Annotated in this window: 45 protein-coding genes and 1 pseudogene (1 of these 46 running past the window's edge); 15 read left to right on the forward strand and 31 right to left on the reverse strand. The window is 70.1% G+C overall.

Annotated elements, in window-relative coordinates; all coding sequences use genetic code 11:
- Nucleotides 1–382 precede the first annotated feature (382 nt).
- The gene (locus J7I98_RS17135; RefSeq protein ID WP_308377835.1) at nt 383–2,440 is read left to right on the forward strand and encodes a fructose-specific PTS transporter subunit EIIC; all 2,058 of its coding nucleotides are present in this window, start codon (nt 383–385) and stop codon (nt 2,438–2,440) included.
- A gap of 169 nt (nt 2,441–2,609) precedes the next feature.
- On the opposite strand, the gene J7I98_RS17140 is transcribed toward J7I98_RS17135, so the two are convergent.
- The 6 genes from J7I98_RS17140 to J7I98_RS17165 all read right to left on the reverse strand — a co-directional run bounded on the left by J7I98_RS17140 (nt 2,610) and on the right by J7I98_RS17165 (nt 9,423).
- The gene (locus tag J7I98_RS17140) at nt 2,610–3,581 is read right to left on the reverse strand and encodes a cation diffusion facilitator family transporter (RefSeq protein ID WP_214921592.1); all 972 of its coding nucleotides are present in this window, start codon (nt 3,579–3,581) and stop codon (nt 2,610–2,612) included.
- Nucleotides 3,582–3,678: 97 nt separating this feature from the next.
- On the reverse strand, nt 3,679–4,863 hold the full coding sequence (manA, locus tag J7I98_RS17145; RefSeq protein WP_214921593.1) for a mannose-6-phosphate isomerase, class I: 1,185 nt from the start codon (nt 4,861–4,863) through the stop codon (nt 3,679–3,681).
- A gap of 112 nt (nt 4,864–4,975) precedes the next feature.
- The gene (locus tag J7I98_RS17150) at nt 4,976–6,112 is read right to left on the reverse strand and encodes an SIS domain-containing protein (RefSeq protein WP_214921594.1); all 1,137 of its coding nucleotides are present in this window, start codon (nt 6,110–6,112) and stop codon (nt 4,976–4,978) included.
- 149 nt (nt 6,113–6,261) lie between these two features.
- Nucleotides 6,262–6,444 carry a Trm112 family protein gene (locus J7I98_RS17155; protein ID WP_214921634.1) on the reverse strand — a complete coding sequence of 61 codons (183 nt, stop codon included), beginning with the start codon at nt 6,442–6,444 and terminating at the stop codon, nt 6,262–6,264.
- 1,126 nt (nt 6,445–7,570) lie between these two features.
- Nucleotides 7,571–8,935 carry a phosphomannomutase/phosphoglucomutase gene (locus J7I98_RS17160; RefSeq protein WP_214921595.1) on the reverse strand — a complete coding sequence of 455 codons (1,365 nt, stop codon included), beginning with the start codon at nt 8,933–8,935 and terminating at the stop codon, nt 7,571–7,573.
- Nucleotides 8,936–9,000: 65 nt separating this feature from the next.
- Nucleotides 9,001–9,423 (reverse strand): DUF3499 domain-containing protein, encoded by a 423-nt coding sequence (locus tag J7I98_RS17165; protein ID WP_214921596.1) that lies wholly within the window; start codon nt 9,421–9,423, stop codon nt 9,001–9,003.
- A gap of 273 nt (nt 9,424–9,696) precedes the next feature.
- On the opposite strand from J7I98_RS17165, the gene J7I98_RS17170 reads away from it, so the two are divergent.
- The gene (locus J7I98_RS17170; protein WP_214921597.1) at nt 9,697–10,155 is read left to right on the forward strand and encodes a metallopeptidase family protein; all 459 of its coding nucleotides are present in this window, start codon (nt 9,697–9,699) and stop codon (nt 10,153–10,155) included.
- Nucleotides 10,156–10,267: 112 nt separating this feature from the next.
- On the opposite strand, the gene J7I98_RS17175 is transcribed toward J7I98_RS17170, so the two are convergent.
- The 3 genes from J7I98_RS17175 to J7I98_RS17185 all read right to left on the reverse strand — a co-directional run bounded on the left by J7I98_RS17175 (nt 10,268) and on the right by J7I98_RS17185 (nt 16,035).
- On the reverse strand, nt 10,268–11,830 hold the full coding sequence (locus J7I98_RS17175) for a DUF5719 family protein (RefSeq protein WP_214921598.1): 1,563 nt from the start codon (nt 11,828–11,830) through the stop codon (nt 10,268–10,270).
- On the reverse strand, nt 11,827–15,567 hold the full coding sequence (locus J7I98_RS17180) for a glycosyltransferase family 2 protein (RefSeq protein ID WP_214921599.1): 3,741 nt from the start codon (nt 15,565–15,567) through the stop codon (nt 11,827–11,829). The genes J7I98_RS17175 and J7I98_RS17180 overlap by 4 nt, the downstream gene beginning before the upstream one ends.
- A 204-nt stretch (nt 15,568–15,771) precedes the next feature.
- A complete protein-coding gene (locus tag J7I98_RS17185; RefSeq protein WP_028810740.1) occupies nt 15,772–16,035 on the reverse strand; it encodes a WhiB family transcriptional regulator in 264 nt (87 codons plus the stop codon).
- Nucleotides 16,036–16,622: 587 nt separating this feature from the next.
- On the opposite strand from J7I98_RS17185, the gene J7I98_RS17190 reads away from it, so the two are divergent.
- The 3 genes from J7I98_RS17190 to J7I98_RS17200 are packed head-to-tail and all read left to right on the forward strand — an operon-like array spanning nt 16,623 to nt 19,439.
- On the forward strand, nt 16,623–17,123 hold the full coding sequence (locus tag J7I98_RS17190) for a cysteine dioxygenase family protein (RefSeq protein WP_214921600.1): 501 nt from the start codon (nt 16,623–16,625) through the stop codon (nt 17,121–17,123).
- A gap of 13 nt (nt 17,124–17,136) precedes the next feature.
- Nucleotides 17,137–18,093 (forward strand): 2-phospho-L-lactate transferase, encoded by a 957-nt coding sequence (gene cofD / locus J7I98_RS17195; RefSeq protein WP_214921601.1) that lies wholly within the window; start codon nt 17,137–17,139, stop codon nt 18,091–18,093.
- On the forward strand, nt 18,090–19,439 hold the full coding sequence (locus J7I98_RS17200) for a coenzyme F420-0:L-glutamate ligase (RefSeq protein ID WP_214921602.1): 1,350 nt from the start codon (nt 18,090–18,092) through the stop codon (nt 19,437–19,439). Before cofD ends, J7I98_RS17200 begins: the two co-directional genes overlap by 4 nt.
- 271 nt (nt 19,440–19,710) lie before the next feature.
- Here J7I98_RS17200 and J7I98_RS17205 read toward each other — a convergent pair whose 3' ends face one another.
- The 3 genes from J7I98_RS17205 to J7I98_RS17215 form a co-directional block, all read right to left on the reverse strand.
- Nucleotides 19,711–20,730, reverse strand: coding sequence for a DNA-3-methyladenine glycosylase (locus tag J7I98_RS17205; protein WP_214921603.1), 1,020 nt, complete (start codon nt 20,728–20,730; stop codon nt 19,711–19,713).
- Nucleotides 20,731–20,850: 120 nt separating this feature from the next.
- Nucleotides 20,851–21,933, reverse strand: coding sequence for an NDP-sugar synthase (locus J7I98_RS17210; RefSeq protein WP_214921604.1), 1,083 nt, complete (start codon nt 21,931–21,933; stop codon nt 20,851–20,853).
- Nucleotides 21,934–22,017: 84 nt separating this feature from the next.
- Complete coding sequence (locus tag J7I98_RS17215) at nt 22,018–23,358, reverse strand: peptidoglycan recognition protein (protein ID WP_214921605.1); 1,341 nt, start codon at nt 23,356–23,358, stop codon at nt 22,018–22,020.
- A gap of 138 nt (nt 23,359–23,496) precedes the next feature.
- On the opposite strand from J7I98_RS17215, the gene J7I98_RS17220 reads away from it, so the two are divergent.
- The 4 genes from J7I98_RS17220 (at nt 23,497) to J7I98_RS17235 (ending at nt 29,432) form a co-directional block, all read left to right on the forward strand.
- On the forward strand, nt 23,497–24,261 hold the full coding sequence (locus J7I98_RS17220) for a TIGR03089 family protein (RefSeq protein WP_214921606.1): 765 nt from the start codon (nt 23,497–23,499) through the stop codon (nt 24,259–24,261).
- Nucleotides 24,262–24,424: 163 nt separating this feature from the next.
- Entirely contained in the window at nt 24,425–25,747 is a 1,323-nt protein-coding gene (locus J7I98_RS17225) for an LCP family protein (protein WP_214921607.1), read from the forward strand.
- 218 nt (nt 25,748–25,965) lie between these two features.
- Complete coding sequence (locus J7I98_RS17230) at nt 25,966–27,684, forward strand: LCP family protein (protein WP_214921608.1); 1,719 nt, start codon at nt 25,966–25,968, stop codon at nt 27,682–27,684.
- Nucleotides 27,685–27,743: 59 nt separating this feature from the next.
- Nucleotides 27,744–29,432 (forward strand): LCP family protein, encoded by a 1,689-nt coding sequence (locus tag J7I98_RS17235; RefSeq protein WP_214921609.1) that lies wholly within the window; start codon nt 27,744–27,746, stop codon nt 29,430–29,432.
- Between the two features lie 57 nt (nt 29,433–29,489).
- Here the strand turns inward: J7I98_RS17235 and J7I98_RS17240 are convergent, their stop codons facing one another.
- A complete protein-coding gene (locus tag J7I98_RS17240; RefSeq protein ID WP_214921610.1) occupies nt 29,490–30,530 on the reverse strand; it encodes a glycosyltransferase family 2 protein in 1,041 nt (346 codons plus the stop codon).
- 188 nt (nt 30,531–30,718) lie between these two features.
- On the opposite strand from J7I98_RS17240, the gene J7I98_RS17245 reads away from it, so the two are divergent.
- Nucleotides 30,719–32,095, forward strand: a complete 1,377-nt coding sequence (locus J7I98_RS17245) for an LCP family protein (RefSeq protein ID WP_214921635.1) — start codon at nt 30,719–30,721, stop codon at nt 32,093–32,095.
- Between the two features lie 51 nt (nt 32,096–32,146).
- Here J7I98_RS17245 and J7I98_RS17250 read toward each other — a convergent pair.
- A pseudogene (locus J7I98_RS17250) lies at nt 32,147–32,700 on the reverse strand (acyl-CoA thioesterase).
- Nucleotides 32,701–32,807: 107 nt separating this feature from the next.
- Here J7I98_RS17250 and J7I98_RS17255 point away from each other — a divergent pair.
- On the forward strand, nt 32,808–34,067 hold the full coding sequence (locus tag J7I98_RS17255; protein WP_214921611.1) for an LCP family protein: 1,260 nt from the start codon (nt 32,808–32,810) through the stop codon (nt 34,065–34,067).
- A gap of 87 nt (nt 34,068–34,154) precedes the next feature.
- Here the strand turns inward: J7I98_RS17255 and J7I98_RS17260 are convergent, their stop codons facing one another.
- Nucleotides 34,155–35,336: a S8 family peptidase gene (locus J7I98_RS17260; protein ID WP_214921612.1), complete on the reverse strand. Its 1,182-nt coding sequence runs from the start codon at nt 35,334–35,336 to the stop codon at nt 34,155–34,157.
- A 271-nt stretch (nt 35,337–35,607) separates the two neighbouring features.
- Nucleotides 35,608–36,765 carry an acyl-CoA dehydrogenase family protein gene (locus tag J7I98_RS17265; RefSeq protein WP_214921613.1) on the reverse strand — a complete coding sequence of 386 codons (1,158 nt, stop codon included), beginning with the start codon at nt 36,763–36,765 and terminating at the stop codon, nt 35,608–35,610.
- Nucleotides 36,766–36,939: 174 nt separating this feature from the next.
- Here J7I98_RS17265 and J7I98_RS17270 point away from each other — a divergent pair, with 174 nt between their 5' ends.
- Nucleotides 36,940–38,283: a UDP-glucose/GDP-mannose dehydrogenase family protein gene (locus J7I98_RS17270; RefSeq protein ID WP_214921614.1), complete on the forward strand. Its 1,344-nt coding sequence runs from the start codon at nt 36,940–36,942 to the stop codon at nt 38,281–38,283.
- Nucleotides 38,284–38,325: 42 nt separating this feature from the next.
- Here J7I98_RS17270 and J7I98_RS17275 read toward each other — a convergent pair whose 3' ends face one another.
- From J7I98_RS17275 to J7I98_RS17290, 4 genes are all read right to left on the reverse strand, one after another.
- Nucleotides 38,326–39,471, reverse strand: a complete 1,146-nt coding sequence (locus J7I98_RS17275) for a dipeptidase (protein ID WP_214921615.1) — start codon at nt 39,469–39,471, stop codon at nt 38,326–38,328.
- A 151-nt stretch (nt 39,472–39,622) separates the two neighbouring features.
- Nucleotides 39,623–40,816, reverse strand: coding sequence for a dipeptidase (locus tag J7I98_RS17280; protein ID WP_214921636.1), 1,194 nt, complete (start codon nt 40,814–40,816; stop codon nt 39,623–39,625).
- Between the two features lie 17 nt (nt 40,817–40,833).
- Complete coding sequence (purE, locus tag J7I98_RS17285; protein WP_214921616.1) at nt 40,834–41,373, reverse strand: 5-(carboxyamino)imidazole ribonucleotide mutase; 540 nt, start codon at nt 41,371–41,373, stop codon at nt 40,834–40,836.
- Nucleotides 41,370–42,521: a 5-(carboxyamino)imidazole ribonucleotide synthase gene (locus tag J7I98_RS17290; protein WP_214921617.1), complete on the reverse strand. Its 1,152-nt coding sequence runs from the start codon at nt 42,519–42,521 to the stop codon at nt 41,370–41,372. The genes purE and J7I98_RS17290 overlap by 4 nt, the downstream gene beginning before the upstream one ends.
- A gap of 218 nt (nt 42,522–42,739) precedes the next feature.
- Here J7I98_RS17290 and J7I98_RS17295 point away from each other — a divergent pair, with 218 nt between their 5' ends.
- Nucleotides 42,740–43,246, forward strand: a complete 507-nt coding sequence (locus J7I98_RS17295; protein WP_251020779.1) for a GtrA family protein — start codon at nt 42,740–42,742, stop codon at nt 43,244–43,246.
- A 6-nt stretch (nt 43,247–43,252) separates the two neighbouring features.
- Here J7I98_RS17295 and J7I98_RS17300 read toward each other — a convergent pair whose 3' ends face one another.
- Nucleotides 43,253–44,518 carry an ATP-binding protein gene (locus J7I98_RS17300; protein WP_214921619.1) on the reverse strand — a complete coding sequence of 422 codons (1,266 nt, stop codon included), beginning with the start codon at nt 44,516–44,518 and terminating at the stop codon, nt 43,253–43,255.
- 15 nt (nt 44,519–44,533) lie between these two features.
- Nucleotides 44,534–45,211, reverse strand: coding sequence for a response regulator transcription factor (locus J7I98_RS17305; RefSeq protein WP_214921620.1), 678 nt, complete (start codon nt 45,209–45,211; stop codon nt 44,534–44,536).
- A gap of 435 nt (nt 45,212–45,646) precedes the next feature.
- Here J7I98_RS17305 and J7I98_RS17310 point away from each other — a divergent pair, with 435 nt between their 5' ends.
- Entirely contained in the window at nt 45,647–47,152 is a 1,506-nt protein-coding gene (locus J7I98_RS17310) for a peptide MFS transporter (RefSeq protein ID WP_214921621.1), read from the forward strand.
- A gap of 84 nt (nt 47,153–47,236) precedes the next feature.
- On the opposite strand, the gene J7I98_RS17315 is transcribed toward J7I98_RS17310, so the two are convergent.
- From J7I98_RS17315 to J7I98_RS17340, 6 genes are all read right to left on the reverse strand, one after another.
- Nucleotides 47,237–48,574 carry a hypothetical protein gene (locus J7I98_RS17315; protein ID WP_214921622.1) on the reverse strand — a complete coding sequence of 446 codons (1,338 nt, stop codon included), beginning with the start codon at nt 48,572–48,574 and terminating at the stop codon, nt 47,237–47,239.
- 14 nt (nt 48,575–48,588) lie between these two features.
- Nucleotides 48,589–49,617, reverse strand: coding sequence for a hypothetical protein (locus J7I98_RS17320; RefSeq protein ID WP_374225136.1), 1,029 nt, complete (start codon nt 49,615–49,617; stop codon nt 48,589–48,591).
- A gap of 209 nt (nt 49,618–49,826) precedes the next feature.
- On the reverse strand, nt 49,827–50,690 hold the full coding sequence (locus J7I98_RS17325; protein WP_214921623.1) for a hypothetical protein: 864 nt from the start codon (nt 50,688–50,690) through the stop codon (nt 49,827–49,829).
- A gap of 47 nt (nt 50,691–50,737) precedes the next feature.
- Nucleotides 50,738–51,397, reverse strand: coding sequence for a peptidase (locus J7I98_RS17330; protein WP_214921624.1), 660 nt, complete (start codon nt 51,395–51,397; stop codon nt 50,738–50,740).
- 171 nt (nt 51,398–51,568) lie between these two features.
- A complete protein-coding gene (locus J7I98_RS17335) occupies nt 51,569–52,060 on the reverse strand; it encodes an ATP-binding protein (protein ID WP_214921625.1) in 492 nt (163 codons plus the stop codon).
- Between the two features lie 174 nt (nt 52,061–52,234).
- A complete protein-coding gene (locus tag J7I98_RS17340) occupies nt 52,235–52,603 on the reverse strand; it encodes an STAS domain-containing protein (protein WP_214921626.1) in 369 nt (122 codons plus the stop codon).
- Between the two features lie 251 nt (nt 52,604–52,854).
- On the opposite strand from J7I98_RS17340, the gene J7I98_RS17345 reads away from it, so the two are divergent.
- The gene (locus J7I98_RS17345) at nt 52,855–53,757 is read left to right on the forward strand and encodes an RNA polymerase sigma factor SigF (protein WP_251020780.1); all 903 of its coding nucleotides are present in this window, start codon (nt 52,855–52,857) and stop codon (nt 53,755–53,757) included.
- A 133-nt stretch (nt 53,758–53,890) separates the two neighbouring features.
- Here the strand turns inward: J7I98_RS17345 and hutI are convergent, their stop codons facing one another.
- The 3 genes from hutI to J7I98_RS17360 form a co-directional block, all read right to left on the reverse strand.
- Entirely contained in the window at nt 53,891–55,066 is a 1,176-nt protein-coding gene (hutI, locus tag J7I98_RS17350; protein ID WP_214921628.1) for an imidazolonepropionase, read from the reverse strand.
- Nucleotides 55,067–55,509: 443 nt separating this feature from the next.
- Nucleotides 55,510–56,844, reverse strand: coding sequence for a formimidoylglutamate deiminase (locus tag J7I98_RS17355; RefSeq protein WP_214921629.1), 1,335 nt, complete (start codon nt 56,842–56,844; stop codon nt 55,510–55,512).
- Nucleotides 56,835–57,671, reverse strand: partial view of an allantoate amidohydrolase gene (locus J7I98_RS17360; protein ID WP_214921638.1) — the 3' portion only. It continues 354 nt past the right edge of the window; only the last 837 of its 1,191 coding nucleotides appear in the window; its start codon lies beyond the right edge, outside the window; its stop codon occupies nt 56,835–56,837. The genes J7I98_RS17355 and J7I98_RS17360 overlap by 10 nt, the downstream gene beginning before the upstream one ends.

Genomic DNA, 57,671 nt, shown 5'->3' on the forward strand with positions numbered 1-57,671 from the left:
GGGAAAGGTCCGCGACCTTGAAGTCCTGGCCGGTGGCGACAGTCGTCATGCGAGCTGCTCCTCGTGAAGTGGGTCGAGGCGGGTACGGCTGACTCTGCGGGCGGCGGGCATACGAGTGCCCGGGCGCTCGCAGCGCAGTCCGTCGGAGGCCCTCTCTCCCTCGGCCGGTCCTCGGACCGCCCGACCGCCATCAGCAGCGACGTCTGGCTAGGTCACGAATCTACACCGATCGAAGCAGTGGTCCCCAGCCCGCCTGGTCCCAGTTGTGGCTGGACCTGTGTGTTCGGGCCGGTTGTTTCCGGGCTTTCTGGACCTTTGATCCGGCGCGTTCGTGCTGCACGATGCCAGGACATCTGGAACGTACGCGCGACGGGAGATTCACGTGACAAGTCCGGCCGGCCGCACAGAGGGCGGAGGCGTGGGCGGGCAGAAGAGGCTGAAGCTGCTCGCGGTCACCGCCTGCCCCACCGGTATTGCCCACACGTACATGGCGGCGGAGAAGCTGGCGCAGGCCGCCGAGCGTCTCGGTATCGACATGAAGGTGGAGACGCAAGGCTCCATCGGGGCTGAAAACGTAATGTCTGACAACGATGTCAAGGATGCGGACGGGGTCATCATCGCGGCCGACAAGGACGTCGACCGCAGTCGGTTCGCCGGGAAGCGGGTGCTGGCTGTCGGTGTGGCGGAGGGGATCCGCCGTCCTGAGCAGTTGATCGAGGAGGTGCGGACCGCGCCGGTACAGGGGGCGGGTGGAGCGGGCGGTTCCGTCGAGCCGCCCGCTCGTGGTGGCGGGGGCGGCAGGGAGCGGAGTGTCGCGTACAAGGCGCTGATGAACGGTGTCTCGTACATGATCCCGTTCGTGGTGGTGGGCGGACTGCTCATCGCCGTGTCGCTGGCGATCGGTGGGCACGCGACGCCGGAGGGACTGGTCATCCCGAAGGATTCCTTCTGGATGGACGTCAACAACATCGGGGTCATCGGCTTCAAGCTGATGGTGCCGATCCTGTCCGGCTACATCGCGTACGCGATCGCTGACCGGCCGGCGCTGGTGCCGGGCATGATCGGCGGCTGGATCGCCAACGACGGGTCGCTGTACGACTCCGAGGCGGGCGCCGGGTTCATCGGTGCGATCGTGACCGGGTTCCTGGCCGGCTATCTGGTGCTGTGGATCAAGAAGGTCAAGGTTCCGAAGTTCGCGCAGCCGATCATGCCGATCATCGTGATCCCGATCGTTGCGACGACGGCGCTGGGGCTCTTCTTCGTTTACGTGATCGGCAGTCCGATCGCCTGGGTGTTTGAGCATCTGACGAGCTGGCTGAGCGGGATGACCGGGACCAGCGCGATCCTGCTGGGCGCGATTCTTGGGCTCATGATCGCGTTCGACATGGGCGGCCCCGTCAACAAGACGGCGTTCCTGTTCGGCGCCGGTCTCATCGCCACCGGGAATCAGACGGTGATGGGCATGTGCGCGGCCGCGATCCCCGTGATGCCGCTCGGGCAGGGGCTCGCCACGCTGATACGCCGCAAGCTCTACTCGGAGCAGGAGCGCGAGACCGGGATGGCCGCGCTCTTCATGGGGCTGTTCGGGATTTCGGAAGGTGCGATCCCGTTCGCCGCCGCGCGGCCGACACAGGTCATTCCGGCGAACATGCTCGGTGGCGCGGTCGCCGGTGCCGTCGCCGGCATGGCCGGAGTGACGGATGCGGTGCCGCACGGCGGGCCGATCGTGGCCGTCCTCGGCGCGGTGGGCGGTGTGCCGATGTTCTTCGTGGCTGTGGCCATCGGAACGGTGGTCACAGCGGTGACTACGAATGCGCTCATCGGCATCAAGGAGCGGGGGGCGGCTTCGGGTTCGGGTTCGGGTGCGGTCGTGCCTGAGCCTGTACTCGCCGGGGTCGGCGCGGGTGGTGCTGGTGGGTCCGGAGTCGCCGTACGTACTGAGAAGGCGTTGTCGGCTCCTTCGGCTGTCGCGGCGCCCGAGGGCGAGGTCCTCTCCGGGTATCTCACCGCCCGGACCGTGAAGGTGCAGTTGGAGTCGCACGACAGGGACGCGGCGATCCGGGAAATGGCCGAGCTGCTGGCCGCCACCGGGAACGTAAGGGACGTCGACGAGCTGGTGCGGGTGGCGCTGGCTCGGGAAGGCCAGGGGACCACGGGGCTCGGCGAGGAGATCGCCATTCCGCATGCCAAGACCGACGCGGTGTCCGCTCCGATCGTGGGTTTCGCGCGGTCCGCCGAGGGCATTGAGTGGGGTTCGCTGGACGGGACGAAGGCCAAGCTGGTCTTCATGATTTCCGTGCCGGAGGCGGCCGCAGGCGACGAGCACCTGCGGATTCTGTCGATGCTGTCGCGCAAGCTCATGGACACCGACTTCCGTGCGCGGCTGTCGGCGGCTCCTGACGAGGCGGCGGTGCTGAGGGTGCTGGCCGAGGTTCAGTAATTCAGTATCCGGTCGCGCGAAGCGAAGTACGAAGCGCGAAGCGAAGTACGAAGCGCGAAGCGAAGTACGAAGCGCGAAGCGAAGTACGAAGAAGGCCCCCGCCTGTGCTTGGCGGGGGCCTTCTCGTTGTGCGTACGGACTGTTGCGTACGGGCTTGTGCCTACGGGCCTCAGTGCGCGGCTGCCGGGCCCTCCGGGGTCCTCGCCGGATTCTCGCCCGCCCCTGCCGCCGACTCGTCGTAGATGTCCGGCTCCAGGTAGATCACCCGGGCGATCGGGACCGCCGCGCGGATGCGCTCCTCCGCCGCGTTGATCGAGCTGGCGACCTCCGCCGCCGTGTCGTCGTGCTGGACCGCGATCTTGGCTGCGACCAGCAGTTCCTCGGGGCCGAGGTGGAGCGTACGCATGTGGATGACACGGGTGACGGTGTTGCCGTCGACGACCGCGGCCTTGATCTTCTCGATCTCGTCCGTGCCGGCCGCCTCGCCGAGGAGGAGGGACTTCGTCTCGGCCGCCAGGATGATCGCGATGATGATCAGCAGGACACCGATGCAGAGCGTGCCGATGCCGTCCCAGACGCCGTCGCCCGTCACCAGGGCCACACTCACGCCGGCGAGCGCGAGGATCAGGCCGACCAGCGCGCCGAGGTCCTCGAGGAGGACGACCGGCAGCTCGGGGGCCTTGGCGCGGCGGATGAAGTCCTTCCAGGACTGGTTGCCGCGGGTGACGTTGGATTCCTTGATCGCCGTGCGGAAGGAGAAGGACTCCGCGATGATCGCGAAGACGAGGACGCCGACGGGCCAGTACCAGGCCTCGATCTCGTGCGGGTCGTGGATCTTCTCGTAGCCCTCGTAGATCGCGAACATGCCACCGACCGTGAAGAGCACGATGGAGACGAGGAAGGCGTAGATGTAGCGCTCGCGGCCATAGCCGAAGGGGTGCTGGGGCGTTGCCTCGCGCTGGGCCTTCTTGCCGCCGAGCAGCAGGAGGCCCTGGTTGCCCGAGTCTGCGAGCGAGTGCACGCTCTCCGCGAGCATCGAGGACGATCCACTGAAGAGGAACGCCACGAACTTGGCTACTGCGATCGCGAGGTTGGCGGCGAGCGCCGCCACGATCGCCTTGGTTCCGCCTGACGCACTCATGGGTGCCGGATGTCCCTTCCTTGGTGCCGCGGCCCTGGCGCCGCCGTACGGCCGCACATTGTTGCAGCTCCGTGGGGCGGCATGTACGGACGGTACGTCAGGCAGCCACTGTGGCCCGGAAGAGTGTGCCCGTACCAGACAATTCAGCTGATTCCCCTGCTGGCACGAAGGCCGACTCCCCCGGCGAGAGGGTGAGTTCGCCGGCCCGGATCCGACCCGCTGTGCAGAGCAGGATCTGCGGAGTGCCGGAGGGGAGAGTGCGGGGCGCGGCGCCCTCGGCAAGGACGTACCGCGAGAGCCGGAATTCGTCGATCGGGGTCTCGTGCAGCTCCTCGCCCTCGGGGGATGCCTCCGGGCGCAGGACCCCGGGGTCGCCGGCTTCGAAGCGGACGATGCGGAGGAGCTCACGGACGTCGACGTGCTTGGGGGTCAAGCCGCAGCGCAGCACATTGTCCGAGTTCGCCATGATTTCAACGCCGAGGCCGCTGAGGTAGGCGTGCGGGACGCCGGCTCCGAGGAAGAGGGCCTCGCCGGGCTGCAGCTGTACGTAATTGAGCAGCATGGCGGCGATGACGCCCGGGTCGCCCGGGAAGTGGTGCGCGAGCGTGGCGTACGGGGCGTACGCGCCGCCCAGGCGCTCGGCGGCGGCCGCTGCGGCGGTGACGGTCTCGCGCATCTCGGCGGGGTCCGCCGTCAGCACGGCGGTGAGGACCTCGCGGAGCGCGGCCTCTTCGGGGTGGGCGTGCAGCAGGTCGACGTACGGCTTCAGGGAGTCGACGTCGAGGGCGGCGATCGCGTCCGCGGCCTCGAGGGGGGCGCGGAAGCCGCACAGGCCCTCGAAGGGGGTCAGCGCGCAGATCAGTTCGGGCTTGTGGTTGGCGTCCTTGTAGTTACGGTGCGGGGCGTCGATCGGGACGCCCGCGCTCTCCTCGGCGGCGTAACCCTCTTTGGCCTGGGCGAGGTTCGGGTGGACCTGGAGGGAGAGGGGGGCGCCGGCCGCGAGGATCTTCAGGAGGAAGGGGAGGCGGGGGCCGAACTTCTCTGCCGCTGCGGTGCCGAGTTCGCGCTCTGGGTCTGCGGCGATCACGTCGGAGAGGGCGATCTGTTCGGCGGTGCCTTCGCCGGTGCGTTCGGCTCGGGTGACGCGCGAGGGTGCCCCGGGGTGGGTCCCCATCCACATCTCGGCCTGGGGCTCGCCGGTGGGGGCGACGCCGAGCAGCTCCGGGATGGCGGTCGTGGAACCCCAGGCGTAGGGGCGCACGGTGTTCGAGAGGCGGTCCATGCTGCGTTCCCTCGGTGCGTGTGGGGGTGTGGTGGTGGCCGGGTACCTGTTCGTACGTCTGCAGGTGCGCTGTTCAGGTGCCTGTTTCAAGTGCCTGTTCAGGTGCTCGTCGTCATGATCGCCCTGCCGAGGCGAGCGACAGGTAAACGGCGGCGAAATCTGTGATGGCGAGCAGCTCCGCGAGGTTTTCCAGCTCGCTGCCCTCGTCCGGTTCGAGTTCGCTGATGGCTGTGTCGTGGCTCAGCGCGAGCTCGCGGGCGGCCGGGGCGGCGGAGATTCCGCCGACAGGGCGGTCGCGGAGCAGGACCACGCGTGCGTGCAGCGCCTGCGCCTCGTCGACGCGGTCGCGGAAGAAGTCCTCCGGGTCGGCGCCTGCGGCAAAGGCGCCGGCGAGGAGTACGCCGTGGGCAGGCAGGGCCTCCGGCAGTTCGGCGGCGAGCGCGGGGCGGCCGGCCAGTTCGGCGAGTACGGCGGCGAACCGGCGCCCCGGGGGGCCGGCGTACGCGCCCTCCGTCCAGATCAGCGGGAGCGAGTCGGCGAGCTCGGCGGCGAGCGTCTTGGCCGGGTTGCTGTACGTCGCAATGGCCGGCCCGCAGCGCTCGGCGGTGCGGTCGAGGCGGTCGGCGACGAGCCGGAGGGTGTCGGGCGGTGCGGTGACCAGGCCGACGCGGTCCAGGAGGACGAGGAGTGGGGTGAGCAGGGCCCAGAGCGCGCCGGGTCCTGCGGAGGCCGCGGTCTCGTCGTACTCCTCGTAAGGGGCGACCGCCATGGGTACGACCAGGCCGTGAACCCCGCCGACGGACTCGCTCAGCGGCGAACGCTGCGGGGCGACGGCGACGACCGTGCAGCCTCGGCGGTACGCCTGCTCGGCGAGGAGCGCGAGGCCGGGCTCGGCGCCGTCCGTGGTGACGAGCAGGAGGAGGTCCACGGAGCCCGCCCAGCCCGGGAGCGTCCAGCGCAGGGCGCCTGCGGCGGGGGCCACGCCCGAGGAGCGCAGACGGGTGACGGGGCAGGCGGCGCCCACGAGTGCGGTCAGCAGGTCGGCCACGCCGCTCGCGGCGGTGCCTGGGCCTGCGATCAGTACGGCACGGGGGCGGCCTTCCGGCCTGATTTCGGCGAGGCCGGCCTCAGTGGCGTGCCGTGCGGCGGTACGTACGCGCGCACCGGCCTCAGCCGCGCCGCGCAGTAGGCCGCGGCGGTCGGCGCGGGCCAGGGACTCCGGGTCGTCCAGCAACGACTCGTCGAGCATGGGGCGGGCCTCCGATCGCCGGGCGCGGATTGCTTTGCGCGGGGGGACGTCGTTCGGGTGCGGGGGGGGGCTGGCTTTGGTGCGTGGTGCTTGCTTGCCTGTGCTTGCACGACTGGGCTTGTGTGCCTGGGCTTGCGCCTGTGGCCGCGTCAGGCGGGGCGGCGGGCCTCGTCCACGAGGAGTACCGGGATGCCGTCCCGTACCGGGTAGGCCAGGCCGCAGTCCTTGCTGGTGCAGATCAGCTCGGGGGTCTCCGCGGTCGACGCGTCGCTGAGGGGCGCGTGGCACGCGGGGCAGGCGAGGATCTCCAGAAGGCCGGCTTCGAGCGCCATGGGGTGGGTCCCTTCGAACATGCGGATACGGTGCGGATTGGGCCACGTCAGCCTACCGCCGGGTGGGGTGCGGCGCGGTGTGGCGGGGCGCGATTTGGGGGGCGGGTGGTTTTCCTGGTGGCGCGCGCTGTCCGCTGCGCGGGGTGGGGTTGCGGCGTGTCGGCGGGGGCGGCGGATCTCTCCCCTGACCCACCCCTTCCCGAAACCGGGGCAGGCACCGGACCCCGATTGGCTGGGGAGGCCGTACGTGAGTGCGTGGCGGAGCCGCCGGGCACGGCGCTGGGCGCGTGGTGGTGCGCCGCGTCGCGTGAGTAGGGGCCCTTGCGGTGCGCGCCGGAGGCCCGCCGCGCGTGTTGCGCGGCGGGCATCGCGGCCAGGCCCGAGGGCCGATGCGGCCACGGAATCTGCGCGGCAACACTGAACCAGCCCGCTGGGTGTTGCGGCTGCCGCGTGGGGTGCCCTGGCGCAGTCGGCGCTGGCCCTGGCAGCAGCGGCAGACGATGGCGTAGGCCCCGCACCGTCGTCGGCGGCGGCGGTGTAGGCCCCGCACATCGGCAGCCGTGACCGCCCCGACTTCTTGGCGGCGGAGCCGGGCGACCCGCGTTCTGGCCTGTACGCGGCGGGTACGGCGGAGTCACGTACGGCTGAACGCAAGCAGCGGCGCGATCCCTTCACGCCTGGCGCGCGGCAGCGCGTGCCGCCTGTAGCTCCGGGCGCCACGGCCACCGTCCGCCTCCGCCCTCGGCGTAGCCCGACGGAGCGGGGCGAAGCCAGTGAGGCGGCCCCAACGCCGCAGAGCACGAGACACGCACGACGAGTGGGTGTCCGGCGCAGCGGGCCGAAGCCCGTAAAGCACCCCAGCGCCGCACGGCACCAGACACGTACAAAGCGCGGTGCCGGCACAGCGGGGCAAAGCCCGTAGGCGCCCTGGCGCCGCACGGCGCCAGAGGCACACAAGAGAGTGGTGCCCGGCGCACGGGGCCAAGGCCGTGAGGCCGCACGTCGCCGCATGGCGCGAGGCATGCACCAAAAAGCGGTACCGCCGCCGGCGCCGCACTGCGCCAGGCACTCGCGTAAACGCCTCGCGTAAAGCGGTGTCCGGCGCAGCGGGCCGTAGGCCGTGGGGTCAGGAGCGGATCAGGGTCAAGGCCTCGTCTCGGACCTTTGTCATCGTCGGTTCGTCTCGGGCCTCTACGTTCAGGCGCAGCAGCGGTTCCGTGTTGGACGGGCGGAGGTTGAACCACCAGTCGGCGGACGTGACCGTCAGGCCATCCAGTTCGTCGATCGTGACGCCCGGCTGAGCGGCGTAGGACTCCTTCACCGCTGCCATACGGGCCGCCTGGTCGTCCACCGTCGAGTTGATCTCGCCAGAGCCGGTGTAGCGGTCGTACTGGGCGACCAGGGCGGACAGCGTGCCCTCCTGGCCTCCCAGGGCGGCCAGGACGTGGAGTGCGGCGAGCATGCCCGTGTCCGCGTTCCAGAAGTCCTTGAAGTAGTAGTGCGCGGAGTGCTCGCCGCCGAAGATCGCGCCGGTGCGGGCCATCTCCTCCTTGATGAAGGAGTGGCCGACGCGTGTGCGGACCGGGGTGCCGCCGTTCTCCCGTACGACCTCGGGGACGGACCACGACGTGATGAGGTTGTGGATGACCGTGCCCTTGCCGCCGTAGCGCGCGAGCTCTCGCGCGGCGACCAGGGCAGTGATCGCGGACGGTGAGATGCCCTCACCGCGCTCGTCCACCACAAAGCAGCGGTCCGCGTCGCCGTCGAAGGCCAGGCCCAGGTCGGCGCCGGTCTCGCGGACCTTCGCCTGGAGGTCGACGATGTTCTTGGGGTCGAGCGGGTTGGCCTCGTGGTTCGGGAAGGTGCCGTCCAGCTCGAAGTACAGGGGGATGAGGTCGAGCGGGAGGGAGCCGAAAACCGTGGGGACCGTGTGGCCGCCCATGCCGTTCCCCGCGTCGACGACGACCTTGAGGGGGCGCATCGAGGTCAGGTCGACGAGGGACAGGAGATGGGCCGCGTAGTCCGTCAACGTGTCGCGCTGGGTGATGGTTCCAGGTGTGGCCGCCGCAGCCGGGGCGGACGTCGCCGACCACTCCTCCACCAGCGCGCGGATCTCCGCGAGGCCCGTGTCCTGGCCCACCGGGGCCGCGCCCGCGCGGCACATCTTGATGCCGTTGTACTGCGCGGGGTTGTGCGAGGCCGTGAACATCGCGCCGGGGAGCCCGAGTTGGCCGGACGCGAAGTACAGCTGGTCGGTCGAGCAGAGCCCGATCTCCGTCACGTCCACTCCACGCGCCGCCGCCCCCCGTGCGAATGCCCGCGAGAGCCCCGGCGAGGAGGGCCGCATGTCGTGCCCGGTGACGATCGCCTCGGCGTTCGTCACTTGCACGAAGGCAGCTCCGAACAGCTCGGCCAGCGACTCGTCCCACTGGTCGGGGACCACACCGCGCACGTCGTACGCCTTGACGATCTGCGACAGATCAGCAGCCACGGCCAACCCTCCTGAAGTCCTGTTAGGTCCCCCAAAGCTACCCGCAAGGGCGGCCGGGGACGGGCTCAGGAGTCCGGAGAGCGCAGCACCCGCAGATGGCCGCGGCGCGCGACCTCCGTCGGGTCCGCTGTGCGGGCGCCGCCGCCGGCCTCGGCGGTGCGCTGGTGCGGCCGGGCGGCCTCGCGTACGGCGTTGGCGAGTGCTTCGAGATCGTCGCCGCTGGGGCGGGAGGGGGCCGAGCCGTCGACCAGGCGCAGGACCTCCCAGCCGCGCGGGGCGGTCAGCCGGTCCGAGTGCTCGGCGCACAGGTCGTAACAGTGGGGCTCGGCATATGTGGCGAGCGGTCCGAGGACTGCGGTCGAGTCCGCGTAGACGTACGTCAGTGTCGCGACGGCAGGGCGGCCGCACGCGGTGCGCGAACAGCGACGTACAGGGCTCACGATGTTGGACGGTACCGCACTCTTGACCGGGCCGCGACGACTCTCCATCACGTCACCCCACCGTGTCGCATGTCCTCGTGCGCCCCAGCCGCCTCCCAGGCAACTGCCTTGACCTGCACGGAGACCGGAGGGCACAGCGAGTGACCGGGCCGTGACCAGTCGCCACTTGGGGCAAATGGCGACAATCGGCGTGAGATCGTCGGTCGCGTACGGGCACGAAATCGAGCCCAATCTTGGCTGGAATGCTCAATTAGCGACATGCCGCCTGCCATCCCGTCGTCGCGATCGAAGTGCCCGGATGAGGGCTACCCTGCGTCAGTGATGGACAGTCCCGTACCTCCCCGCCCCACCGGACCGGGGCCGCGCCGCCGCGACCGCCACGGCCGCGGCATGCGAGGGCCCGTGGCCCCGCCTCAGGTGCCCCTCTCGACCAGCCGCGCCGCCGCTTTCGGCGACCTCGTCCAGGACTCCGTGGAGCGCCTGGAACGGCGCTGGCCGCAGCTCGCCGAGGTCGACTTCCTGGTGCTCGACGTGCCGCCCGCGGGCGGTGGCGACGAGGGGCCCGACATGTGGCCCTCCGAGCATGTGCCGCTCGGCGGGATGATGCCCGCCACGAGCGCGCACCCGGCGCGGATCATCGTGTACCGGCGGCCGGTGGAGATCCGTACCAAGAGCCGGGACGAGCGCGCCCTGTTCGTTCACGAGATCGTCGTGGAGCAGGTCGCGGAACTGCTCGGCCTGGCTCCGGAGTCGGTCGACCCGCGGTACGGACAGGACTGACCGACTGGTCCGGTGGCCGCTGACTGCTGACCGATGGCTGCTGGCCGCTGACTGCTGGCTGCTGGCTGCTGGCTGCTGGCTGCTGGCTGCTGACCGATGGCTGCTGACTGCCTCAGTCGTCCAGTACCGACAGGTCCTGCTCCGCCTCCGGCACCGACACAGTCCCCCCGTCGTCGGGCAGCGTCTGCACCGTGAACATCGGGATGCCGTCCTCCGGCAGTTCCAGCGCGCGCGACGCGTGGACCGGGCCGCCCGACTGCGGTTCGATCGTCAGCGCGTACGAGCCCTTGAGCCCGCCCGGCACCGGCGGCTTGACCGCGAGGGTCGTGCCCGCCTTGACGGTGTACGTCTTGACGACCGGCTCGCCGCCTTCGCTGCCCGCGGAGGCGGTGACTTTGACCTTGGCGGAGGCGCCGGGCGCGGTCAGCGAAAGCACCGACCCCTTGGCCCTGTTGTCGGCCACCGTCGCCCGCTCGCCCACCTGCCCTGTCGCCGGGATGTACGCCACTTCCTGGGAGGCGCCCTTGCCGCGCACCACGCGCAGCGCGGCGGCCACCGGAGTGCCGCGCCCCTGTGCCGGGCTGAGCAGCAGCGATCCCGCCTCGCCCTTGGTGACGTCCTTGAGGTCGACCGCCGTGGTCATCCCCGCCTTGACGTGCAGGTTCTCGTGTCCGGCCGGTGTGATGGAGCCGGTCGGGCTCGCCAGCCGTACCTTCAGGTCGGCGTCGTCCTCGCCCGGTGCGAACACCACGAGACGTACGGACGTGGCGTCCGCCGGGATGCCGGGGAGCACGGCACTGCCGGACGGGTCGGCCGAGGCCGCCAGCCAGTCGCTGCCGGCGTTCTCGTCCGTGGCCTGGACAACGGCGCCCACCCGGCCGGTACGGGTGGTCACGTGAAGAGTCACGTTCTCGACGTGGTCGGCGGTCAGGGTGGAGAGCAGCACGGGGACGCTGGACCTGGCGGGGACCGTGATCCCCTCCCCCACGTCCGACTTGAGGGCGCCGTCCTTGCCGTACAGCTCGATGTCGGCGACGGCGGCGGTGTCGTCGGGATTGGTGAGGTGTACGTAGTCCTGGCGTTCCTCGGAGGTGCTCGCGCCGGGGAACCAGAAGCTGGTGTCGGGTGCGGTGCAGCTGACGCCGAGCAGGCCTCGGCCGTTGCCTGCGGTGATCTTGGTGGTCTGCTGGGCGGTCCAGCCGGGGGCCAGGCGGCCGTCGGCGGAGCCGACCAGGGCCGGGGCCTCGGCGGTGCTCACCTCGGCGGTGCCGGGCTTGCCGGGTTCCTTCAGCGAGAGAACCGGCTTGCTCTCCTTGGGCTTCTGCCCTGCCGTGCCGTCGCCGTCGTCGGCGCCCTTCTTGTTGTCCTTGCCGCCGTCACGGTCGGCCAGTGTCGTGTCGGTGGGGATCAGGTCGGCCGCGCCCGCCTTGGCGTCGCCGCCGCCTGTCCCTGCCGGAGTGAAGGACGTGTACTGCGTCTCCGCCAGGTCGGACGGGCTCGGCGCCGGGCAGAGGAGGCTGGAACGCTCCACCGGGAGCCGTGCCGGAGCCTTCGCCTCCGTGCCGGTACCCGTGCCCGTTTCCCCGGCACCCTCCGGCGCGGAAAACGCGGCGAACCCGGTGACAGCGGCAAGGGCGGTGGCGGCGGCAAGCAGGGAGAGGGTGGTGCGGTTCATCGGTTGTTGCTCCCGTCGGGGCGCTGCTCGGGCTCGTTGCCCTCGGTGTAGGGCTGCTGCTGTCCATAGCCGTACGGGTCGTACTGACCCTCCTGGTACGGCTCGGCCGGGTACTGCTCACCGCCGTAGCTCTGCTGGTCGGCGCTGTACGGGTCGGCGCTGTACTGCTGGCTGCCGTACTGGTCGCCGCCGTACTGGCCCTCCGGGTACTGGCCGCCCTGGTACTGCTCGTCGTACGGCTGCTGTGCCTGCCCGTACTCCTGCTGTCCGTACTCCGCGCCCGCGTACGTCTGCCCGTCCCACTCCCCGTACTGCTGCTGCGGCACCGCCGCGTAAGGGGCCTCCTCTGCCTGCGGGGCGGCCGCGCCCTGCTCCTCTGCCGGGAACTGGCCGTACGGGTCCGCAACGGGCGGCGCAGGGGGCTGATCCCCGGCTCCTGCCTCCTCCGGGGCGTACGCGGCCTCCGCCTGCGCCGCCGCGCGCAGCCTGCGCGCCCTGCGGCCCTCGCCCGCCACAGGCTGAGCGGGCACCTCGATCTCCTCCTCCGGCAGGTCGTCGTCGACCTGCCGACGGCGGCCCGGCAGTGCGAGCACCAGCAGGACGAGGGCGAGCCCGGCCTGGGTCCAGATCCACGCGGTGTGGGTGACGGGCGCCTCGTAGGTGAGGTCGAGCCTGCCGCCGCTGGCGGGCAGTTCGAAGCCCTGCGCCCAACCGTCAACGGTCTTCTTCTCCAGTACTTGCCCGTCGAGCGTGGCCTGCCAGCCCTCTGCCACAGCGTCCGCGATCCGCAGGACCCGGCCCGCTTCGCCCGCCGGGATCTTCGTATGGGCTTCGACCGGGCTCGACGCGACGGACAGCGGCTCGGCGCCCTCCTTGCCGGAGACGATCGTGGCCCGGGCGACCTGGCGGTCGACGCGCCACAGGGCGCTGCCGTCCAGCTGGCTCAGCCGGCTCAGGCCCGGTGTGGAGTCGAGGACGCGGCTCATCGCGCGCGGGGCCCCGTCCCGTACGAGGACGTAGCGGACGGCGTATCCGCCGAGCTGGTTCGCCTGGTCGGCGCCGGAGCCCGCGACCAGGTTGGAGACGATCTTGTCGAGCTGCGGGCTGCTGCCGCCCGCCTCGGCGAGCTCTCCGTCGCCCAGCCGGGCGCCGGAGCCGCGTACGAGGGTGTACGAGACCTTCGCCGCCGATGTGCCGCCGAGGACCAGGGTGCGTGCCTGGTCACGCGTGCCGCTCTCCTCCGCGACGAACGCCGGCACTTGCACCGGGTCGCGCCGCTCCAGCGGACCGGCTGCGCCGCCGATCATCCACCCGGCCGCCACGAGCAGCGGTCCGGCGGCAGCGGCGAAGGCGATCAGCACGGCGACGGGCTGGCGCCAGCCGAAGCTCTGGGCGGCGACGCGCTCGCGCGCACCGTCCGCGCCGAGCACGGTGGCGCCGATCAGCGCGAGGCCGTAGACGAGGGTCGCGGGTCCCGCCCAGCCACCGCCGTTGATGAATCCGGCGTTGGTGAAGACGGCAAACAGCAGGGACACGATCGCGACGACCCACGCCGCACGGATCGCGAACTGCCGCTCCCCGCGCAGCAGCGCCGCCAGCGCCGTCAGCACGATACCGATCAGCAGCAGCCCGCCCACGGCTTTCGGCCCGCCGGGGCTCATGCCGAGCAGGTCGAGCGCGCCGGCCGAACCCGTACCGAATTCCAGGCCCGCCTCACGGAAGAAGGCGGAGGGACCGGTCAGCAGCGACAGCGACCAGGGGGCCAGCATCAGTACGGGGGTGCCCAGGGCGGCCAGGAAGCGCAGGCCGTACGCCGTGATGTCGTCGCGCCGCAGGGCCAGTACGCCCACGCCGAGCAGCAGGGCGATGGGCCACACGACGGGCGTGAAGGCCATCGCGAAGGTCAGGAGGAGTGCGTACGCCCAGACGGCTCGCCAGCTGGATCGCGCGCCCCCGGCGCTGAAACCGCTCGCGGCGACGGCACACCGCGCGATGAGCGGTAGCAGGATCGCCAGTACGGCCGTACCGAGCCGCCCGCCCGCGAGGGCGCCTGTAGCGGCGGGCAGGAAGGCGTACGCGACGCTCGCCCACGCGCGCAACAGTCGCGATTCGACGAGCGGCCGGGAGGCGAAGTAGGCGGTGAGCCCGGCCAGCGGCACCGAGCAGACCAGCAGCACGGTGAGGGCGAGCCCTGTGGAGCCGAGGAAGACGGCCGACAGGGCGGCGAGGACCGCGAGGTACGGAGGGGCCGTTTGGGTGCCGCCCGTTCCGATCGGGTGCCAGACGTCGGCGTACCGCGCCCAGAGGTCCCCTACGTCGGCGGGCGCGGGCAGCAGTGCGCCGCCCGCAAGGGAGCCGCCGCCGAGGAGGCCCCGGCAGGCGATGAGGGAGACGAACAGCAGCAGGACGAAAAGCATGGGCCCCGGCTTGCGCGCGACCCGCTTCAGCCGCGCGAACTGCTCAACTTCCATGTAGTCGGCGTCGTCACCGCCGGGGCCCGACTCGACCACGCCGTGCCGCGATCCCGAGTCGGTGTCGGAGCCGCTGCCGAAGCTGCCCGCGACCTGCTCGACCGTCGCCCTGACGGTCGCGCCGGGCGGCGGGAAGAGGGGCCGCAGTTCGCTCGCGTCGACCGTTCCCTTTCCGCGCCTCCTTCTGGCCGCGAGGATCTTCCCGGGGCGCAGCAGGGTGCCGAAGAGTCCGGTGACTTCGTCGACCGCCTGTCCGGGCACCTTGCCCACGAGGTAGGCGAGGGTGCGCAGCAGTGTGCCGACGACGAGGCGGAGCATGACGTACGGAAGGACGGCGGCCCGTGCGTTGACGAGCATCGTGTAGACGGCGCCGGCCTTGTCGACGCGGTGCGGGTTGGCGACCGAGCGCCCGGCGCAGTCGATGGGCCGGCGCTCGCGGGCGGAAGCCTCCGCGTGCCGCAGGACGGCGTCGGGCGCGACGAGGACCCGGTGGCCGGCCGCGTGGGCACGCCAGCACAGGTCGACGTCGTCGCGCATGAGGGGCAGGCGGCGGTCGAAGCCGCCGAGCTGTTCCCACACGTCGCGCCGGATGAGCATGCCCGCACTCGACACGGACAGTACGGAGCGGACCTGGTCGTGCTGGCCCTGGTCCTGTTCGCGCCGGTCGAGGCCGGTCCAGCGGCGGCCGCTGTTGGCGATGGAGACGCCGACTTCGAGGAGCTGCTTGCGGTCGTACCAGCCGCGCAGTTTGGGGCCGATGATCGCGGCGTATTCGTCGGAGTCGGCGACGCGCAGCAGTTCGGCGAGCGCGTCCGGTTCGGGCGCGCAGTCGTCGTGCAGCAGCCACAGCCACTGCACCGGTTCGCCGTGCGGAAGTTCGGGCATGTCGTACGCGTCGTCGCGCCACGACCTGCTCACCGGGTCCCAGCCACTGGGCCGTTTCAGGTACGGCAGGTCCTCGGGCGTCAGCACCTGGGCCGTACGGACCGCCTCGTCGACGGCCGTTCCGAAGCCGGAGCGGCGTGCGAGGTGCAGCACGCGTTCGGCGCCGAGTGCTTCGGTGACCAGCTGGGCGGAGTCGTCCGCGCTGCCGGTGTCGGCGGCGACGGCGTTCTGCACGGGGCGTTCCTGCCCCAGCAGCCCGGCGAGCGCGTCGGGCAGCCAGCGGGCGCCGTCGTGGGAGACGAGCACGGCAGTGACTACGTGCCGGGGGAACTCGGGCGCGGCCGCCGCGTACGGCGCCGACGTTTGGCTGTGCACGGACATCGGGGTACGGGCCCTCCGGCCGGGGTCCGGGGGTCGCCCCCCGGAAGGCTGCTGTCTGGCTGCGCGGACGCGTGCGCCCGGTGGGAGCGATGGTGCGTCTCGGACAGCGCCCCACACTAACGGCTGGGCAACACAACGGTCCGCCGCCTGCGGGCAAGGTGCAGGCGACGGACCGGTCGTTACGTCAGGCTTGTGCCGATTGAGTCAGACAGCGGCCTTCTTCAGTCGTCGTCGTTCACGCTCGGACAGGCCGCCCCAGATGCCGAACCGCTCGTCGTTGGAGAGGGCGTACTCAAGACATTCGGAACGGACCTCACAGGCAAGGCAGACCTTCTTGGCCTCGCGCGTGGAACCGCCCTTCTCGGGAAAGAAGGACTCGGGGTCGGTCTGGGCGCACAACGCGCGCTCCTGCCAGCCGATTTCCTCGTCCGCGTCCTCGACCAGCAGTTGCTGGAACAGCTCGGTCATGTGCGCCCCTCGTCTGTCTTAGCTTCCCCGTGATGTGGCCGCTGCCGGTTTTCGGCCGAACGACACGAGTGAAATTACAAGTGCGTGGATCCGGGCCAGTCAAGCCGGGATCTGCTATTGAGCCCCGTATTCACTCTGTGGAACCAAGGCTATGCGGAAAGTGTTCAAATCGCCAAAATCTGTGACACATGCCACCGGCCTGACCCGGGCCACGATTTTGATCACAGTCTTGTCACGACGCCCCAACGGCGTTTGGTTGCACGGTTGATGCGCCACTTCTCCGCGCCGCCAACTGCACAAACCTTTCCCCGCCCCCAGTAACCGGATGAGGTGAAACATTACCCCCAAATCGGTCACGAGGTTGACAGCGGGTGAGCAACCCGGTCTCCTAGAACGCATGCCAGCGACTGCAGTGCTCCCCCGGACCCACACACGTGGGTTCCGTTGCGCTGTTCAGGCACGCTGTTGCTGTTCCAGCTGTTGAAGCCGCCGCGCTCCAGCTGACTCTCCGTAGCTTTCGGCTACACCTGTCTTGCGACATCTCTCCTTGCGACACCCCAGCACTCATGCCGAGGAACCCCCGCATCATGAACAGCGACAGCGACCTCCAGATCGCCGGCGACATCCTCGCCGTCCAGCACCTTCTCCAGCCCGCCCGCGAGCACCCGGCCACTGTTGCCGAGTTCGTCGGGCTCGCCCGCTCCATCGCGGCCGACCGTGCGCAGTGGGAGCACCTCGTCTCGTACGACGCCACGAGCCGCTGGTACCACCGGCTGCAGACTGGCCCCGGTTACGAGGTCTGGCTGCTCAGCTGGGTCCCCGGACAGGGCAGCGGGCTGCACGACCACGGCCCTTCCTCCGGCGTACTGACGGTCCTCGACGGGGAGTTGACGGAGCGCACGGAGCGGGTGCAGCGCACGCTCGGGGCGGGCGCGCAGCGGGTCTTCGCGCCGGGGTACGCCCATGAGGTCGTCAACGACACGCTGGAGCCGGCGGTCAGCCTGCACGTCTACTTCCCCGGCCTGACAGAGATGCCCATGCACGCTGCCCAGTGCTCCCCGGCGGCCCAGGATGTCGTACCCGCCTGACACACTGCTGTGCATGCGCATTGTGGTTCTGGCAGGCGGTATCGGTGGCGCTCGCTTCCTCCGCGGCCTCAAGTCGGCCGCGCCTGACGCGGACATCACCGTCATCGGCAACACCGGTGACGACATTCATCTGTTCGGGCTCAAGGTCTGCCCCGACCTCGACACCGTGATGTACACGCTCGGCGGCGGCATCAACGAGGAGCAGGGCTGGGGGCGTGCGGACGAGACCTTCCAGGTGAAGGGCGAGCTCGCGGCGTACGGCGTGGGGCCCGAGTGGTTCGGGCTCGGCGATCGCGACTTCGCGACGCACATCGTCCGTACGCAGATGCTCGGCGCGGGCTACCCGCTGAGCGCCGTCACGGAGGCATTGTGCGAGCGGTGGCAGCCGGGCGTACGGCTGCTGCCGATGTCCGACGACCGTATCGAGACGCATGTCGCAGTCGACATGGACGGCGAGCGCAAGGCGATTCACTTCCAGGAGTACTGGGTGAAACTGCGTGCCTCCGTGGACGCGCAGGCGGTCGTGCCGGTCGGTGCGGAACAGGCCAAACCGGCGCCCGGGGTGCTCGAAGCGATCGCTTCGGCCGACGTCATTCTCTTCCCGCCGTCCAACCCCGTGGTGAGCATTGGGACCATCCTGTCGGTGCCGGGCATTCGTGAGGCGATCGCCGAGGCCGGTGTGCCCGTCGTGGGGCTCTCTCCGATCGTCGGGGACGCGCCCGTGCGCGGCATGGCCGACAAGGTGCTGGCCGCCGTGGGCGTGGAGTCCACCGCCGCGGCCGTCGCCCGGCACTACGGGTCCGGGCTGCTCGACGGGTGGCTCGTCGACACGGTGGACGCGGGCGCGGTGGCCGAGGTGGAGAGCGCCGGGATCCGGTGCCGGGCCGTACCGCTGATGATGACCGACGTCGAGGCCACGGCCCGGATGGCCCGCGAGGCGCTGGACCTGGCCGAGGAGGTCCGCGCGTGAATACCCCGCCGGCGTACCGGGTGTGGGCGCTGCCCGGGCTGCCGGAGGTGCGGGCCGGGGACGACCTGGCGAAGCTGATCGCCGGCGTCGAACCGGGGCTCGTCGACGGGGACATCCTGCTCGTCACCTCGAAGATCGTCAGCAAGGCGGAGGGCCGCGTCGTCCGGGCGGCCGACCGAGAGGCGGCGATAGACGCCGAGACGGTACGGGTCGTCGCGCGGCGCGGGACGCTTCGTATCGTCGAGAACCGGCAGGGTCTCGTTATGGCGGCGGCCGGCGTGGACGCGTCCAACACCCCTGGCGGGACCGTGCTGTTGCTGCCCGTCGATCCCGACGCGTCGGCGCGGGCGATCCGGCAAGGGCTGCGGGACACGCTGGGCGTGGATGTGGGTGTCGTCATTACGGACACCTTCGGGCGGCCCTGGCGCAACGGTCTGACGGACGTCGCGATCGGCGCGGCCGGTGTACGGGTGCTGGACGATCTGCGGGGCGGGACCGATTCGCACGGCAATCCTCTGAACGTGACGGTCGTCGCCACCGCCGACGAACTGGCCGCGGCCGGTGATCTGGTGAAGGGCAAGGCAGCCGGGCTGCCCGTCGCGGTGGTGCGGGGGCTTCCTCATGTGGTGGCCGACGACGTGGCTCGTGGCGTGGTCGACGATGTGGCTGATGGTGCGAGCGGTGGAGCTCGGGGCGCTGCCGCGTTGGTGCGGGGTGCGGCGGACGACATGTTCCGGCTCGGGACCTCGGAGGCTGTACGGGAAGCGGTCACCCTGCGGCGTACCGTGCGGGAATTCACGGACGAGCCGGTGGATCCAGCGGCGGTACGACGCGCGGTCGCGGCGGCGGTGACGGCGCCCGCGCCGCATCACACGACGCCCTGGCGCTTCGTACTCCTGGAGTCGGAGACGGCGCGGGTGCGGCTGCTCGATGCGATGCGGGACGCGTGGATCGCGGATCTGCGGGGCGACGGCAAGTCCGAGGAGTCCATCGCGAAGCGGGTGCGGCGCGGGGATGTGCTGCGCCGGGCGCCGTATCTGGTGGTGCCGTGCCTGGTGATGGACGGCTCACATGTGTACGGCGATGCCCGTCGCGACGCGGCGGAGCGGGAGATGTTCGTGGTCGCGGCGGGGGCCGGGGTGCAGAACTTCCTGGTCGCGCTGGCGGGTGAGCGGCTGGGGTCGGCGTGGGTTTCGTCGACGATGTTCTGCCGCGATGTGGTGCGGGATGTGCTGGAGCTGCCGGAGGGGTGGGACCCGATGGGTGCAGTTGCGGTGGGACGGGCGGCGGTTGTGCCGGCTGCGCGGGCGGGGCGGGATGCGGGGGCGTTCATCGAGGTGCGGTGACGCTGTGGCGGTGCGGTCACGCCGTGGCGGTGCGGTGACGCCGTGGCGGTGCGTGACGCCGTGGCGGTGCCGTCGGGTTTTGCGGTGTGGTGGCCCCTTTGCGCGGCGCGCGGCGCGGTGCCGGCCGGCCGGCCGTGAGTAGTTGCGGTGGCGCGGTGGCGGTGGGGTGGTTGCGGTGCGGTGCCGGGGTGGGGATTCCCCTGGCCGCCCCCTCCCGTAACTGGGGCTCCGCCCCAGACCCCGGTCCTCAAACGCCGGACGGCCCGCATCGCTACAGGCGGGCTATGTTGCCCGGGGTCATTCGGGGGGCTCTCCTGGGTGGGGTTGCGCCCGACAGGAGGATCAGGCGGGCCGCGCGGTGGCGTTGGCCTTCGTACGGGGTCAGGAGTTCCAGCATCGCCGCGTCGTCCGCCGTGCGGTCGCCTGCCAGGGCGTAGCCGACGATGCTGGGCAGGTGGTAGTCGCCCACCGAGACCGCGTCGGGGGCGCCGTTGCTGCGTTGCAAGGTCTCCGCAGCCGTCCAGGGACCGATACCCGGGATCAGTTGCAGTCGGGCGGACGCGTCCTCGGGGGACATCGCTGCCGCCTCCTCCAGGCGTCTGGCCACCCGTACCGCCCGCACGACCGTCGCCGAGCGCTTACTGTCCACGCCCGCCCGGTGCCATTCCCAGGACGGGATCAGCGACCAGGTGCGGGCATCAGGAACCACGTGCATCCCGCCGTCCACCGGGCCGGGGGCCGGTTCGCCGTACTTGCGGACCAGCAGTCGCCATGCCCGGTACGCCTCGTCCGTCGTGACCTTCTGCTCCAGGATCGACGGAATCAGGGATTCCATCACCAGGCCGGTCCTGCCGAGCCTCAACCCCGGACACCGACGCCACGCCTCCGCCACGATGCGGTGGCGCGGGGCGAATGCCGACGGATCGTCCAAGCTGCCCAGCAGCGCCGGTAGTTGGGCCAGGAGCCAGTCCGCTCCCTCGCCCCAGGCGGCCGCCTCCACCTCGCCGCCCCGCATGGCGACCCGCATCGTGCCGGGGCCCGCGGGTGTACGGCAGGACCGCCAGACGGAGCCGTCGGGCGTCCTGCGGAATGTGGGGTCGTACGGGCCCCGCCTCAGGGGGCCGAGGACCAGGCCGAGGTCCAGCGGGCCCTGCGGGGTCCACTTCCGGGTGAGGGCGGGGGATGCCGGGGACGGGGCCGGCTGGGATCCAGGGCGTGGCGGGGGTATCGCCGCTTCGCCGCCCCGCACCGTGGTGCGGGTGACGGGGCGAGGGGCGAAGCGTCCTGCCACGGGTCGGTCCTCAGGTCTTCTGGTCTTGAGGTCTTGAGGTCTTGAGGTCTTGAGGTCTTGAGGTCTTGAGGTCTTCACGTATCGGGAGGTGCTGTCCTTCGAGCGTACGGGCTGCTCGCCCTACTGGTCGGACGAGAAGCGGACCGACGCGTCCGGAAGGGTTGCGCCGCACCACACCCGTATGCCCTCGCGCAGCTCGTTGTCCGCGCCCACCGTCGCACCGTCGCCGATGACCGCGCCGGACAGGACCGTACGGGCGCCGATCACCGCGCCCGCCCCGATCAGCGAGTCGGTGATCACCGCGCCCGCGCCGACCACCGCGTCGGCCAGGACCGCGCTCCCGTCGATACGGGCGCCCTCGCCGACCACCGCCCCCGCGCCGACCACCGTGCCGCCGGTCAGCTTCGCGTCGCCGGCGACGGACGCGGTCGGCAGGACCAGCCGGTCGCCGCAGCGGCCCGGGACCGCCGGGGACGGGGCCCGGCCGAGGACCAGGTCGGCGGAGCCGCGGACGAAGGCCTGCGGGGTGCCGAGGTCCAGCCAGTACGTCGAGTCGACCATGCCCTGGAGGTGGGCGCCGGAGGCGAGCAGGTCGGGGAAGGTCTCGCGTTCGACCGAGACGGGGCGGCCTGCCGGAATGGTGTCTATGACGGAGCGGCGGAAGACGTACGCGCCCGCGTTGATCTGGTCGGTGACGATCTCCTCGGGGGTCTGGGGCTTTTCGAGGAACGCCGTGACCCGGCCCGTGGAATCGGTCGGGACCAGGCCGAAGGCCCTGGGGTCCTCGACCCGGGTGAGGTGGAGCGAGACGTCCGCGCCCGACGACCGGTGGGTGGAGACGAGGGCTTCGATGTCGAGGCCCGTAAGGATGTCGCCGTTGAAGATGAGCACCGGATCGTCGGGCGAGGAGTGCAGGCGGGAGGCGACGTTGCGGATGGCGCCGCCCGTGCCGAGCGGCTCTTCCTCGGTGACGTACTCAAGATGGAGACCGAGGTCCGCGCCGTCGCCGAAGTGCGGCTCGAAGACTTCGGCGAGGTACGACGTCGCGAGGACGATGTGTTCGACTCCGGCGGCCCGTGCGCGGGCCAACTGGTGGGTGAGGAAGGGCACGCCTGCCGCCGGGACCATCGGCTTCGGTGTGTGCACGGTGAGCGGGCGCAACCGGGTGCCCTTGCCGCCGACCAGGAGGATCGCTTCAGTCACCTTGTCGTCTCTGCTTCCTGCTGGGGCCGGCCGGGTACGGGCAGGCCAGTGTATGCAGACCGTTCGATATGCCCCGGTCGGCCGTCACCGGCCCTGCAGTTGGGCCGCGGCGTCCCGGACTCTGCCGAGCTTGTCGTAGAGCTGGCCTCCCGGGCAGTCGGTGTTGAATCCGTCCCGGTGTCCCGAGACGACGTTGAGCTTTACGCTGGTGCCTTTCTTGAACCGGCCGTTGCCACCGGACGTGAGGTAGGTCGCGGCGCGCGGGTCGGCTCCGAACAGGCCGAGCTTCCAGGCGGTGAGGGCGGCAACGCCGTTCACAGCTGCGGTGGACGGATTCGAGCGGCTGTACGTTCCGAGGACGGCGATGCCCATGCTGTTGTTGTTGAAACCGAGAGTGTGCGCCCCGAGGACCGGGTTGGCCACACCCCCTGCCCGTCCTTCGTAGATGGTCCCGCACTTGTCGATGGCGAAGTTGTAGCCGATGTCGCGCCAGCCGCTGCTCTTGACGTGGTAGCGGTAAATACTGCGCAGGACTGAGGGCGCCTGCGAGCATTTGTAGTTGTTGCCGGTCGCGCTGTGGTGCACGAAGGCCGCTTTCACCCGCTTCGTGTAGACGAAGTTGCGCTCGCGGAGACGCTCGTCCGCCCGCCAGCCCCTACGCGTGATGATGCGCGGGCGCGGGCCGATGTTCGGTTGCCCGCCCAGTACGACGGCTTCCTCCTCCGTCTCCGCCCGGCTCAGCGGCGCGAGCTCGGTGGCGCCGAGCGGTCCGAGTTGGGCGTTGACCGCCGAACTCGCGGCCTCCTCGGGCGTCAGGACAACCGGCGGGCCGTCCGCCTTGGAGCCGCCGGGCACCTCCTCGCCGGGCGGATCGTCACCGGGGTCGACCAGGTCGAGGCGCAGGCCGGTGGGGAGCGGCGCGGGCGCTTCGCCGGCGCGTACGCCGTTCTCGGCCTGTACGCGCACTTCTACGCCGTCGCTCTTGCCGACCCACAGGGGCGCGGTCGAGCCGCGCACCTTCGCCGAGTCGCGCTCCGCCGTACCCGGGTCGGCCGCGTGCTCGTGGTTGTGCGTCTCGACGTGGCGCCAGCCGGACCAGCGGGCCGTCCCGGCGGCGCGGGTGCGGACCTGGACCGTGCCGTGGAGTTCGGCGTCGGCGTCGTCCCAGACGACACCGAGCAGCGAGAAGGGTCTGACGGCGCGTTTACCCACGCCCTGTGGTGCGGTGCCCGGGGGCTCGGTGGCCGAGCGCGCGTCGGGCGGGAGTGGCGCGAGGGGCAACGACTGAGTGGAGCCGGGCACTGCCGGGCTCACCGGGACGGCCGGTGCCGTGGCCGCCGGAGCGGGGGCGGCCACGGCGCCGGTGGGCAGGACCAGGGCGGCGGCGGAGGCGACGCCGATCGCGGAAGCAAGGAGTACACGCATGAAACAGATCTTGGACATATTCATACAAATCTGTCCATTGGGGAGTTGACGAAACGTCGGCCGAACCGGTGTACCTGCGGCCCGTCCACGCCCCGGGACCACCGCCCGCGCCGGAAGCCGCGGCGTACCCTTGCGCGGGTGAACGCCACCGATCGCACCCCCGCCGACCTGCTGCGATCCGCTCTCGCCGCGGACCCCGCCCAGCCCCTGGTCACCTTCTACGACGACGCCACCGGCGAACGCGTGGAATTGTCCGTCGCCACCTTCGCCAATTGGGTGGCGAAGACCGCCAATCTGCTCCAGGGAGACCTCGCCGCCGCACCCGGCGACCGGCTCGCGCTACTGCTGCCCGCGCACTGGCAGACCGCCGCCTGGCTGCTCGCCTGCTCGTCCGTCGGAGTGGTCGCGGACGTCGGCGGCGACCCGGCCGACGCCGATCTGGTGGTCAGCGGACCGGACACACTGGAGAAGGCGCGCGCGTGCGGCGGGGAGCGCGTGGCGCTGGCCCTGCGCCCCCTGGGCGGCCGCTTCCCGCAGGCGCCCGCCGGGTTCGCGGACTACGCCGTCGAGGTGCCCGGGCAGGGTGACCGTTTCGCACCGTTCGCCCCGGTCGACCCGGACGCGCCCGCACTCACCGTCGGCGGTACGGAACTGACGGCCGCGCAGCTCGTCGAGCGGGCCCGGGCCGACGCCGCCGAGCTCGGTCTCGTACCGGGATCGCGCCTGCTTTCGGGGCTCTCGTACGACACCTGGCAGGGGCTTTCGGCGGGTCTGTACGCGCCGCTCGCCGTCGGCGGATCCGTGGTGCTCTGCCGGAATCTCGGGCAGCTCTCCGAAGAAGGCCTCGCCCAGCGGATCGAGAGCGAGCGGGTCACCAACACCGCGGTACGACAAGAGCTCTGAGGGCCACCCGTCCGGCCCACCGGCTGCCGAGCCCCCCGGCCACGGGCCCGGCCGCGGTACATGATCGGCGGTACGCATCGCACAACCAAGCGCGAGGCTCAGCCGTCTACCCCTGCGACCGGCGGCCCAGCTCTCCGCCGACTCCGTGAAGGATGGACGAGACGTGACCGACAGTGCTGGCACGCCCTCCGAACCGGACAGCCCGGCCGAGGACGAGGCGAAGGACGGGGCCACAGAGGTTGCGGGCGCGAGCGACGAGGAAGAAACCGCCACCGGAGACGAAAACGGTGACGGTGCGGCCTCGTCCGAAGCGGAGCTCGCCGCGAACCATCGGCGCGGCTGGCTCCGTTGGGCCGCTCTCGGCGCCTCCTTCGTCCTCCTCATCGCGGCCGGAGTCGGCTGGTGGATCTACAAGAAGCTCGACAGCAACATCACCACGGACACCAGCGCCGCCGCGGAGCTGGAGGCCTACGAGAAGGAACGCCCCACACCCGTTGTGCAGGGCGCCCAGAACATCCTGCTCATCGGATCCGACACCCGTTCGGGCGAGGGCAACCGCGAGTACGGCAAGAACAAAGGCGGCCCGCGCTCCGACACCACGATCCTGCTGCACCTCTCCGCGGACCGGGACAGCGCCACGGCCGTGTCGCTGCCCCGCGACCTGATGGTGGAGGTTCCCAGCTGCCGCAAGGGGGACGGCACCCGCTCCTGGGAGCAGTCCGCGCAGTTCAACTTCGCGTTCGAGCTCGGCGGTACGGCCTGCACCATCCGTACGGTCGAGCGGCTCACCGGCATCCGCATCGACCACCACATGGTCGTCGACTTCGCGGGCTTCAAGGAGATGGTCGACGCGGTGAAGGGTGTCGAGATCTGCCTCAAGGAGCCGATCGACGACAAGGCGGCCCGTCTCCAGCTGAAGGCCGGCCGCCAGAAGCTCAGCGGCGAGCAGGCCCTCGGCTACGTACGGGCCCGCAAATCCATCGGCAACGGCAGCGACACCGAACGCATGGACCGCCAGCAGCAGTTCCTGGGGGCTCTGGTGAGCAAGGTCCAGAGCAACGGCGTACTGCTCAACCCGACCCGCCTCTACCCGGTCCTGGACGCGGCGACGAGGTCCCTCACCACCGATCCCGGCCTCGACTCGCTCAAGGATCTTTACGACCTGGTCCGCGGCATGCGGGACATCCCTGCCGAAAAGGTGCAGTTCATGACTGTTCCCCGGCAGCCGTACGCGAACGACCCGAACCGCGACGAACTCGTCGAACCGGAAGCGGGCCGCCTCTTCAAGCAGTTGCGCGAGGATGCTCCGGTCTCGGTCGTACCGGCCGGATCCGGGAAAACGGACGAGAATACCGATGCGGACACGGAAAGCGGTGCGGACGCGGACGCGGAAAGCAACGAGAAGCCGGACGACACCGGCCCCGCGAGCCCGACCGCGACGCCGACTTTCACCGGATCCAATGCCGCGACTGACGAGTGCGAGTAAAGCCATCACCAAGGCAGGACGGGCAACGGACACGGATTGGGCGTATTGCCCAGTTGTAAGGGGAGTGGAATTTGTCACGGACGTCGCCCCACGCTGAACTGGGCAGATAGTGTGACGCGATCCGGTGCTTCCGGCCCTGAGGTCGCACTGCTGGATTGAACGACCGAGCGCCTGGGGGGAGGCGCCTCGCGTGGCACCGACGGAGGACTCAAGCAACCGTGGATGCGCAAAACCGTGGGCGGGCGGAGAAAATCGACCCCGCAGACCAGTGGGTGCTCAACCCGGCCACCGGCGATTACGAATTGCGACTGGACCAATCCGTAGGGCAGTCGCCCGCATCCCCTCCCCGGGGTGCCGCGCCGAGAAGAAATACCCGCGCCAGAACTGCCGCCCCGCAGCGCCAAGTTCCGGGGCAGCGCAGCCGACGGGCCGCGAACGGCTCCGCCGGCGGGCCCGGTGGGTCCCCCCCGCAGGCCGGCCGCCGCAAGCGCAAGCAGCCGAAGGCGCGCAAGAAGAAGGCGCTGCTGTGGACCGGCGGAGTCCTGGCGTTCGTCCTGGTCGGCGGCTCGGTCGGCGGGTATCTCGCCTACCAGCACTTCAACGGCAACCTGACGTCCATAGACATCGCCGGTGCGGGCAGCGGCGGCTTCAAGAAGGACGAGGCGGTCAACGTCCTCGTCATCGGCACGGACAAGCGCACCGGTGCGGGCAACGAGGGGTACGGGGACAAGAACAGCACCGGCCACGCCGACACCACGATCCTCTTCCACGTCTCCAAGGACCGTACGAACGCGACCGCGCTGTCCATCCCACGCGACCTGAAGACCGACATTCCGGACTGCCCGACCAAGATGAAGGACGGCACGGAGAAGACCATCCCCGGAACCGACTACGTCCGCTTCAACGAGAGCCTGGGCCAGTTCGACCGCGATCCCGGCTGCACCATGCGAACGGTCAAGCAGCTCACGGGCCTGACGGTCGACCACTTCATGATGGTCGACTTCAACGCGGTCAAGACGCTCACCACGGCGGTCGGCGGGGTCGAGGTCTGCGTCGCCGAGGCCGTCAACGACGAGAAGTCGAAACTCAAGCTGCCCAAGGGCGAGTCCACGATCGAGGGCGAGCAGGCCCTCGCCTTCGTGCGCACACGGCACGCCTTCGGCAACGAGAGCGACCTCGACCGGATCAAGACGCAGCAGCAGTTCCTGAGCTCGATGCTGCGCAAGATGAAGTCGAGCGACACGCTCTCCAGCCCCACCAAGATGTGGGACCTGGCCGATGCGGCGACCAAGGCGCTGACGGTCGACAACGGCATCGCGGACATCGAGAAGCTCCGCGACCTGGGCATGGAGCTCAGCAAGGTCGAGATGAAGAACATCACCTTCACCACCCTGCCGGTGGTCGACAACCCGGCGGAGAAGATCAAGGCGACGGTCGTGGTCGACAAGGCCAGGGCCGACCCGCTGTTCGCGATGATGCGGTCCGACACCTCGCTGACCGAGGTGAAGCAGAAGGAGAAGGCGGCCAAGAGCAAGCAGAAGGCGCTGCTCAAGGGCCCCAAGGCCGAGGCCGCCGACGTACGCGTCAGTGTCTACAACGGCGGTGGCCCCAGCGGGTCCGCGTCGGAAACGCTGATCTGGCTGCAGAACCAGATGGGCGTACTCAAGTCCAGCAACGAGGGCAACGCCCCGAAGGTCCCGAAGACGACCCTCAAGTACGCCCCGAACCAGGCCGATCAGGCCCGCAGGCTGGCGAACATGATGGGTCTGCCCGCCTCGGCGATGAAGCCGGGCAAGGAGGACGCCGCGGACCTCGAGGCCATGACGCTCGTCCTCGGCGGGGACTTCAAGGGGGCGGGGGTGCCCATCGTCGGTCCGGCAAAGGCGCCGGAAGGAATTCAGAAGGTCGAAGCCGACAAGTCGGTGTGTGCCAAGTGACGCCCGGTCACCGGGCCGTACTCAACAGCTGAATAACGCGGAACAACAGGGGGGGACCTGTGGGACAGAGCGGTGTGCGGGGGACGAGACCGCGACAACGTGCTGCGCGTGCGCGCGAACTCGGCTGGGACGACACCCTGTACGAGGGCGGCGAAGGCGGCGCGGACGGCGGCAGCAGCGGCGGCGACGACAGCGCTGAAGGCAGCGCAGGCCGTGGAGGCCGCCGTCGTGGCGGGTCGCGCCGCGCCAAGGGCGGCAAGCGCCGGATACTGCGCTGGATCGCGGCGGTCGTCTCGCTGCTCATAATCGGCACGGCCGGCGCCGGGTACCTCTACTACCGCCACCTCAACGGCCTGCTGACGAAGGACGAACTCACCCTCGGCGACAAGAAGATGGCCGATCACAAGGCCAACGCCGCAGGCCAGACGCCGCTGAACATCCTGCTCATCGGCTCGGACGCGCGTGACTCCGCCGAGAACAAGAAGCTCGGCGGCGCCAAGGACACCTTCGACAGTCCGCCGCTCGCCGACGTACAGATGCTGCTGCACGTGTCCGCCGACCGCAGCAACATCTCGGTGATCAGCATGCCGCGCGACACGCTGCTGAAGATGCCCAAGTGCACCGACCCGGACACCAAGAAGGTCTACCCCGCGACCACGAACCTGCGGATGACCAACGAGAGCCTCGGGCGCGGCGGCCCCGGCTGCACGGTCGCCACGTGGTACGAGCTGACCGGCATCACCATCGACCACTTCATGCAGATCGACTTCGGCGGTGTGGTCTCCATGGCGGACGCCATCGGCGGCGTCCCGGTCTGTGTCACCGACAACGTCCACTCCCGCAACAGGGAAGGCAAGGGATCGGGCCTGAAGCTGGAGAAGGGCACGACGCCCATCAAGGGCGAGCAGGCCCTGCAGTGGCTCCGCACCCGTTACGGCTTCGAGGACGGCACGGACCTCGCCCGTACGCACGCCCAGCACATGTACATGAACTCGATGGTCCGCGAGCTGAAGAAGAACACCAAGCTCAGCGACCCGATCAAGCTGCGCAAGCTCGCCGAGTCCGCCGCCCGGGCACTGGTCGTCGACAAAGAGCTCGACACCATCAAGAAGCTGTACGACCTGGCCGAGGAGCTCAAGAAGGTCCCCACCAGCCGCATCACCATGACCACCATGCCGTGGGTGCCCCAGGGCGGCCGGGTTCTCCCCAAGCCGGGCGAGGCCGAGCTGCTCTTCAAGATGGTCCGTGAGGACACTCCGCTGGACGGCAAGGCCTCGAAGAAGCAGAAGCCGAAGGCCTCCAAGGACCCGGCCGCCCCCGACGCGGAGATCGGCATCATGGTGCAGAACGGCACCTACACAGCCGCCCTCGGATCGGCGACGGGACGCGCGAGTGAAGTCGCGCGCGTACTCGCCGGAAAGGGCTTCGCGCTGGCCAGGGCGGACACCACGCGCAATCCGCTGGAGCGTACGACGGTCTTCTTCCCCAGCGCCGATCTGGAGGGTGACGCCCAGGCGGTCGCCAAGTCGCTCGGGCTGCCGCTGAGTTCCGCCAAGAGGTCCACCGACGTCTCGGGCGTCACGCTGGTGGTGGGCGCGGACTGGCGCACCGGCAGCACGTACCCCAAGTCGGCGGCAAAGGACGACAACAACGACAAGGCCAAGGCCCTGAAGTCCGCCCGCGCCCTGAACGGCGAGGACACCGAGGCCTGCATGGAGGTGCAGCCGGGCTTCACCTGGGAGAAGTAGTACGTACGTCGAAGCCCCGGGCACGCGGATCGCGCGCCCGGGGCTTCCTCGTACGTACTACGCCTGGGCCTGAGTCTGCGGCTCGGCCTCGGCGGTCCGCACCGCCGGGCGGCGGCTGGCGATGACCTTCTTCGCGAGCGAGCGCGGGCTGGTCAGGAAGCCGAAGCCCCACGACATGTGCATGGTCGCCAGGGCCACCGGGATCTGCGCCCGCGCCTTCAGCGACAGGCCCTTGCCCGCCGGGACCGAGCCCGCCACGATCGCGGCGAGGTATCCGGCCGGGACCAGGAGGCCCCACACCGTGACGGCCGCACCGATGACGAGGCCCGCCGCGATCGCGCAGACGGCGGTCGGCGGCGCGAGGTAGCGCAGGTTGATCGAGCCGGAGTGGTAGCGGGCCACGACGTGGCGCCAGCGGCCGTAGTCCTTGTACTGCTTGGCGAGGGCCTTCACGGAGGGCCGGGGCCGGTACTGGACCTTCAGCTCCGGCGAGAACCAGATCAGGCCGCCCGCCTCGCGGATCCGGAAGTTCAGCTCCCAGTCCTGGGCGCGGATGAACTCCTCGTTGTAGCCGCCCTGCTGCTCCAGCGCCTCGCGCCGGAAGACACCCAGATAGACGGTCTCCGCCGGGGCCGCGTCTCCGCCGGTGTGGAAGGAGGCATTCCCGACGCCGATCTTCGACGTCATGGCGGCCGCGACCGCGTCCTCCCAGGCGTTCTCGCCCTCGGCGTGCATGATGCCGCCGACGTTCTGCGCGCCGGTCTCCTCCAGGAGACGCACGGCGGTCGCGATGTAGTTCGGCGAGAGCATGCCGTGGCCGTCGACCCTCACCACGACGGGGTGCCGGGAGGCCTTGATGGCGGCATTCAGCGCTGCGGGCGTACGGCCCGTGGGGTTCGGGACGGTGTGGACTCGAGGGTCTTCGCGTACGAGCTCGGCGGCGATCTCTTCGGTACGGTCCGTGGACGGGCCGATCGCGATCACCACCTCCATCTCGCCGTCGTACTCCTGCTCCAGGATGTGACGGACCGAGTTGCGCAGATGCCGCTCCTCGTTGAGGACCGGCATGATCACGGAGACTGCGGGTGTGGCGTTCATCGGGGGTCACGTTACCGCGAATGGGGGACACGAAGGTGCGGCAACCGGGTCGCAGGCTGCGGCCATAGATCGTATGGGCTTACGGTGCTCATGATCTGCTTGCCGTCGCGGAGGTGCCCCACGTGCCCACGTCGCCCCGTCCACAGCAGGGCCGAAGCCGTCGGGAGGACGAGCGCCCGCGGTGGGCTATGCGGCTGGCCACGGCTCTCTCGGTACTGGTTCTCGTCGCCGGTGGCATTGGTCACGCGGTGATGACCAGCATGGAGTCCGGCATCGAGCGGGTGGACCCGTTCAAGGACATGAAGAACCGCCCGAAGCCCGGTCACGGCACGAACATCCTGCTCGCCGGCACCGACGGCCGCGACAAGATCTCGCGGGACGAGAAGCGGAAGTACCGGCTCGGCGGCGCTGCCTGCCGCTGCGCCGACACGCTCATGGTGGTGCACATCTCGGCGGACAAGCATCGCGCGAGCATCGTGAGCCTGCCGCGCGACAGCTACGCGGAGGTGCCCGAGCACACCGACCAGTCCACCGGCAAGCACCACAAGGCCCGCCCCATGAAGATCAACGCGGCGTACGCGGAAGGCGGCCCCCAGCTGACCGTACGGACCGTGGAGCACATGACCGGCGTCAAGATCGACCACTATCTGGAGGTCGACTTCACCAGCTTCATGAAGACGGTGGACGCGGTCGGCGGGGTGGAGATCTGCACGCTCAGCCCGCTCAAGGACGCGTACACCGGCCTGGACCTGCCGGTCGGCACGCACCGGCTGAACGGCGGCGCGGCGCTCCAGTACGTACGCTCCCGGCACATCGACGGGGCCGCCGACCTCGGCCGCATGCAGCGCCAGCAGCGCTTCATGGCCTCCTTGATCGCCAAGGCCACCAGCAGGGGCACCCTGCTGAACCCGGTGAAATTCCGGCAGGTGACGTCCGCGCTCCTCGAGTCGGTCCGCGCGGACAAGGGATTCGGTACGGAGGAGATGTTTGCCCTGGGGCGGGCGATGCGCGGCTTCACACCCGCGTCGTCGGAGTTCACCTCCGTACCCATCGGAAATATGAGCTACCCCGTCAAGGACTTCGGCACGACCGTGAAGTGGCACCCGGAGAAGTCGAAGAAGCTCTTCCAGGCCCTACGCGACGACAAGCCGCTCGCGTCGCAGAAGGTGAAGCAGAAGCCCAAGAAGCCGACGGCGCAGGCCGTCGACGTGTCGCCGCAGCAGATCCGCGTACAGGTCTACAACGGGACGCGGACCGTGGGCCTGGCCAGGTGGGTCGACATGGCGCTGCGCGAAACCGGCTTCAGGACCACCCGCTCCCCCGAGAACGCGTACAGCCGCGACGTGAAGCGCACGCTCGTCACCTACGACCCGCGCTGGGACCGCTCGGCGCGGTCGCTCCAGGCGGCGCTGCCCGGGTGTGAGCTGCGGGCGGTGAATGGGCAGGGCGGGCTGCTGAAGGTGACGGTGGGCTCGACGTTCAAGAGGGTGCAGGCAGTACGGGCGGTCAATCCGTATCAGGGCGAGTTCGGAGCGGTCAGGGGCGACCAGGTGGTGTGCCCCTAGGGCTCACGGGTGACCGGTCGTGTGCCCGTACGGCTGCCGTGAGGCTGCCTGTCACGCCACCGGTGAGTCGTCGAGGCCCTCGGCGGCGCGCTTGTCGCGCAGTTCCTTGATCGCGCGGCGGCGGGCGAGGCGGTGCGTGCGGCGGATCTGGGCCTCCTGGTAGCGGCGCTGGTCGCGCTCCGTCTCGGGGACGACCTGCGGCACGGGACGGGGCTTGCCGTCCGCGTCGACGGCGGCGAAGACGAGGTAGGCGCTGCCGACCTGGGTCGCGGGGGTCGACTCGTTCCAGCGCTCGGCCAGGACCCGTACGCCGACCTCCATCGAGGACCGGCCCGTCCAGTTGACCTGGGCCTTCACATGAACCAGGTCTCCCACCCTGACCGGCTCCAGGAAGACCATCTCGTCCATGGAGGCGGTGACGGCGGGCCCACCTGAGTGCCGTCCCGCGCCGGCCGCGCGTCCACCAGCTTCATGATCACACCGCCGTGCACAGTGCCGAGGAGGTTGGTGTCGCTGCCGGTCATGATGTGGCTGAGCGTGGTGCGCGAAGCGGAGGTGGGCTTACCCGGAATATCAGCTTCCGAGCGCGGGGCCTGGTCTGTCATGCCCTCCACCTTATGCCGGGGCGGTTTGCATCAGCTCTGCAACAGCCCTGGCCCGATTTCCCACCCGCCCTGTAAGCGCCGCCCCTATTACCTGCACACTGTTGCGCATGAGTGACTGGCCGAACGGATGGAACGACGACCGCGGCGACCGGCACGGACGCGGCAGCGGCAGCCCGCAGCCCGAGGGTGCTCGGGTGATGCGGCATGTGCAGCGCGGCCAGGTCCCGCAGCCGGCCGCCCCGCCGCGCGGCCCGGTCCCGCCCCAGCAGGCGCAGGGTTACGACGACTACGCCTACGGCCAGGGCGGCGGCGGCTACAACACCGGCCAGGTCTACGGCGGCGGTGGCCCCACGCCCCCCGGCGGACGCCCGCCGCGCACCGGCCCGGCGCCGGACTGGCGGCGGCGTATCAAGGTCGGCTCGCTGACCCTCGTCGTCGTCCTCCTCGCCGTCTCCATCGGCACGTACTTCTGGGCGGACTCCAAGCTCAAGCGTGAGGTCGACCTCGCGAAGGTCATCGAGCGGCCGGGCGAGGGCGACGGTACGAACTACCTGATCGTCGGCTCCGACAGCCGCGAGGGCATGACCGCCGACGACAAGAAGAAGCTGCACACCGGGTCGGCCGAGGGCAAGCGCACCGACTCGATGATGATCCTGCACGACGGCTCCAACGGCCCGACGCTGATCTCCCTGCCGCGCGACTCGGACGTGGAGATCCCGTCCTTCAAGGGCTCGGAGTCCGGCAAGCTCTTCCCGGCCCAGGGCCGGCGCGTGAAGCTGAACGCGGCGTACGCGGAGGACGGCCCCGAGCTGCTCGTGCGTACGGTCGAGCACAACACCAACCTGCGCATCGACCACTACGTCGAGATCGGCTTCGCGGGCTTCGCCAACATCGTGGACGCGATCGGCGGCGTGGAGATCGACATCCCGAAGGCGTTCAAGGACAAGAAGTCCGGCGCCGACTTCCAGGCGGGCAAGCAGACCCTCGACGGCGAGCAGTCTTTGGCCTTCGTACGGACGCGGTACGCCTTCGCGAACAGTGACCTGGACCGTACGAAGAACCAGCAGAAGTTCCTGGCGGCACTCGCGAGCCAGACGGCGACGCCGGGCACGATCCTCAACCCGTTCAAGCTCTACCCGACGATGGGTGCGGGCCTGGACACGCTGATCGTCGACAAGGACATGAGCCTGTGGGACCTGGGCCAGATGTTCTTCGCGATGAAGGGCGTCACGGGCGGCGAGGGCACCTCGATGAACATTCCGATCTCGGGCAGCAGCGGCGGGAACCTGGTCTGGGACAAGGCGAAGGTCGCGCAGCTCGTGAAGCAGCTGAAGAACGACGAGAAGGTCACGGTCAGCGGCGACTAGGCGGCTGGGGACCAGGCGACTGGTCGACCACGGAGGGGGCCCGGGCGGATTACCGTCCGGGCCCCCTCGTTTGTCCGGCCCCGTCGTTTACATGCCGCCGGTGGTGAGCAGCCGGTTGGGTGAGCGGCCGCTCACCACGAGGATCTCCTTCTTGCTCTCCTGGTCGAGCCAGCGCGCCACGTTCCCGGGCTTCGCGTCCGGGTGCTGCGCCTTGTAGAGGGCGGCGACGCCGGCGACGTGCGGGGCTGCCATGGAGGTGCCGTTCTGGGCGATGCTGCCGCCGCCGAGCTTCGCGGAGACGATCGCGGTGCCCGGTGCGTACATGGTCAGGCAGGGGCCGTAGTTGCTGTACTCGGCCTGCTTGTCCTCTTTGTCGGTCGCCCCGACGGTGAGCGCGCCGGACGCGTTGGCGGGCGAGATGCGGCAGGCGTCCACGGCGTTGTTGCCCGCCGCGACGACCGGCAGGACGTCCTTGCGGAAGACCGCGTTGACAGCGTTGTTCACGGCCGGGGAGTCGGGGCCGCCGAGCGAGGCGTTCATTACGGCGGGCTGCTTGGCGTTGCCCGCGACCCAGTCGAAGCCGGCGATGAGCGAGGACATGGTGCCCTGGCCCCTGCAGTCGAGGACCCGCACGGCGACCAGCGACGCCTCGCGTGCCACGCCGAACGTCGCCCCGCCCACGGTGCCCGCGACGTGGGTGCCGTGACCATTGCAGTCCTTGCCCTCGGCTTCGTCGCCCATCGCGTCGTAGCCGAAGGTGGCCCGGCCGCCGAACTCGGTGTGCGTGTACTCGATGCCGGTGTCGACGACGTAGACCGAGACACCCTTGCCGGTTTCCTTGACGTTGAACTCGTTGTCCAGCGGCAGCGCGGCCTGGTCGATCCGGTCCAGTCCCCAGCTGCTGGCGGGCACCCGCGGGGCTGCCGGGCGGCGCGGCGCATCGCCGACGGTGAGCCTCGCGTCCTCCTCGACCGCCGTCACACCGGAAAGGCGGCGGACCTTGTCCAGCTGGGCGGGGGTGAGCTCGGCGGCGAAACCGTTCATGGCGTTCGTGTACTGGAAGAGCGGCTTCACGCCGGCCCGGTTGGTCAGGGCCGAGGCGTTGGTGCCCTGCTGCAGCGTGACGATGTACCGGCCGGGCACCGCCTTGGCCGAGCGCTGCAGCGGGGCGGGGCTGGGAGGCGGCGGCTCGGACGCGGACGCCGAAGCGGCGGCGGTCGGAGCCATCACCAGGAGAGCAGCGGTCATGAAACGCGCGGTCATGCGCATACGGCAACTCCGTTCGGGCATTGCTCATGGCGCGATACGGCACGCCGGAGGACGTGGAATGCCCGCAGCCAATCACCCGGCAACGATCAATACCATCACCCTCTGGAGTGATTTGATAACTTTTGGTAGTCGATTACGGATAAGTCCGCCATCGAGGTGAATTGATCAACCCGCCCGGGTCAGGGGGAAAGTCCGGGGGGGGAAGCGGAAGAGGCACCCCGAAGGGTGCCTCTCACCTGCTCTTACAGCCCGCATTCGGGCTGCTTCGGAACTACGGAAGGTTCCTCGCCATCACGATGCGCTGAACCTGGTTCGTGCCTTCGTAAATCTGGGTGATCTTGGCGTCGCGCATCATGCGCTCGACCGGGTAGTCACGCGTATAGCCGTATCCGCCGAGCAGCTGGACCGCGTCGGTGGTGATCTCCATGGCGGCGTCGGAGGCGTAGCACTTGGCCGCGGCGCCGAAGAACGTGAGGTCGGCGTCGACACGCTCGGACTTCGCGGCGGCCGCGTACGTCAGCTGACGGGCGGCCTCCAGCTTCATCGCCATGTCGGCGAGCATGAACTGCACGCCCTGGAAGTCGCCGATCGGCTTGCCGAACTGCTTGCGCTCCTGGACGTAGCCCTTGGCGTAGTCGAGCGCGCCCTGCGCGATGCCGAGCGCCTGCGCCGCGATCGTGATGCGGGTGTGGTCCAGCGTCTTCATCGCCGTGGCGAAGCCGGTGCCCTCCTCGCCGATCATGCGGTCGGCGGGGATACGGACGTTGTCGAGGTAGACCTCGCGGGTCGGGGAGCCCTTGATGCCGAGCTTCTTCTCCGGGGCGCCGAAGGAGACGCCCTCGTCGGACTTCTCGACGACGAAGGCGCTGATGCCCTTGGAGCGCTTGGTCGGGTCGGTGACGGCCATCACCGTGTAGTACTCGCTGACGCCCGCGTTGGTGATCCAGCGCTTCACGCCGTTGAGGACCCAGAAGTCCCCGTCGCGGACGGCCTTGGTCTTCATGCCGGCGGCGTCGGAGCCCGCGTCCGGCTCGGAGAGGGCGTACGAGAACATGCCTTCGCCCTTGGCGAGCGGGGCCATGTACTTCTTCTTCAGCTCTTCGCTGCCGGAGAGGATCACGGGGAGCGAGCCGAGCTTGTTCACGGCCGGGATCAAGGAGGAGGAGGCGCACACGCGCGCGACCTCTTCGATCACGATGACCGTGGAGAGGGCGTCGGCGCCGGCACCGCCGTAGGCCTCGGGGACGTGGATGGCGGCGAGGTCGGAGGCGACCAGGGCGTCGAGCGCCTCCTGCGGGAAGCGGGCGTCCTCGTCGACCTCTGCGGCGTACGGCGCGATCTTCGCCTCGGCGAGCGAGCGCACCGCGTCACGGAGCATGTCGTGCTCTTCGGACAGGCGGTACAGGTCGAAATCAGGCGAACCTGCCAAGGTCTCTCACTCCCCAAGGTGCTAACTACCGTTAAGTAACCCAATTTTAGGGGGCTCGCCGTCCTTTGGGATACGTGAGCTTGCCGACAAGGCCCGGAGCGGGGGAAACGCCGACTCCGGCGGCCCGACTATGCTCGTGCGGCGAATGCCTGCCCGTACCCGTCTGGAGCACCCATGGCCCTCAAGATCACTGTGATCGGCACCGGCTACCTCGGCGCCACGCACGCCGCGGCCATGGCTGAACTGGGCTTCGAAGTCCTCGGCCTCGACATCGTGCCCGAGAAGATCGAGATGCTGTCGGCCGGCACGGTCCCGATGTACGAGCCGGGGCTGGAAGAGCTGCTGCGCAAGCACGTCGCGGGGATCGAGGGGTCGAGCGGGCGGCTGCGCTTCACCACGTCGTGGGAAGAGGTCGGCGAGTTCGGCGATGTGCACTTCGTGTGCGTGAATACGCCGCAGAAGCGCGGCGAGTACGCGTGCGACATGAGTTACGTCGACTCCGCCTTCGAATCGCTCGCGCCCCGGCTGACCCGGCCCGCGCTCGTCGTCGGCAAGTCGACCGTCCCGGTCGGCAGCGCAGCCCGCCTCGCGGCCCGGCTCGCGGAGCTGGCGCCTGCGGGGACGGACGCGGAGCTGGCCTGGAACCCGGAATTCCTGCGGGAGGGCTTCGCCGTACAGGACACGCTGCGCCCCGACCGGATCGTGGTGGGCGTCGAGAGCGACCGCGCGGAGAAGCTGCTGCGCGAGGTGTACGCGGGACCGGTGCAGGAGGGGTCGCCGTTCGTGGTGACGGACTTCCCCACGGCGGAGCTCGTGAAGACCTCCGCGAACTCCTTCCTGGCGACGAAGATCTCCTTCATCAACGCCATGGCCGAGGTCTGCGAGGCGGCCGACGGCGACGTGGTGAAGCTGGCCGAGGCGATCGGGTACGACGAGCGGATCGGCAAGAAGTTCCTGCGCGCGGGGATCGGCTTCGGCGGGGGCTGCCTGCCGAAGGACATCCGGGCGTTCATGGCGCGGGCGGGTGAACTGGGCGCGGACCAGGCGCTGACGTTCCTGCGCGAGGTCGACTCCATCAACATGCGACGCCGCGGCCACATGGTCGAGCTGGCGCGCGAGGCGCTGGGGGGCAACGGCTTCCTGGGCAAGCGGGTGGCGGTGCTGGGTGCGACGTTCAAGCCGGACTCGGACGACGTACGGGATTCCCCGGCCCTGAATGTCGCCGGGCAGATCCACCTCCAGGGCGGCCAGGTCACGGTCTACGACCCCAAGGGCATCGAGAACGCCCGCCGGATCTTCCCCACGCTCGCCTACGCCGACTCGGCGCTGGAGGCGGTGCGCGGCGCGGATGTGGTCCTGCACTTGACGGAGTGGCGCGAGTTCCGCGACCTGGACCCGGCGGAGCTGGGCGCGGTGGCGTCGGAACGGCTGATCCTGGACGGGCGGAACGCGCTGGACCCGGCGGTATGGCGCGAGGCGGGCTGGACGTACCGGGCGATGGGGCGGCCGCAGGCGTAGGGAGCCGGCGGGACGTGCGCGGAAGAGGCAGCGCGCCGGGGCTCAGGAAGCGTTCGGGCGGTGGCGGGCCGCGCGGGCGGTGAACTCCGCGTCCCGTACCGCGCGTGCCACATTGCCCCACGTCAGCAGCGCGATGTCCGTCTCGTCCCAGCCACGGTCCAGCAGCTCCGCCACGACCCGTGGATAGCTGGAGGCGTCCGTGAGCTCGTCGGCGTGCGGCAGGCCCGCCCCGTACATCCCGCTGAGCCCCACGCACTCCGGGCCCGCCACCTCCCGCACATGGTCGAGGTGGTCCGCCACCTTGCGCACGGACGGAGCGGCGCCAATCTGTTCGGGGGCGAAACTGACCAGGCACACACCCCTGTCGGGGCCGAGCACACGCAGTACGTCGTCGGGGACGTTCGCCGGATGGTCGGCGAGGGCGCGGGCGGCCGAGCGTGAGAAGAGGACGGGGGCGCGGCTGATCGACAGCACGCTGTGCACGGCGTCGGAGGGGGCGCCGGCCAGGTCGATGAGTACGCCGAGGCGGTTCATCTCCCGTACGACCTCCTGGCCGAACCCTGTCAGCCCGTCCCCCGCACCGCCCGCCCAGTCCGGGCCCGCGAACCCCAGACTGCGTACGCCCAGGGCGTGGTACGCCCGGAGTGTGCCCAGGGAGTCGCCGAGCGCGTGGCCCGAGACGGGGCCGAGGAGGGATGCGATGCGGCCGCAATTGCGGGCGTCGGTCATGTCGCCCGCGCCGAGCGCGAGGCGCAGGCCTTCGGGGTAGCCCGCCACGAACGACCTGACCAGGTCGATCTGTTCGAGGGTGGCGCTGACCGCACGGTCGCCGGTGTACTCGACAGGCACATGCAGCGACCAGAACTGCGCGCCGACACCGCCGGTCCGCAGGCGCGGGATGTCGGTGTCCAGGGTGCTCTCGCCGAGTTCGAGGTCGTGCCAGGGGCGCTGCCTGAGCGTCCAGGCGAGGCCGTTGTACCCGTCGGCGACGGGGTGCTCGGCAAGGAGCGCGCGGGCACGGCCGAGGGCATCGACGGCAGACTCCGCAGCTCGCTCGGGCTCCCGCTCCTGATCCTGCTCGGACTGCGTGGGCTCGGGCATGTCCGTCCGCTGCACAGGGTCGAGTTCGCCGACCGAGGCGGTGTCGGAGGGAGGGGACGTGTGCGGATCGTCCTGCAGATCTGCCATGAAGCGAGCTCCGGATTCGGGGACGGCAGTACGTCCACCGTGTCACGGGAGCGACGGGGGTTCGCGGCGGGTGGGGCGTTCGGGGGACGCCCGGGCCCCGGCGCGGGCCCCCCGCCTCCGGTAGGGACGGGGGGCGGCGCAGCGCCGGAGGTCAGGTGTCCAGTTGGGTGATGGTGGCGTTGGACGGCGGGGTCCGGGGCTGGAGGTCCTTGGCCACCGACTCCGCGTCGCGCAGTGTGCGTACCGCGTTGTGCCAGGTCAGTTTGGATATGTCGGACTCCGACCAGGACCGGCGCAGCAGTTCCGCGATCAGGTTCGGGTAGCCCGCCACGTCTTCCAGGCCGGCCGGGGTGAACGCCGTCCCGTCGTAGTCGCCGCCGATGCCGATGTGGTCGATGCCCGCGACCTCGCGCATGTGGTCCAGGTGGTCCGCGACCGTCGCCGGCGTCGCCATCGGGCGCGGGTTCGCGTCCTCGAAGGCGCGCTGGACCTTCATGCCCGCCTCGGTGGTGTCGAGGTGGTGCAGGCCGTGCGCGCGCATGTTCTCGTCCGCGCGCCGCGTCCACTCCACCGCCTCCGGCAGCACGAACTTCGGCACGAAGGTCGCCATCGCGATGCCGCCGTTCGCGGGCAGGAGCGCCAGCACGTCGTCCGGGATGTTGCGGGGGTGGTCGCAGACCGCCCTGGCGGAGGAGTGGGAGAAGATCACCGGGGCGACCGACGTGGCCAGTGCCGCCCGCATCGTCGTGGCCGCCACGTGCGAGAGGTCGACCAGCATGCCGATGCGGTTCATCTCGCGGACCACCTCGTGGCCGAAGGGCGAGAGGCCTCCGACTCGCGGCTCGTCCGTTGCCGAGTCGGCCCACGCGATGTTGTCGTTGTGCGTCAGCGTCATGTACCGGACGCCCAGCGCGTACAGCGCACGCAAGGTGCCCAGGGAGTTGTTGATGGAGTGGCCGCCCTCGGCTCCCATGAGGGAGGCGATACGGCCCTGCGCCCTCGCCGACTCCATGTCGTCCGCCGTGAGCGCGCGCGCCAGCTCGTCCGGGTAGCGGGCCAGCAGTTGCCCGACGCAGTCGATCTGCTCCAGCGTCGCGCTGACCGCTTCGTCCCCGGTCAGGTCGGAGCGTACGTACACGGACCAGAACTGCGCCCCCACCCCGCCCGCCCGCAGACGCGGGATGTCGGTGTGCAGGTGCGCCGACTGGTCGGTGGCGATGTCGCGCCGGCCGATGTCGTAGCGGACCTGCTCGCGCAGCGCCCACGGGAGGTCGTTGTGGCCGTCCACGACGGGGTCCGCGGCGAGCAGTTCCAACGCCCTGGCGAGGTGAGCGGCGTCTTCCATGGCCGTGTTCATGGCTGTCACTTGCCGAAGCCGAACGAGTCCATGCCCATCGCCTTCGTCCGCAGCCGCCTGCCCTTCTCCGTCGCCTGCTCGTTCAGCTCCTGCTGGAACTCCCGCATACGGGAGCGCAGTTCGTCGTCGTGAGCGGCGAGGATACGGGCCGCCAGCAGCCCTGCGTTGCGCGCGCCCGCCACCGACACCGCTGCGACCGGCACACCGGCCGGCATCTGCACGATGGAGAGGAGGGAGTCCATGCCGTCGAGGTACTTCAGGGGTACGGGAACGCCGATGACCGGAAGCGGCGTCACCGAGGCCAGCATGCCGGGGAGGTGGGCTGCTCCGCCCGCGCCCGCGATGATCACCTTGAGGCCGCGGCCGTCGGCCTCTTCGCCGTACGCGATCATCTCGCGCGGCATCCGGTGCGCCGAGACGACGTCGACCTCGTACCGGATCGAGAATTCGTCGAGGGCCTTGGCCGCGGCCTCCATGACGGGCCAGTCGGAGTCGGAGCCCATCACGATGCCGACCACGGGTCCGGCTGCAGAGGGGGTCGTCATTCTGTGATCGTTCCTCGCAGGTAGCCGGCGGCATGACGGGCGCGCTCCAGCGCGTCGTCGAGGTCGTCGCCGTAGGTGTTGACATGTCCGACCTTGCGGCCGGGCTTCACGTCCTTGCCGTACATGTGGATCTTGAGCTGCGGGTCGCGTGCCATGCAGTGCAGATACGCGGAGTACATGTCGGGGTAGTCGCCGCCGAGGACGTTCGCCATGACCGTCCACTTCGCGCGCGGGCGCGGGTCGCCGAGGGGGAGATCGAGGATCGCCCGGACGTGGTTGGCGAACTGGGACGTCATCGCGCCGTCCTGCGTCCAGTGCCCGGAGTTGTGCGGGCGCATCGCGAGCTCGTTGACGAGGATGCGGCGGGTGCCATCGGCATTCACAGCCTCGAAGAGCTCCACGGCGAGGTGGCCGACGACACACAGCTTCCCCGCGATGCGCAGTGCCAGCTCCTGCGCCTGGCCGCTGAGCTCGTCACTGAGGCCGGGCGCCGGGGCGATCACGGTGTCGCAGACGCCGTCGACCTGCCGGGATTCGACGACGGGGTAGGAGACGGCCTGGCCGTGCGGGGAGCGGACGATGTTCGCCGCCAGTTCCCGTACGAAGTCGACCTTCTCCTCCGCGAGGACCGGCACGCCCGCCTTGAAGGGCTCCTCGGCGTCCTTCTCGCTGCGTACGAACCAGACGCCCTTGCCGTCGTATCCGCCGCGTACCGTCTTCAAAATCACCGGGAAGCCGCCGGTCTCGGCGGCGAACGCTGCCGCGTCCGCCGGGTCGCTCACGATGCGGTGGCGCGGGCAAGGCGCTCCGATCTCCATGAGCTTTGCTCGCATTACGCCCTTGTCCTGGGCGTGCACCAACGCGTCGGGCCCCGGCCGGACGGGAATACCGTCCGCCTCCAGGGCCCGCAGGTGCTCGGTCGGGACATGCTCGTGATCGAACGTGATCACGTCGCAGCCGCGCGCGAAATCGCGCAGCGTGTCCAGATCGCGGTAGTCGCCTATGACGACATCGCTGACGACCTGGGCCGCCGAGTCCTGTGGGGTGTCACTGAGGAGCTTGAATCTGATGCCGAGGGGGATGCCCGCCTCGTGGGTCATACGGGCGAGCTGACCGCCACCGACCATGCCGACTACGGGGAACGTCACGCCTCCAGGGTATCCGCAGGCCCGGGGCGCCCCGCCCCGGCCGTCCGCGCACCCTCCGTCACAGCGCCACCACTCGTTGACGGTGCCCGCAAGCGCCCCAGGAGAGCGCTGGTTAGCATGGCTGGGCTGACGGCAATGACCGGCCGTTCACGACACCGACCGAACGGGGCTGAGCGATCACCATGAGTGGACGAGACGTCGGTCCCTTCCTACGGCACATGAAGCGGCTCGCACGCGAGTTCGTGAAGTTCGGTGCGGTCGGTGGTCTGGGGCTCGCCGTCGACCTCGGCCTCTTCAATCTCCTGTGCCGGCACACGGACATCCCCGTGGTGCGGGCGGGCATCCTGGCGACGATCGTCGCGATCGGCTTCAACTACCTCGGCTTCCGCTACTTCACGTACCGGGAGCGCGACAAGAGCGGCAGTACGAGGGAGCTCACGCTCTTCCTGGCGTTCAGCGCGATCGGCCTGGTGATCCAGAGCGGAGTGCTGTACGTCGCTACGTACGGCTTCGGCTGGGACACCCCGCTCCAGAACAACATCTTCAAGTCCCTCGGCATCGGCATAGCCACGGTCTTCCGCTTCTGGTCCTACCGCACCTGGGTCTTCCAGAAGCTGCCGCCGGCGCGTGACGCCGTCGGGGCGGCGGAGTCGTTCCCGGACGACCCGCGTGACGACGATCCGCGTGACACCCCCCGCACCGCCGAGATCGACCGCGTCACCTGACGCCTGTCACCTGACCGTCTTCTGCGGCTCCTCCTTGGGCCGCACCACCCTGCTCAGGAAGAGTGCGAACACCGGCGGATGCTGCTGGAGCATCTCCAGCCGACCGCCGTCCGCCTCCGCCAGGTCCCGCGCGACCGCCAGGCCGATTCCGGTGGAGTTGCGGCCGCTGATGCTCCGCTCGAAGATCCGCGCACCGAGGTCGGCGGGCACGCCCGGCCCCTCGTCCGTCACCTCGATGACCGCCTGGTTGCCGGTGACGCGGGTGCGCAGGGCGACCGTACCGCCACCGTGCATCAGTGAGTTCTCGATCAGCGCGGCCAGCACCTGGGCGACCGCGCCCGGTGTGCCGACGGCCCGCATCCCCTGCTTGCCGGAGTGCACGATGGCGCGGCCGGCGCTGCGGTAGGCCGGGCGCCACTCCTCGATCTGCTGCTTGACGACCTCGTCGAGGTCGAAGGGGACGGCGGATCCGTTGCGGGGGTCGCGGGCGTTGGTGAGCAGCCGCTGTACGACGTCGGTGAGGCGCTCGACCTGTGCGAGCGCGATCGTCGCCTCCTCCTTCACCGTGTCCAGGTCCTCGGTGAGGGTGATCTCCTCCAGCCGCATGGACAGCGCGGTCAGCGGCGTACGGAGCTGATGGGAGGCATCGGCAGCGAGCCGGCGCTCGGCGGTGAGCATCCGGCCGATCCGCTCGGCGCTGGAGTCGAGGACGTCGGCGACCCGGTCGAGTTCCGGTACGCCGTACCGCTTGTGGCGGGGCCGCTGGTCGCCCGAGCCGAGGCGCTCCGCCGTTTCGGCCAGGTCGGTGAGCGGGGATGCGAGGCGGTTCGCCTGGCGTACGGCGAGCAGAACCGCCGCGATGACGGCGAGCAGAGCCACCGCGCCGATGATCATCAGCGTGCGGCCGACCTCGGACGTCACCGTGGAGCGGGACTCCTGCACGGTGACCGTCTCGCCGCGCTCGCCCTTGGCCGTGCCCTGGATGACGCTGCCTTCGGGACGGTCGCCGATTTCGATGGAGGCCCGGCCGGGGACGTCGATCCGGGCGTACCGATCGGCGCCCAGCTGCTCGGCCAGGACGTCGGGGTTGACCCGCTCCTCGCCGAGGAGACGGCTCTCTACGACGCTGACCAGGCGCAGCGCCTCGGAGTCGACGCTTTCCTGGGCGCTGTTGCTGATGGTGCGGGTCTCGACGAGGACGAGGGAGACCCCGAAGACGGCGATCACGACGAGCACCACGGCGAGCGTGGAGTTGATCAGACGGCGGCGCATGGCTGTGTGTGTACGTCAGCTCTTCTCGAAGCGGAAGCCGACGCCCCGCACGGTGGCGATGTAACGCGGGTTGGCGGCGTCGTCGCCCAGCTTCTTGCGGAGCCACGAGATGTGCATGTCGAGGGTCTTGGTCGACGACCACCAGGTGGTGTCCCAGACCTCACGCATCAGCTGGTCGCGCGTGACGACCCGGCCCGCGTCCCGGACGAGGACCCGCAGCAGGTCGAACTCCTTTGCTGTGAGCTGGAGTTCCTCCTCGCCCATCCAGGCGCGGTGCGATTCGACGTCGATCCGTACCCCGTGGGTGGCGGGCGCGGGGGCGGGCTCGGTGGCGCCGCGCCGCAGGAGGGCCCGTACGCGGGCGAGGAGCTCGGCGAGGCGGAACGGCTTGGTCACGTAGTCGTCGGCGCCGGCGTCGAGGCCGACCACCGTGTCCACTTCGTCGGCGCGGGCGGTCAGCACCAGGATCGGGATGGTGTGGCCGTCGCCGCGGAGTCTGCGGGCGACTTCGAGGCCGTCCATGCCGGGCAGTCCCAGGTCGAGCACGACCAGGTCGACTCCGCCCTGGAGTCCGGCGTCGAGCGCGGACGGTCCGTCCTCGCGCACCTCGACCTCGTAACCCTCCCGGCGCAGTGCGCGGGCCAGCGGCTCGGAGATGGATGCGTCGTCCTCGGCGAGCAGTACACGGGTCATGGACTGATGGTAGTCCGCGGACGGTACGAGGCGTGGGGCGATGGGGTGGCGGTCGTCTGGTGATCGTCCGGAGGCCCTCCGAGGGGCGCCCCCCGGTTGTCCGGAAGTCGTCCGGACCCTGCGGCTCTGGGATGCGATCCTGGCAAGGACCTTCGGATCAGGGCTGCCGGTTCCCGCGCAACCTGTGATCCATCTCTCAAGTCCTTCCATATGCCGCACTGTCGTGTCGTATGGTGGCGAGACGCCTGTAGTACGACGCAGGGGCCTTTGGGGTGTGAACGCGCCAAAGGTCTCTTTTCTGTGCGGGGTTGGCTGTGCCGCCCTGTCGACAGGAAATGACCTATCGGCCGGGCCCCTCGCGTGCTGCCGGCCTTCCCCCACACGGGCGCGTACCCGCTCACGAGGCGGACGCGTCCCGAGCGAGCAAGGATCACCATGGCGTCCAGCCTGACGAAGGACACCGCCGGGGCACCTTCCGGCGAGAAGGCCTTCTTCGGCCACCCACGCGGTATGGCCACCCTCTTCATGACGGAGATGTGGGAGCGCTTTTCCTGGTACGGAATGCGCGGCATTCTCACGCTCTACCTGGTGGCTGCGGTCCTCGACGGCCCGCTGGAGGACCGCAAGGTCCTCGCCGCCTCCATCTACGGCGTCTACAACGCCGTCGTCTACATGGCGGCCATGCCGGGCGGCTGGGTCGCCGACCGCCTCTGGGGCGCGCGCAAGGCCGTCCTCGTCGGCGGCATCGTCATCGCGCTGGGCCACTTCACCCTCGCGATCCCGAACGACGTCGCCTTCTTCTGCGGCCTCGCGCTGATCGCGGCCGGCACCGGACTGATGAAGCCGAACATCTCCGTGATGGTCGGCGGCCTCTACGAGGGCCAGTCCAGCGCCCGCCGCGACGCCGGATTCACGCTCTTCTACATGGCGATCAACATCGGCGCCATGATCGCGCCGTTGGTCGTCGGCTACCTCGGTGAGAACGTCAACTGGCACCTCGGCTTCGCCGTTGCCGGTATCGGCATGAGCCTCGCCGTCGTCCAGTACGTCCTGGGCGGCCGTCACCTCGGTGACATCGGCAAGGAGCCCGCGAAGCCGGCCACGCCGGAGGAGAAGCGCGCCGTCCTGCGCAAGGTCGCAATGTGGGCGGGCATCGCCATCGTCGCGCTGGTCGCGGACCTGGTCATGGGTACGTACGACATCGAGCACGTCGTCAACGTCCTGGCCGTTCTCGGCGTCGTCGTGCCGATCGTGTACTTCGTCGCGATCTTCCGTAACCCGGCGCTCACCAGCGCGGACCGCCCGAAGATCAAGGCGTACGTGTGGTTCTTCGTGACCGCCGTGCTGTTCTGGATGATCTACGACCAGTCCGGCTCGCTCCTGACGATCTTCGCCGACGAGAAGACGGACCGCATGATCGGCGGCTGGGAGTTCCCGGCCTCCTGGTACCAGTCGGTCAACCCGATGATGGTCATCATCCTGGCCCCGGTCTTCGCCACGCTGTGGGTCAAGCTGGCGCAGCGCAACCGCGAGCCCAGCACCGCGATGAAGTTCGCCCTGGCGATGCTCCTCATCGGTGGCTCCTTCGGCATCATGGGCCTGGCGGGCGCCGCGGCCGCGAACAGCGAGACCGGCAAGGTCACGATCTTCTGGCTGCTGAGCGTCTACCTCGTGCAGACCATCGGCGAGATGTGCCTGTCGCCGGTCGGCCTGTCCCTGTCGACGAAGATGGCCCCGAAGCTGTTCGTTGGACAGATCATGGGTCTCTGGTTCCTGGCCAGCGCCACGGGCAACGCGCTGAACGGCTGGACCACCAAGCTGAACGCGCCGCTCGGCGACGCGCTCTACTACACGCTGTGGGCGGTCGTCGCCGTCGCCGCGGGCTTGGCCTTCATGACGGCGGGCAAGAAGATCCGTGCGCTCATGGGGGACGTGAAGTAACCCCTCTTCGCATCTAAGGGCCGCCGTACCGGGTTCGTCCGGTACGGCGGCCCTTTGCGTTGCCGTTCTCGTTTCGCTTTGGTATCAGCGCATACCGCGCAGTCGGCGCCACGGCGTGAACGTGAAGACCGCGCCGCCCAGCAGGATCACCGTGCCTGCGACCAGGCCCAGGGCGCGCAGGCCGCCGTTGTCGGCGGCGCCCGTGTCAGCGAGGCCGCCGCCGGAGTCGGTGCCTCCGCCTCCGGTCGCGGCGCTGCCGCCTGTGGTGCCGCCCGCTGAGCCGCCGCCCGACGCGCCGCCCGGCTGGGCGGAGGTGTCGAGCTCGAGGGACACCTCGGCCTTGCCCTTGACCGTGCACGGGATGCTGATCTTCTGGCCGCCCAGGGTGACGTCGATCGTGAGCGTGCCGGGGCTGAGCGTGGACTTGCCGCTCGCACCGGGCTTGTACGTCCCTGTCATGTCCGGCAGGTTCACCGGCTTGCCCTGCTCCAGCGGGTCCTTGTTGGCCGGGCCCACTACGGAGACAACGCCCTTGTCCGCGCCGCCGAGCAGCAGTGCCATCGAGGGCTTGAGTGCGCCTGCGGGGAGTGCGGCCGGGCTGTCCATCACTCCCTTGGCCGTCTTGACCACCAGGTCGTAACTGCCGCCGTTCTTCTTGGCGTTGATCGTCACCTTGGAGTTGATGCTCGCCGGGCCCGGCGACTTGCACTCGAATGCGACCGTGACTTCCTTGCCGGGGAAATCGGTCTGGCCGCCGTCACCGCCGCCTGAGGTGGTGCCTCCTGAGGTCGTCGTGCCCCCGGAGGTGGTCGTGCCGCCTGAGGTCGTGGTACCGCCTGAGGTGGTGCCACCTGATGTCGTGCCGCCTGAAGTGGTGCCGCCCGAGGTGCCGCCGCCCTCCGAGACCTTGATCGTGGCGGCCGCCTTGACCGTCTCCTTCGGCGTGCACTTCGTGTCCGTCGACATCGGCTTGCTGACGTTGATGTTGTACGCGTCGGGCGTCAGCGTGATCTCGCCCGCCTTCTCCAGCTTCAGCTTGCCCTTCATGTCCGGCAGCACCATCGGACTGTTCTTGGGGATCGGCGGGTTCTGCCTCGGCCCCTCCATCTTCAGGTCCGCTGTCGCCGCGCCGGACACCTTGATCGTGCCGGTCGGCTTGACGGTGTCCTTCTCCAGGTCGATGACGTCGGGGTTCTTGGAAGCGGCCTCGACCGTCTTCCACACCACTTCGACCTCGTCACCGACCTTGGCCTCCGCCGGTGCGGTGATCTGCACCTTCGTGGTGCCCTGGACGGGTGGCAGGCCGGAGATGGGCGGGGGTATGCACTCGGTCTTGTACGAGACTTCGGCTGCTTGCGCGGGGCTCGCCGCGAGCAGGATTCCCGCGCCGCCGAGCATCAGCGCGACCCCTGCCGCGCTCATCCTCCGTTGCGTGGTCACGAATTTCCCTTCGTCGTCGGACTGTTATCGGACGGTGCGGAGATCTGGGCGTGCGGACCCGGTGCGTTGTCCGGGGTGAACCACGGCAGGGCCGTGGTGTCTGTGGGCGGCGGTGAAGCGGCCGCTTGAGCGCGGGGCGCCGTGCGGTGGCGGCCCGCTGTGCGGTTCGGCGTACGCGGCCGTACCTTGTCGACGATCGCCATGCCGATACGGAACACCGCCGCCGGTACGACCACGCACAGCAGAACCCAGAAGAGCGTGACGCCCCAGGGGCGCCCCACGCCCCACGGCTGCTCGGCCAGCACCTTCTGCCCGTACTTGAGCGACACGAGGTAGTCGCCGTGCGCACCGGCCGGCAGCTGGACGTCCAGCTTGACCTGCGCCTTCTTGCCGGGCTGGATGGTGCCGCGCCACTGGCGCTCCTCCCACTGGGGGGAGTAGACGCCGTGCGAGGTGCCGACTTCGAAGACGGGGTCCTTGACCGGGTCGGAGCCGAGATTGCCTACGGTGACGACGAGTTCGCGGGTCGGCGGGGCGCCGAACCAAGTGAGGACCGAGCCGGATCCGTCGAGCCGGGCGGCCGCCAGTACGGCCAGCCTGCCGCCGGCGCCGGGCTGCGGCAGCGGTTCTACGGGGTGGCCCGCTACGTCGAATACGGCGTCCACGGTGGCTTGTTCGCCGGTTACCGTCGCGACGTGTACTACGCAGGGGCACGCCTTGGGCGGTTCGGCCACCGGCATCTTCTTGCTGAAGGCGCCCTTCGCGTCGGTGGTCACTGCGCGGCCGTCCGAGTTTGCGCAGGCGTTGGTGCCGCCGATTACGCCGCTGGCTGGGGTCGCCTGGCCGCAGATCAGCATCATGAGGAGGGCTTTGGGGCGCCAGCCCTTGCCTTTGACTGTGATGTCGCCGCCCTTGCCCGCCTCCGTTTTGGAGAGGGTTACTTGGGGTTTTGGGACGGCTGCTGTTGCTGTGGGGAGTGGGGTAAGGATCAGGGTCAGGGTCAGGGTCAGGGTCAGCGCAGCCAGCCATGCAGCGGGGGTGAGGTGCGGTGGCGCTGGGGTCGGTGCCGTTCCGGCGCGTCTCCTCGGGTGCCGAACGGGCGGGGGGTCGCATGTGTACGCCGCCCACGCTGTGTTCGACACCCTGCGGGGCGCGCCCCTGCACGTCCCCTCCCGCAACCCCGCTTGCCTGGCGGCGTGGGGCTCGTCGTTCTCGGGGGCGGGGTTGCCGGCGGTCACGTTGCTGCTCCTGCCTTCGCCAAGTGCCGTTCAGGGTTTGCCGTTTCGGTGGTCCGGGATGCGGGGCCGCGGCGTATGAAACGCATTGCTGCGGCGCCTGCCAGCAGCGTCGTGATGGTGATGGTTACCGGGGTCCAGGGGACGAAGGTTGCGGAGGCTGTCGACGAGGCGGGTGCGGCGCCCGGGGCGGTCGCGGTCAGGCTTACGTCCACCGAGTCCAGCGCCGGTGCGTCCGGCCAGGGTTCCGTGAGCTCTACCCGCCGGCCGGGGAGCAGTTTCACCGGGAGCGTGCGGGCCTTGCGGCGCAGCACCTCGCCGAAGAGGCCGTCGGCGTGGACGCTGAGGCTCGGGGTGAGTGCGGTGTTGCCCCGGTTTACTACTGCGTAGTGGATGGTTTGCTCGCTGATCGTGATGTCCTCCACCGTGAGCGCCGCCAGCGTCGGGCCGCTGACCCGCAAATGGACTCGTACGCCTGCCTCGCGGCCTCCGCCCGACGCGACGATCGCGCCCGGGTGGTCGCCGGGAGTCGCGCTCTGCGGCACGGTGACCGTGAAGGGGACCTCCGCCCTGGTGCGGGGCGGGATCTTCACCTCGTCCGCCGCGAGTGCGATCCACGCTCCGGTCCGGGTGTTGTGCGCGGCTCGGAGTTCGAGGGTGCGGGGCTTGCTGCTGGAGTTGGTCAGCGACAGCTTGTCCTCCAGTGCGGTGCCGGCCGCGCCTTCCAGGTAGAAGTACGGCCTGCCGTCACCGCTCGGAGCCACCTTCCACCCCTCCTCCGCGGCATGGGCAGGGGTGGCCAGGACGGCGGCGCACAGCAGTGCGGCGGTGAGGAGGCGGACGGCACAGCGCGGCGACGGCATGGGCGGCTCCCGGGTACGGCGGCTTACGGGCGTACGGCCGGGGCGGCTCAGCCCGTGATCCGCTGACCGCGCCGGGTCAGCCACAGCGCACCTGCAGCCCCGGCCAGCAGCACCGTGCCGCCGAGCGTGCCGAGTGCCAGGGCGGAGTCGAGCGGTCCGGTCTTCGGCAGCTCGCCGGGCGCGTCCTGCGAGGCGCCGCCCGAACCCTTGACGTCCAGTTCCAGTGACGGCTTGGGGCTGTTGGAGGGGGTGCAGGTAGTGGTCGTGCCCAGAGCCTTGATGGTCAGCACGGACGCCGTGAAGGTGACCTTTCCGGTCTTCCTGGGCGTGTACGTACCGGCCAAGTCGGTTATTTTGATGGGGGTGTTGGCCGGGACGGCGGCAGGGTTCGATGGGCCCGACACCTGCACTGTGCCGCTCTCCGCGCCACCCAGCTTGATGACCGCGCTCGGCTTCATCGCCCCCTTGCCCAGCTCCACGGGGCTGGACGAGACGCCCTTCTGGAAGGACATGGTGAGCTTGTAGCCGCTGCCGCTCTTGACGCCCTTGATGTCGATCGGGGAGACGGCTCCCTTGTTCCCGATCGGCGTCTTGCACTGGTAGTTGACGTCGACGACGTCGGCATGGGCCGCGGGGGCGGCCAGCAGCACCACCGAGCCCGCAACCGCCGCCGCCAGCGCGAGAGTTGTCCGCTTCTGGTACGACACCTCGTGTTCCCCTTATGCCGGAAGTTACTGACGACACATCAGATTGGGCGTCAAGGTACGCCTGGGGCCTTGCCGAGGGAAGACAAAGTGCACGCCGGATCGGCGTGCACTTACGAGGATTGCGAACCGCCGGTAACCCCGTGCGGGAACTGGGGTTCGGAGTCGGCGGGGCTAAATGGGAGCGGCGAGTTCCGCCCAGACGGTCTTGCCCGGCGTCTCCGGCTCCCGTACGACACCCCAGTCCAGGCACAGCCGCTGCACTATGAACATCCCGTGCCCGCCGGGCCGCCCGGCCCGGTGCGGCGTGCGGGGCGCAGGCTGGCCGGCGCCGCGGTCGATGACTTCGAGCCGCAGCACCTTGCTGTCGCACGTGACGCGCAGCTCTTCCGGCCCTTCCGCGTGCAGGCAGGCGTTGGTGACCAGTTCGGAGACGACCAGCAGGACGTCCTCGGCAGCGGCACGCCGCTCGGCCGTCTCGGCGGGGAGCCAGCCCCACTCGTACAGCGCCTGGCGGGTGAAGTCGCGGGCGAGCGGCACAATGCCGCTGGCGCTGCCCAGTGCCAGGGAACGCACCTGACCCGCGGCGGACACGGCTGAGCCAGAGCCGTGGCTCGCCGACTCTGGGCCGAGGTCGCCCGGCCGAGGCTGCCGGGTGGTGCTCATCAGCGCTTCACCTCACCGATTCGCCAATTCATCAATTCATCGCTGCAAGGACATGGGGGCCTTCGGGGCCCCCGGGGGTAGACGGAGTCAGAGTCCTCCTGCCCGACCGAACGGTGAGAACACCCACTTTTTCGGTACGGACGACGTGACACGGATAACTCAGCCGGCCGGAAGTCAGTCTTCCATCGCGGCTTCGAGCGATTCATGCACGGTGAAGACCGCCTCTGCCCCGGTGATTTCGAAGACCCTGGCCACTACCGGCTGCATGCCGGCCAGATGGACTCCTCCCCCGGCCGCTTCGGCCTTGAGGCGGGCGCCGAGCAGCACATTCAGCCCGGTCGAATCACAGAACTCGAGCGACGAGCAGTCGATGACCAGGCGCGTACGCCCGGCCTCGAGCGCACTCTCCAGAGGCTCACGCAGCAATTCGGCGGTGTGGTGATCAAGCTCACCCGCCGGTGTGACGATTTCGCTCCGGCCCTCGGTCCGAACTGCGACCCGGAGTCGACCCCGGTTCGCGCTGCCGACCGTCCCGCGCTCCATGCCCGTCTCGTCTCTCTTCGCAGTCGTGACTGTCATTGACGTGCCAGAACCCTACGCCTTCTGCACGCCGACCGGTACTCGAAGTACCACACAACCCCTGCCAATGCGGACATATGGGACTTGCAAGTCCTGGGCAAGAGCGGGTAGGCCTAGTAGGGACACAACCAACACGACCGGCTTTGGAGGCGCCGCACACCGCACGCAGACGTATCGGCATCGGCAGCCATATGCCGAGAACGATGGAGGAGACCATGTCACCCCGGCTCGACGAATCGCGAACGCCGCTCCCTGTGCAGCCGCCCGCGCCGTCGACAACCCCGCCCGAGCAGATCGAGACCGGAATCGAGGGGCTCGAAGGGCTCCCCGAGATCCCGCCGTACGACGAGGTGGGGCCGCTGGATGCCAGGGCCCTGTCCAAGACGCTCTTTGGGCGCCTCGAATCCCTCGAAGAGGGAACGCACGAGCATGCGTACGTACGCAACACACTCGTCGAACTGAACTTGGCCCTGGTCAAGTTCGCCGCTTCCCGGTTCCGCTCCCGCAGCGAACCGATGGAAGACATCATTCAGGTCGGAACGATCGGCCTGATCAAGGCGATCGACCGCTTCGAGCTCAGCAGGGGCGTCGAATTCCCGACCTTCGCGATGCCGACCATTGTCGGCGAGATCAAGCGCTTCTTCCGCGACACCTCCTGGTCGGTCCGCGTCCCGCGGCGCCTCCAGGAACTGCGCCTCGACCTCGCCAAGGCCGGTGACGAACTCGCCCAGCAGCTCGACCGCGCCCCCACCGTGGGCGAGCTGGCGAAGCGCCTCGACCTCACCAATGAGGAGGTCGTGGAGGGCATGGCCGCGAGCAACGCGTACACCGCGAGCTCGCTGGACGCCCAGCCCGAGGAGGACGACTCGGAGGGTGCGCTGGCCGACCGCATCGGCTACGAGGACCATGGCCTCGAAGGCATCGAGTACGTCGAATCGCTGAAGCCCTTGATCGCCGAACTGCCTTCGCGCGATCGCAAGATTCTCTCGCTGCGGTTTGTCGCGAATATGACGCAGTCGGAGATCGGCGAGGAGCTGGGCATCTCGCAGATGCATGTGTCACGACTGCTCTCGCGCACGCTGAACAAGCTGCGGAAGGGCCTGACGGTCGTGGAATAGGCACGCGTGCGGCATGCGGAATGCTGAACGCTGAATGAGGGCCTGCCCCGGGCGATATCCGGGGCAGGCCCTCTTTCATGGCTCGCCTACCCCGTTCCGCGCCGCTCAGTGCTCTTGTGCGTAGGACACGCCCCTAGAGCTTGCGGGCGCCGTGCTGCCAGACCGCGGACACCAGGGGTACACCCGGGCGGTAGGCGAGGTGGACGTGGCTCGGGGCGTCGAGCAGCGCCAGGTCGGCGCGGGCGCCGGGGGCGATGCGGCCGACGTCGGTACGGCGCAGGGCCTGGGCGCCGCCCGCGGTGGCCGACCAGAGGGCCTCGTCCGGCGTCATCCCCATGTCGCGTACCGCCAGTGCGATGCAGAACGGCATGGAGCTGGTGAAGGACGAGCCCGGGTTGCAGTCGGTGGACAGCGCGACGGTCGCGCCCGCGTCGATGAGGCGGCGGGCGTCGGGCCAGGCGGCGCGGGTGGAGAACTCCGCGCCGGGGAGGAGAGTGGCGACCGTATTGCTGTTCGCGAGGGCGTCGACGTCCGCGTCGGTGAGGTGCGTGCAGTGGTCGGCGGAGGCGGCGTCGAGCTCGACCGCGAGCTGGACACCGGGGCCGTAACTGAGCTGGTTGGCATGGACCCGTGGTGTCAGGCCCTTGGCCTGACCGGCGGTGAGGATCGCGCGGGCCTGGTCCCCGTCGAAGGCTCCCTTCTCGCAGAAGACATCCACCCAGCGGGCGTACGGGGCGCAGGCGTCGAGCATCTCGCCGGTGACCAGGGCGACGTACGCCGCCGGGTCGTCGGCGTAGTCGGGCGAGACGATGTGGGCGCCGAGGTAGGTGACCTCGTCGGTGTGCTGCGCCGCGATGCGCAGCGCGCGGGCCTCGTCCTCGACGGTCAGCCCGTACCCGGACTTGGTTTCGAGGGTGGTCGTGCCCTGGCGGAGGGCCTCGGCGAGGTACTTGGCGACGTTGGCGCTCAGCTCCGCGTCGGTGGCGGCGCGGGTGGCGGCGACGGTGGTACGGATGCCGCCGGCGGAGTAGGCGCGGCCCGACATGCGGGCGTTGAACTCCTGGGTACGGTCGCCCGCGAAGACGAGGTGCGAGTGCGAATCGACAAAGCCGGGGATGGCGGCCCGACCCTGCGCGTCGTACACGTCGTCGGCGGCGGGGGCGTGCACGGCGGGGCCGACCCAGGCGATGCGGTCGCCTTCTATGACGACAGCGGCGTCTTGGAGGAGGCCGAGTGGGGTGTCGCCGAGGGCGGGGTCGTTGGTGACGAGGGTGCGGATGTTGGTGACGAGGGTGGTGCGGGTGGTCATGTGCGTCTCCTGTCCTGACGATTGATTCTGGGGCGGCGGGGCCGTGCGGTGGGTTGGGCGGGCGGGATCCGCTGCGCGGGGCCGTCCTCCCCTACCCGCCCCTTCCCGGAGCTGGGGCCAGGCCCCAGACCCCGGAGTGCGCACGGGCGGGCGCCCCCACTTCTGACGGCCCGGGGGCCGACGGGCGGGCGCACGCCCTGGGGCGGCGAGGTCGGCGCGGGCCGCTGACGCCCAGGGGCGACGAACGCAGCACCCACACCGCCCCAGGCCCAGGGGCCGAGGGGTGCGGCGCCCAGCCCACGCCGCGTCGGCCTGCAGGGGCCGACGGTGGGGGGTGGCCGCCGTAGTCGCGGACTTCCGCAGCCTTCCCCCGACGGGTGGGCCGGGTGGGGCAAAGGCCTGGCGCGCAGCGCCGGGGGTGTGCCCTCCCGCCGCGCGCAAGGTCATCCGTGCACTGCTGCGATCGCCTTTGCCAGGGCCGCCGGGACCGAGTCGATCATCGTGTGCGCCCCGTCCCGCACCACGTGCCGGCCGCCCACCACCGTGTGCCGTACGTCCGCCGCCGAGGCCGCGAACACCGCTGTCTCGGCGCCCAGCCGTGGCAGCGGGCCCGCCGTTCTGACCGTGTCCAGGGCGATGGTCGTCAGGTCCGCCAGCGCCCCCGGCTCGATCGTGCCCGCGTCGTGCCAGCCCAGCGCCGCGTATCCGTCGGCCGAGGCCGCGCGGATCAGGGCTGCCGCCGTCCAGTGGCCCCGGGTGCGCGAGCGCAGGCGTTCGTTCAGTTCCATCGCCCTCGCCTCTTCGAGGAGGTCGATCACCGCATGGCTGTCGCTGCCCAGGGACAGCGTGGAGCCCGCCTTCTGCAGGCGCGTCGCCGGGCCGATGCCGTCCGCCAGGTCGCGTTCCGTCGTGGGGCACATGCATGTGCCCGTGGAGGTGGAGCCCAGCAGCGCGATGTCCTCGTCCGACAGGTGCGTGTTGTGTACACCTGTCGTACGCGGGCCCAGCACGCCGTGGTCCGCCAGCAGACGGGTGGGCGTCAGGCCGTGAGCCACCAGGCAGGCGTCATTCTCGGCCGTCTGCTCCGAGAGGTGGACGTGCAGCGGGGCTTCCCTGGACTGCGCCCAGGACGCGACCGTCGACAGCTGGTCGGCGGGTACGGCGCGTACCGAGTGGATCGCCGCGCCGATCCGGACGTGGTCGCTCTCCTTGAGCAGCGACGCCCGCTCGGCCCACCCCTCGGCCGTGCCGTCCGAGAAACGCTGCTGGTGGCGGTTGGGCGCCACACCGAAGCCCGACGAAAGGTACGCCGTGTCGAGGAGCGTGATGCGGATGCCCGCCTCACCGGCCGCCGCGATCAGCGCCTCCCCCATCGCGTTCGGCTCGGCGTACGGCGTGCCGCCGCTGCCGTGGTGCAGGTAGTGGAACTCGCCCACCGCCGTGATCCCGGCCAGCGCCATCTCGGCGTACACGGCACGGGCCAGCTCGAAGTACGACTCCGGGGTGAGGCGGCACGCCACGCGGTACATCACCTCCCGCCAGGTCCAGAAAGTCCCCGAGCCGACCTGGACCGTGGAGCGCAGCGCCCGGTGGAAGGCGTGCGAGTGGGCATTGGCCAGGCCCGGGATCGTCAGGCCCCGCAGGACCGTCGCGCCGGGCGGCGGCACGGGAACGTCCTTGCGGACGGCCGCGATCCGGCCGTCCGTGAGGTCCAGGGCCACGCCCGGCTCGACGAAGGGGTCGAGCCAGGCGTGTTCCAGCCAGTAGGTCACGTGCACGCGAGCCCCTCCAGTACGTCGGCGAGTGCGATGACCCCCGCAACGCAGTCGTCCTCGGCGGCGTACTCGGCCGGGGAGTGCGAGATGCCCGTGGGGTTCCGTACGAACAGCATGGCGGTCGGGACTGAAGCGGACAAAATACCCGCATCGTGTCCCGCGCCGGTGCCCAGAACGGGGATGTCGCGGCTGAGGATGCGCGCGAGCTCGTCGCGCAGGGCGTGTTCGAATTCGACCACCGGGGTGAACGACTCGCGCGTGATGCGCAGGTCGATGCCCGCCCGGGCGGCTTCGGCCTTCGCCGCCTGTTCGATGGCCGCGATCACCTGGTCGAGAGTGACCTGGTCAGCGGCGCGGGAGTCGAGCCAGCCCCGGACCAGGGAGGGGATGGCGTTGACCCCGTTCGGCTCGACGGAGACCTTGCCGAAGGTGGCCAGGGCGCCGGTGAGCTGCGCCTCGCGACGGGCGGCGATGACCGTTTCGGCGTACGTCAGCATCGGGTCGCGGCGGTCCTCCAGGCGGGTGGTGCCCGCGTGGTTGGCCTCGCCGTGGAAGTCGAACCGCCAGCGGCCGTGCGGCCAGATGGCGGATGCGATGCCGACGGGGTGGTCGGTGAGGTCCAGGGCTCGGCCCTGTTCCACGTGCAGCTCGATGAACGCGCCGATACGGGAGAGGCGCTCCGGGTCCGGGCCGATGGCGGAATGGTCGTAGCCCGCCGCCTCCATGGCCTGGGGGAGGCTGATTCCGTCCGCGTCGCGGAGCTCGTGGGCCTTTTCGGGCGTGAGCTGCCCGGCTGCCAGGCGGGAGCCTACGCAGGCCAGGCCGAAGCG

It is taken from the genome of Streptomyces sp. ISL-98 (assembly GCF_018614055.1).
Lineage (GTDB): Bacteria > Actinomycetota > Actinomycetes > Streptomycetales > Streptomycetaceae > Streptomyces > Streptomyces spiramyceticus.

What these genes read in the sequence shown, in the direction of transcription:
- J7I98_RS17140 (WP_214921592.1), bottom strand. Translation starts at nt 3,581, where the DNA reads ATGAGTGCGTCAGGCGGAACCAAGGCGATCGTGGCGGCGCTCGCCGCC.
- manA (WP_214921593.1), bottom strand. Translation starts at nt 4,863, where the DNA reads ATGGACCGCCTCTCGAACACCGTGCGCCCCTACGCCTGGGGTTCCACG.
- J7I98_RS17150 (WP_214921594.1), bottom strand. Translation starts at nt 6,112, where the DNA reads ATGCTCGACGAGTCGTTGCTGGACGACCCGGAGTCCCTGGCCCGCGCC.
- J7I98_RS17155 (WP_214921634.1), bottom strand. Translation starts at nt 6,444, where the DNA reads ATGGCGCTCGAAGCCGGCCTTCTGGAGATCCTCGCCTGCCCCGCGTGC.
- J7I98_RS17165 (WP_214921596.1), bottom strand. Translation starts at nt 9,423, where the DNA reads ATGGAGAGTCGTCGCGGCCCGGTCAAGAGTGCGGTACCGTCCAACATC.
- J7I98_RS17170 (WP_214921597.1), top strand. Translation starts at nt 9,697, where the DNA reads ATGGACAGTCCCGTACCTCCCCGCCCCACCGGACCGGGGCCGCGCCGC.
- J7I98_RS17175 (WP_214921598.1), bottom strand. Translation starts at nt 11,830, where the DNA reads ATGAACCGCACCACCCTCTCCCTGCTTGCCGCCGCCACCGCCCTTGCC.
- J7I98_RS17180 (WP_214921599.1), bottom strand. Translation starts at nt 15,567, where the DNA reads ATGTCCGTGCACAGCCAAACGTCGGCGCCGTACGCGGCGGCCGCGCCC.
- J7I98_RS17185 (WP_028810740.1), bottom strand. Translation starts at nt 16,035, where the DNA reads ATGACCGAGCTGTTCCAGCAACTGCTGGTCGAGGACGCGGACGAGGAA.
- J7I98_RS17190 (WP_214921600.1), top strand. Translation starts at nt 16,623, where the DNA reads ATGAACAGCGACAGCGACCTCCAGATCGCCGGCGACATCCTCGCCGTC.
- cofD (WP_214921601.1), top strand. Translation starts at nt 17,137, where the DNA reads ATGCGCATTGTGGTTCTGGCAGGCGGTATCGGTGGCGCTCGCTTCCTC.
- J7I98_RS17215 (WP_214921605.1), bottom strand. Translation starts at nt 23,358, where the DNA reads ATGCGTGTACTCCTTGCTTCCGCGATCGGCGTCGCCTCCGCCGCCGCC.
- J7I98_RS17240 (WP_214921610.1), bottom strand. Translation starts at nt 30,530, where the DNA reads ATGAACGCCACACCCGCAGTCTCCGTGATCATGCCGGTCCTCAACGAG.
- J7I98_RS17245 (WP_214921635.1), top strand. Translation starts at nt 30,719, where the DNA reads ATGCGGCTGGCCACGGCTCTCTCGGTACTGGTTCTCGTCGCCGGTGGC.
- J7I98_RS17255 (WP_214921611.1), top strand. Translation starts at nt 32,808, where the DNA reads ATGAGTGACTGGCCGAACGGATGGAACGACGACCGCGGCGACCGGCAC.
- J7I98_RS17260 (WP_214921612.1), bottom strand. Translation starts at nt 35,336, where the DNA reads ATGCGCATGACCGCGCGTTTCATGACCGCTGCTCTCCTGGTGATGGCT.
- J7I98_RS17270 (WP_214921614.1), top strand. Translation starts at nt 36,940, where the DNA reads ATGGCCCTCAAGATCACTGTGATCGGCACCGGCTACCTCGGCGCCACG.
- J7I98_RS17275 (WP_214921615.1), bottom strand. Translation starts at nt 39,471, where the DNA reads ATGGCAGATCTGCAGGACGATCCGCACACGTCCCCTCCCTCCGACACC.
- J7I98_RS17280 (WP_214921636.1), bottom strand. Translation starts at nt 40,816, where the DNA reads ATGGAAGACGCCGCTCACCTCGCCAGGGCGTTGGAACTGCTCGCCGCG.
- purE (WP_214921616.1), bottom strand. Translation starts at nt 41,373, where the DNA reads ATGACGACCCCCTCTGCAGCCGGACCCGTGGTCGGCATCGTGATGGGC.
- J7I98_RS17295 (WP_251020779.1), top strand. Translation starts at nt 42,740, where the DNA reads ATGAAGCGGCTCGCACGCGAGTTCGTGAAGTTCGGTGCGGTCGGTGGT.
- J7I98_RS17300 (WP_214921619.1), bottom strand. Translation starts at nt 44,518, where the DNA reads ATGCGCCGCCGTCTGATCAACTCCACGCTCGCCGTGGTGCTCGTCGTG.
- J7I98_RS17305 (WP_214921620.1), bottom strand. Translation starts at nt 45,211, where the DNA reads ATGACCCGTGTACTGCTCGCCGAGGACGACGCATCCATCTCCGAGCCG.
- J7I98_RS17310 (WP_214921621.1), top strand. Translation starts at nt 45,647, where the DNA reads ATGGCGTCCAGCCTGACGAAGGACACCGCCGGGGCACCTTCCGGCGAG.
- J7I98_RS17315 (WP_214921622.1), bottom strand. Translation starts at nt 48,574, where the DNA reads ATGAGCGCGGCAGGGGTCGCGCTGATGCTCGGCGGCGCGGGAATCCTG.
- J7I98_RS17325 (WP_214921623.1), bottom strand. Translation starts at nt 50,690, where the DNA reads ATGCCGTCGCCGCGCTGTGCCGTCCGCCTCCTCACCGCCGCACTGCTG.
- J7I98_RS17335 (WP_214921625.1), bottom strand. Translation starts at nt 52,060, where the DNA reads ATGAGCACCACCCGGCAGCCTCGGCCGGGCGACCTCGGCCCAGAGTCG.
- J7I98_RS17340 (WP_214921626.1), bottom strand. Translation starts at nt 52,603, where the DNA reads ATGGAGCGCGGGACGGTCGGCAGCGCGAACCGGGGTCGACTCCGGGTC.
- J7I98_RS17345 (WP_251020780.1), top strand. Translation starts at nt 52,855, where the DNA reads ATGTCACCCCGGCTCGACGAATCGCGAACGCCGCTCCCTGTGCAGCCG.
- hutI (WP_214921628.1), bottom strand. Translation starts at nt 55,066, where the DNA reads ATGACCACCCGCACCACCCTCGTCACCAACATCCGCACCCTCGTCACC.